The organism is Streptomyces stoeckheimensis (assembly GCF_045822005.1).
Classification (GTDB): Bacteria; Actinomycetota; Actinomycetes; order Streptomycetales; family Streptomycetaceae; genus Streptomyces; species Streptomyces stoeckheimensis.
On sequence record NZ_CP169550.1, the window covers coordinates 5,372,168 to 5,429,838 of the forward strand.

General features: G+C 71.6%; 35 protein-coding genes (1 of these 35 cut by a window edge). 26 read left to right on the forward strand and 9 right to left on the reverse strand.

The features are described 5' to 3' along the window. The 11 genes from sbnA to ACE1OC_RS24590 all read left to right on the forward strand — a co-directional run. Window positions 1-173 carry the end of a 2,3-diaminopropionate biosynthesis protein SbnA gene (sbnA, locus tag ACE1OC_RS24540; RefSeq protein ID WP_407838828.1) on the forward strand. 841 nt of this gene lie to the left of the window's left edge, so the window shows 173 of its 1,014 coding nt (coding positions 842-1,014); its start codon lies off the left edge, out of view; its stop codon occupies window positions 171-173. Then, complete coding sequence (sbnB, locus tag ACE1OC_RS24545) at window positions 167-1,168, forward strand: 2,3-diaminopropionate biosynthesis protein SbnB (RefSeq protein ID WP_407838829.1); 1,002 nt, start codon at window positions 167-169, stop codon at window positions 1,166-1,168. Before sbnA ends, sbnB begins: the two co-directional genes overlap by 7 nt. 65 nt (window positions 1,169-1,233) lie before the next feature. Then, window positions 1,234-6,102 (forward strand): amino acid adenylation domain-containing protein, encoded by a 4,869-nt coding sequence (locus tag ACE1OC_RS24550; protein ID WP_407838830.1) that lies wholly within the window; start codon window positions 1,234-1,236, stop codon window positions 6,100-6,102. Between the two features lie 24 nt (window positions 6,103-6,126). Then, window positions 6,127-7,044, forward strand: a complete 918-nt coding sequence (locus ACE1OC_RS24555; RefSeq protein ID WP_407838831.1) for an ornithine carbamoyltransferase — start codon at window positions 6,127-6,129, stop codon at window positions 7,042-7,044. Continuing rightward, window positions 7,041-8,399 (forward strand): MFS transporter, encoded by a 1,359-nt coding sequence (locus tag ACE1OC_RS24560; protein ID WP_407838832.1) that lies wholly within the window; start codon window positions 7,041-7,043, stop codon window positions 8,397-8,399. The genes ACE1OC_RS24555 and ACE1OC_RS24560 overlap by 4 nt, the downstream gene beginning before the upstream one ends. Then, window positions 8,392-9,171 (forward strand): ABC transporter ATP-binding protein, encoded by a 780-nt coding sequence (locus ACE1OC_RS24565; RefSeq protein WP_407838833.1) that lies wholly within the window; start codon window positions 8,392-8,394, stop codon window positions 9,169-9,171. Before ACE1OC_RS24560 ends, ACE1OC_RS24565 begins: the two co-directional genes overlap by 8 nt. After that, window positions 9,168-11,657, forward strand: coding sequence for an ABC transporter permease (locus ACE1OC_RS24570; RefSeq protein ID WP_407838834.1), 2,490 nt, complete (start codon window positions 9,168-9,170; stop codon window positions 11,655-11,657). The genes ACE1OC_RS24565 and ACE1OC_RS24570 overlap by 4 nt, the downstream gene beginning before the upstream one ends. 229 nt (window positions 11,658-11,886) lie before the next feature. Then, window positions 11,887-12,102: an MbtH family protein gene (locus tag ACE1OC_RS24575; RefSeq protein ID WP_274553081.1), complete on the forward strand. Its 216-nt coding sequence runs from the start codon at window positions 11,887-11,889 to the stop codon at window positions 12,100-12,102. 85 nt (window positions 12,103-12,187) lie between these two features. Further along, window positions 12,188-23,116 carry an amino acid adenylation domain-containing protein gene (locus ACE1OC_RS24580; protein ID WP_407838835.1) on the forward strand — a complete coding sequence of 3,643 codons (10,929 nt, stop codon included), beginning with the start codon at window positions 12,188-12,190 and terminating at the stop codon, window positions 23,114-23,116. Continuing rightward, a complete protein-coding gene (locus ACE1OC_RS24585; RefSeq protein WP_407838836.1) occupies window positions 23,113-25,968 on the forward strand; it encodes a non-ribosomal peptide synthetase in 2,856 nt (951 codons plus the stop codon). Before ACE1OC_RS24580 ends, ACE1OC_RS24585 begins: the two co-directional genes overlap by 4 nt. Window positions 25,969-26,175: 207 nt before the next feature. Then, window positions 26,176-28,032 (forward strand): AfsR/SARP family transcriptional regulator, encoded by a 1,857-nt coding sequence (locus ACE1OC_RS24590; protein WP_407838837.1) that lies wholly within the window; start codon window positions 26,176-26,178, stop codon window positions 28,030-28,032. A 32-nt stretch (window positions 28,033-28,064) separates the two neighbouring features. On the opposite strand, the gene ACE1OC_RS24595 is transcribed toward ACE1OC_RS24590, so the two are convergent. The 6 genes from ACE1OC_RS24595 to ACE1OC_RS24620 all read right to left on the reverse strand — a co-directional run bounded on the left by ACE1OC_RS24595 (window position 28,065) and on the right by ACE1OC_RS24620 (window position 37,213). Next, window positions 28,065-28,916: a 4'-phosphopantetheinyl transferase family protein gene (locus ACE1OC_RS24595; RefSeq protein WP_407838838.1), complete on the reverse strand. Its 852-nt coding sequence runs from the start codon at window positions 28,914-28,916 to the stop codon at window positions 28,065-28,067. 192 nt (window positions 28,917-29,108) lie between these two features. Beyond that, window positions 29,109-29,300 (reverse strand): hypothetical protein, encoded by a 192-nt coding sequence (locus ACE1OC_RS24600; protein ID WP_407838839.1) that lies wholly within the window; start codon window positions 29,298-29,300, stop codon window positions 29,109-29,111. Between the two features lie 144 nt (window positions 29,301-29,444). Next, window positions 29,445-32,369, reverse strand: coding sequence for an AfsR/SARP family transcriptional regulator (locus ACE1OC_RS24605; RefSeq protein WP_407838840.1), 2,925 nt, complete (start codon window positions 32,367-32,369; stop codon window positions 29,445-29,447). Window positions 32,370-32,835: 466 nt separating this feature from the next. Then, a complete protein-coding gene (locus ACE1OC_RS24610; RefSeq protein WP_407838841.1) occupies window positions 32,836-34,482 on the reverse strand; it encodes a penicillin-binding transpeptidase domain-containing protein in 1,647 nt (548 codons plus the stop codon). Window positions 34,483-34,581: 99 nt separating this feature from the next. Beyond that, a complete protein-coding gene (locus ACE1OC_RS24615; protein ID WP_407838842.1) occupies window positions 34,582-35,364 on the reverse strand; it encodes an alpha/beta fold hydrolase in 783 nt (260 codons plus the stop codon). Between the two features lie 67 nt (window positions 35,365-35,431). Beyond that, window positions 35,432-37,213, reverse strand: a complete 1,782-nt coding sequence (locus ACE1OC_RS24620) for a dolichyl-phosphate-mannose--protein mannosyltransferase (RefSeq protein ID WP_407838843.1) — start codon at window positions 37,211-37,213, stop codon at window positions 35,432-35,434. Between the two features lie 89 nt (window positions 37,214-37,302). On the opposite strand from ACE1OC_RS24620, the gene rsmI reads away from it, so the two are divergent. The 13 genes from rsmI to ACE1OC_RS24685 all read left to right on the forward strand — a co-directional run bounded on the left by rsmI (window position 37,303) and on the right by ACE1OC_RS24685 (window position 53,833). After that, window positions 37,303-38,220 carry a 16S rRNA (cytidine(1402)-2'-O)-methyltransferase gene (gene rsmI / locus ACE1OC_RS24625; protein WP_382981006.1) on the forward strand — a complete coding sequence of 306 codons (918 nt, stop codon included), beginning with the start codon at window positions 37,303-37,305 and terminating at the stop codon, window positions 38,218-38,220. Between the two features lie 160 nt (window positions 38,221-38,380). Beyond that, the gene (locus tag ACE1OC_RS24630; RefSeq protein ID WP_407838844.1) at window positions 38,381-38,845 is read left to right on the forward strand and encodes a hypothetical protein; all 465 of its coding nucleotides are present in this window, start codon (window positions 38,381-38,383) and stop codon (window positions 38,843-38,845) included. Window positions 38,846-38,855: 10 nt separating this feature from the next. Continuing rightward, entirely contained in the window at window positions 38,856-39,734 is an 879-nt protein-coding gene (locus ACE1OC_RS24635) for a TatD family hydrolase (RefSeq protein WP_407838845.1), read from the forward strand. Window positions 39,735-40,421: 687 nt separating this feature from the next. Then, on the forward strand, window positions 40,422-41,660 hold the full coding sequence (locus ACE1OC_RS24640) for a ubiquitin-like domain-containing protein (RefSeq protein WP_407841668.1): 1,239 nt from the start codon (window positions 40,422-40,424) through the stop codon (window positions 41,658-41,660). Between the two features lie 125 nt (window positions 41,661-41,785). Further along, window positions 41,786-42,625, forward strand: a complete 840-nt coding sequence (gene rsmA, locus ACE1OC_RS24645) for a 16S rRNA (adenine(1518)-N(6)/adenine(1519)-N(6))-dimethyltransferase RsmA (RefSeq protein ID WP_274553182.1) — start codon at window positions 41,786-41,788, stop codon at window positions 42,623-42,625. Further along, a complete protein-coding gene (locus ACE1OC_RS24650; RefSeq protein WP_407838846.1) occupies window positions 42,622-43,518 on the forward strand; it encodes a 4-(cytidine 5'-diphospho)-2-C-methyl-D-erythritol kinase in 897 nt (298 codons plus the stop codon). The genes rsmA and ACE1OC_RS24650 overlap by 4 nt, the downstream gene beginning before the upstream one ends. Before the next feature lie 168 nt (window positions 43,519-43,686). Then, on the forward strand, window positions 43,687-45,030 hold the full coding sequence (locus tag ACE1OC_RS24655; protein WP_407838847.1) for an acyltransferase family protein: 1,344 nt from the start codon (window positions 43,687-43,689) through the stop codon (window positions 45,028-45,030). 28 nt (window positions 45,031-45,058) lie between these two features. Further along, complete coding sequence (locus tag ACE1OC_RS24660; RefSeq protein WP_407838848.1) at window positions 45,059-46,855, forward strand: ABC-F family ATP-binding cassette domain-containing protein; 1,797 nt, start codon at window positions 45,059-45,061, stop codon at window positions 46,853-46,855. A 185-nt stretch (window positions 46,856-47,040) separates the two neighbouring features. Continuing rightward, a complete protein-coding gene (locus ACE1OC_RS24665) occupies window positions 47,041-48,717 on the forward strand; it encodes a PQQ-binding-like beta-propeller repeat protein (protein ID WP_407838849.1) in 1,677 nt (558 codons plus the stop codon). Window positions 48,718-48,799: 82 nt separating this feature from the next. After that, entirely contained in the window at window positions 48,800-50,608 is a 1,809-nt protein-coding gene (locus ACE1OC_RS24670; RefSeq protein ID WP_407838850.1) for a PQQ-binding-like beta-propeller repeat protein, read from the forward strand. A gap of 156 nt (window positions 50,609-50,764) precedes the next feature. Next, window positions 50,765-51,454, forward strand: coding sequence for a response regulator transcription factor (locus ACE1OC_RS24675; RefSeq protein ID WP_266913012.1), 690 nt, complete (start codon window positions 50,765-50,767; stop codon window positions 51,452-51,454). Between the two features lie 168 nt (window positions 51,455-51,622). Then, entirely contained in the window at window positions 51,623-52,570 is a 948-nt protein-coding gene (gene galE, locus ACE1OC_RS24680) for a UDP-glucose 4-epimerase GalE (RefSeq protein ID WP_407841669.1), read from the forward strand. Window positions 52,571-53,047: 477 nt separating this feature from the next. Then, entirely contained in the window at window positions 53,048-53,833 is a 786-nt protein-coding gene (locus tag ACE1OC_RS24685) for a response regulator transcription factor (RefSeq protein WP_407838851.1), read from the forward strand. On the opposite strand, the gene ACE1OC_RS24690 is transcribed toward ACE1OC_RS24685, so the two are convergent. After that, window positions 53,792-54,289, reverse strand: a complete 498-nt coding sequence (locus ACE1OC_RS24690) for a MarR family winged helix-turn-helix transcriptional regulator (protein WP_243335294.1) — start codon at window positions 54,287-54,289, stop codon at window positions 53,792-53,794. The genes ACE1OC_RS24685 and ACE1OC_RS24690 overlap by 42 nt on opposite strands. A gap of 161 nt (window positions 54,290-54,450) precedes the next feature. On the opposite strand from ACE1OC_RS24690, the gene ACE1OC_RS24695 reads away from it, so the two are divergent. Both ACE1OC_RS24695 and ACE1OC_RS24700 read left to right on the forward strand, forming a co-directional pair. Then, window positions 54,451-55,368 (forward strand): trans-aconitate 2-methyltransferase, encoded by a 918-nt coding sequence (locus tag ACE1OC_RS24695; RefSeq protein ID WP_407838852.1) that lies wholly within the window; start codon window positions 54,451-54,453, stop codon window positions 55,366-55,368. Between the two features lie 2 nt (window positions 55,369-55,370). Next, window positions 55,371-55,733 carry a VOC family protein gene (locus ACE1OC_RS24700; protein WP_407838853.1) on the forward strand — a complete coding sequence of 121 codons (363 nt, stop codon included), beginning with the start codon at window positions 55,371-55,373 and terminating at the stop codon, window positions 55,731-55,733. Between the two features lie 102 nt (window positions 55,734-55,835). Here ACE1OC_RS24700 and ACE1OC_RS24705 read toward each other — a convergent pair whose 3' ends face one another. Both ACE1OC_RS24705 and ACE1OC_RS24710 read right to left on the reverse strand, forming a co-directional pair. Beyond that, window positions 55,836-56,507 carry a TetR family transcriptional regulator gene (locus tag ACE1OC_RS24705; protein ID WP_407841670.1) on the reverse strand — a complete coding sequence of 224 codons (672 nt, stop codon included), beginning with the start codon at window positions 56,505-56,507 and terminating at the stop codon, window positions 55,836-55,838. Continuing rightward, window positions 56,507-57,487 carry an acyl-CoA desaturase gene (locus tag ACE1OC_RS24710; RefSeq protein WP_407838854.1) on the reverse strand — a complete coding sequence of 327 codons (981 nt, stop codon included), beginning with the start codon at window positions 57,485-57,487 and terminating at the stop codon, window positions 56,507-56,509. The genes ACE1OC_RS24705 and ACE1OC_RS24710 overlap by 1 nt, the downstream gene beginning before the upstream one ends. Window positions 57,488-57,671: the final 184 nt, after the last annotated feature.

Genomic DNA, 57,671 nt, shown 5'->3' on the forward strand with positions numbered 1-57,671 from the left:
GGCAGATGGCCGACCGCATTCCGGCCGGCAGCAACTGCGTGATGATCTTCCCCGATCGCGGCGACCGCTACCTCGACACCATCTACTCCGACGACTGGGTGCGCGCCCACTTCGGAGAGGTCTCGCACCTGTGGAACGAACCCGAACACACATTGGCGGTGGGCGCATGCTGATCATCAAGCACGGTGAAGTGGCCGGGATGCTGGCCGGACGCGAGAAGGAGATCATCGATCTCGTCGACGAGGCCTACCGGCGTCACGACGAGGGCCGCACGGTCCTGCCGCACTCCGTCTTCCTGCGCTTCCCCGACCGCCCGAGGGACCGGATCATCGGCCTCCCCGGCTATCTCGGGGGCGACGCCGAGGTCGCCGGAATGAAATGGATCTCCTCCTTCCCCGGCAACGTCGCCGCCGGACTTCAGCGGGCCAGCGCCGCCGTCCTGCTGAACTCGCTGGAGACCGGACACCCCGAGGCGCTCATCGAGGGCTCGCTGATCTCGGCCCGGCGCACCGCGGCCTCGGCCGCGCTCGGCGCCCGGATGCTCCTCGGCGACCGCAGGCCCTCCGGGATCACGCTCATCGGCACCGGAGTCATCAACCGCGAGGTGCTGCGCTTCCTGGCCGCCGAGCGGCCCGAGCTCGATTCCCTCGCCGTCTACGACACGGACATGGAGCGGGCCAAACGCTTCACCGCCGATCACGCCAGGCTGCTGCCCGGCGCGAAGATCCGCCACTGCACCACCCTCGACGAGGCACTGGCCGCCCACGACCTGGTGTCCTTCGCGACGACGGCGGCCACGCCGTACACCGGCCTGGACGCCTGCCCGCCCGGCACCGTGGTGCTCCACCTCTCGCTGCGCGACCTCACGGTGCCCGCCGTGCTCGGGGCGTACAACATCGTCGACGACCCCGACCACGTATGCCGTGAGCAGACCTCGCTGCACCTGGCGGAGCAGCAGACCGGCGGGCGCGAGTTCGTCGACGCCTCCATCGGCGCGCTGCTGCGCGGCACCGCCCGGCCGGCACCGGAAGCCGGACGGCCGCTCGTGTACTCCCCGTTCGGACTGGGAGTCCTGGACCTGGCGCTGGCCCGGTTCGTCCGGGACGAGGCACGACGCTGCGGAACCGGAACCCGCATCGACGGATTCCTGCCGGCGCCGACGCTCTAGGCCGTCCCGCGAGCCCGGGGCACCCCCACCGAACGCTGCAACTGATCAACACCTCTGGAGAAGAGATGTCTGTCCCGCTGCACGAACTGATCGCCCAGCAGACCGTCCGTACCCCTCACGCCATCGCGGTCGACGACGCCCAAGGGTCGATGACGTACGCGCAGTTGGACCGCCGCGCGAACGGCATCGCGCGGCTCCTGCGCGGGCGCGGCGTCCTCCCCGAGTCGAGGGTGGCCGTCTGCCTGCCGCGCGGGCGGGAGCTCCTCGCGGCGCTCCTGGGCGTCTGGAAGGCCGGCGCGGCCTACGTCCCCCTGGACGCGAGCCACCCGGCCGAACGCATCGCCTGGATGGTCTCGGACAGCGGGGCGCGGACGGTGCTGACCGTCGGCGCGTCGGCCGGGGCTCTGGACGGCGTCGTACCCGACGGCGTCGTCCTGCTCGACGCGGCCGGCGGCGAGGCCGACGCCGAACCCGTCGCGACAGGCCCGCAGCACGCCGCGTACATCACGTACACCTCGGGCTCGACGGGCCGCCCCAAGGGCGTGCTCGTCGAACACGGCGGGATCGCCAACCGGGTGTCCTGGTCGGTCGCCCGGCAGGGCCTCACCCCGGACGACAGGGTGCTGCAGAAGACCGTCCTCACCTTCGACGCCGCGGCCCTGGAACTCTTCGCGCCGCTCGTGGCGGGCGGCACCGTGGTGATGGCCCCCGAGGGTGCCGAATCGGACCCCGCGCTCCTCGTACGGACGGTGGCCGACCGGCACGTCACCGTCCTGCAGGGCGTGCCCTCCGTGCTGCGGCTGCTCGCCGAGGAGCCCGCCTGGTCCGAGTGCACCGGGCTGCGGCTCGTCCTGTCCGCGGGCGAGGCGCTCGACGCCGAGCTGTGCCGCAGGCTCGGCGAACCCACCGGTGCCAAGGTGTGGAACACCTACGGCCCCACGGAATGCTCCATCGACGTCACGGGCCAGGAGTTCGACCCGGAGCTGCACACCGAGGCGGTCCCGATCGGCCGGCCGATCGACAACATGCGGGTGTACGTGCTCGACGAGGACCTCGACCCGGTCCCGATCGGTGTCGTCGGCGAGCTGTACGCCGGAGGCATCGGCGTGGCCCGCGGCTACGTCGGCAACGCGGCGCAGACCGCGCAGAGCTTCGTGCCGGATCCGCACGGCCCGGCGGGCAGCCGCATGTACCGCACCGGCGACCTCGCGCGCTGGCGCTCCGACGGGGCGCTCGCCTACCTCGGCCGCGTGGACCACCAGGTCAAGGTGAACGGCGTCCGGATCGAGCCCGCCGAGGTGGAGGCCGCGCTCAACGCGCACCCCGACATCCGGGGCGCCGTGGTCGGCGCGTACACCGTCGGCGCCGGGAAGCGGCTGGTGGCCCATCTGGTGACCGCCCGCCGCATACCCCGGGACGAGCTGCGCAGCTTCCTGCGCAAGCGGCTCCCCGAGCCGATGGTCCCCGCCCTCTTCGTGCCGATGGACGCCTTCCCGCTGACCAGCAACGGCAAGATCGACCGCAAAGCCCTGCCCGACCCCGAGCAGCCGGGCACGGGGACCCCGTGGGAGGGCCCGCAGTACACGGCACCGCGCACCGTCGAGGAACGCCTCGTCGCCGAGGTGTGGGAGCAGCTGCTCCAGGTGGAGCGGGTCGGCGTGCACGACGACTTCTTCGCCCTCGGAGGCTCCTCCCTGGTCCTGACCCGGCTGGCGGACGCCCTGGGCAGGGCCTCCGGCGACAGCATCCAGCTGCGCGGTCTCTTCGCTGCCTCCACGGTCGAAGCCCAGGCCAAGCTCCTGCAGGAGGCGCGGCCCGCCGTGCCCGAGGTGGTGCCGGTGGGGCGCGACGTCCCGCTGCCGCTTTCCTCCGGGCAGCACCGGCTGTGGTTCCTGGACCGCATGCACCCGGGCAGTCCGGAATGGGTGGCGCCGCTGTTCCTGCGGCTCCCGGCCGGCACGGCCGCCGATGCCGTGCAGTCCGCCCTGGACGCGCTGGAGGTCCGCCACGAGTCCCTGCGCACCCGGTACGTCCTCGAGGGCGAGGAGCCCCGGCAGGTGGTGGCCGCGGCGCAGCCGGTGGAGCTGCGCGTGGTGGACGCGAGCGAGGCGGAGATCGAGGGCCTGTTCCGCGAGCAGTTCGCCCGGGGCTTCGACCTGAGCGACGGGCCGCTGTGGCGGGCCCTGCTGGTACGGGTTCCCGTCGGCGGCCCCGTACTGCTGGTGACGACGCACCACATCGCCAGCGACGGCTGGTCGACGGTGCTCATGGACCGGGAGCTCCGCGAACTGTGCGCCGCCTCCGCCGAGGGCCGCACACCGGAACTCGCCGACCTTCCGGTGCAGTACGCGGACTACGCGGCCTGGCAGGCCGCCCGGTCCGACGGCGCGGTCCTCGACCGCGAACTCGACTACTGGAAGAACGCCCTGCGCGGCATGCCCGAGCTGCAGTTGCACACGGACCGGGGTCGCCCGGCCCGGCGCGACGGGCAGGGCCAGGGCGTGCGCTTCTCGGTACCGGCCGGTCTCGCCGACGCCCTCAGCGGCATCGGACGGAAGCACGGCGCGACCCAGTACGCGACCCTGCTGGCCATCTTCGCGGCGCTGCTCTCACGGCACAGCGGGCAGGACGACTTCGGCATCGGGAGCCCGGTCACCGGGCGGCTCAGGCCGGAGACCGAGGGTACGGTCGGCTTCTTCCTCAACTCGCTCGTCATGCGCTGCGACCTGACCGGCGACCCCACCTTCGGTGAGCTGCTGGGGCGTACGAAGAACACGGCCATGGCCGGCTTCGCCCACCAGGAGCTGCCGTTCGAGCGGCTTGTGGACGAGCTGCAGCCGGTCCGCGACCTGTCCCGGACCCCGCTGTACCAGGTGGCCTTCGACCTGCAGGACGAGGGCGCCACGTCGGTGGCCGCCGACGGGGTGCTGATGGACGCCTTCCAGGGCGCCTGGCGGGTGGCCAAGACCGACCTCACGATGTTCGTGTGGCGCCAGGCCGACGGCTCGCTGAACGGTGCTCTCGAGTACGCGACCTCGCTGTTCGACCGGTCGACCGTGGAGCGCATGGCCGACCACTTCGTGAGGCTCGTCGAGGGTGTCGTGGCGGCGCCGGACGTGGCGCTGTCGGCGATCGACATCACGTCGGTCCACGAGCACCGGCTTCTGCGGGTCTGGAACGATTCGGCGGTGGTGGTGCCGGAGGTGTCGGTGCCGGAGTTGGTGGCTCGGCGGGGCGTGGAGTCGCCGGATGCGGTGGCGGTGGAGGCTGGTGGGCGGTCGTTGTCGTTCGCGGAGTTGGATGTGCGGGCGAATCGTCTGGCTCATCGTCTGCGGGCGGCTGGTGTGGGTCCGGAGTCGACGGTTGCGGTGTTGCTGGATCGTTCGATCGATCTGGTGGTGTCGTTGCTGGCGGTGTGGCGTGCGGGTGGTGGGTTCGTTCCGATGGACCCGGTGCTGCCGGCGGGCCGGATCGCGGGGATGGTGGCGGACGCTCGGGTGAGCGTTGCGGTGACCTCTGGTGCGTATGCGGACCGCTTCGACGTGGCCGTGGTGCGGGTCGACGAGGAGGATGTGTCCTCGTTCCCGGAGTCTGCACCGGCTGTGGTGGTGGATCTGGATTCGGTGGCGTACACGGTGTTCACGTCGGGTTCGACGGGGCGGCCGAAGGGCGTGCAGGTTTCGCATCGCAGTCTGGTGAATCATGTGGACTGGGCTGTACGGGAGTTGGTGGCTTCGGGGTCGGGTGGTGCGCCGGTGTTCTCGTCGGTGGCGTTCGACCTGGTGGTGCCGAATGTGTGGGCTCCGCTTGCTGCGGGGCAGCGTGCGTGGCTGTGGGACGGTGAGCTGACCGAGCTGGGCGGGAGTCTGGCGGCGGCGGGTCCGTTCTCCTTCATGAAGCTGACCCCGGGGCATCTGGAAGTGATCTCCGGCCAGTTGTCGGACGAGCAGATTCAGGCTCTGACGTCTCGTGTGGTGGTTGCGGGTGAGGCTCTGCCTGGTGGTCTGGTGGAACGGTGGCGGGTGCTGCTGGGTGAGGGCCGGGTACTGAATGAGTACGGTCCGACCGAGGCCACGGTGGGGACTTGTGTGTTCCCGCTGGTGGAGGCGTTCGAGGGTGTGGTGCCGATCGGGCGTCCGCTGCCGAACATGATCATGCGTGTGCTGGATGCGGGTTTGCAGCCCGTCCCGGTCGGTGCGGTGGGTGAACTGTTCGTCGGCGGTACGGGTGTGGCGCGTGGTTACGCGTTCCGTCCCGCGGCGACGGCCGAACGCTTCATACCTGACCCGTTCGGGCCGGCCGGCTCCCGTCTCTACCGCAGCGGTGACCTGGCGCGCTGGCGCAGTGATGGTGCGGTGGAGTTCCTGGGCCGTATCGACGACCAGGTCAAGGTGCGCGGGTATCGCATCGAGCTCGGCGAGGTCCGTGCCGCGCTGATCGCGCATCCGCAGGTCACCGACGCGACCGTGGTGGTGTCGGAGGACCAACGGCTCATCGCCTACGTCGTCGGTGCCACAGAAGCGCTGGCAGAGGTACTCAGGGCTTCGCTGCCGGAGTACATGGTCCCGTCCGTCTTCATCGGACTCGACGCGCTTCCCCTGACGGCCAACGGCAAGATCGACCGGCGTGCTCTCCCCGACCCCGAGGCCACGGCCGCAGACGCGTTCATCGCTCCCCACACCCCCACCGAGGAACGCATCGCCGGCATCTGGCGTGACCTGCTCGGCAAGGAGGCGAGCACCCAGGACAGCTTCTTCGACCTGGGCGGACACTCCATCCTCGCCGTCCGGCTGGTCTCGCGCCTGCAGAACGAGTTCGACCTGGACCTCCCGATGCGTGTCGCCTTCGAGAGCCCGACGATCGCGCAGCTCGCCGTCGAGATCGAGGACCGGATCCGGGCCGAGATCGACGCCGTGCTCAGCGACGCCCACTGATTCCGTCGAGACGAAGGACGTGCCATGCGACACCTCATTTCCATCGGCGACCTGACCGACGACGACCTGCGGGACCTGGTCGAGCGGGGGGCGGAGTTCGCCGCCGGGGCCCGGGCGAAGTCCCTGGAGGACGCCGTCGTCGGGATCTACTTCCGGCGGACGTCCACCCGTACCCGTACCGCGTTCACCAGTGGCGCTCTGCGGCTCGGCGCGAAGACGGTGACCTTCGGTCCCGACGATCTGCAGCTGAACACCGGGGAGACCACCGAGGACACCGGCCGGGTGCTCTCCGGCATGCTCGACCTGCTGGTGGCCCGTACCGCGGACGCCACCGAGGAGCTGCGGACCTGGGCGGCCGGCGGGCGGATGTCCGTGATCAACGCGATGAGCACGGAGGAGCACCCCACCCAGGGGCTCACCGATCTCACGACGCTGCAGCACCACTTCGGCCGCGTCGAGGGACTGCGGGTGCTGTACGTCGGCGAGGGCAACAACAGCGCCGCGGCTCTGGCGCTCGCCCTGACCCGGTTCCCCGGGACCGAGTTGGAGCTGCGGACCCCGCCCGGCTACGGGCTGGCGCCGGAGATTCTCACCACCGCCGCCGAACAGGCGGGTCGCAGCGGATCGAAGGTGTCCGAGCAGCACGACATGGCTGCCCTGCCCTCGGGTGTCGACGCCGTCTACACCACGCGCTGGCAGACCACCGGAACCAGTAAGCCGACCGCCGACTGGCGGGAGGTCTTCGCACCGTTCCAGGTCACCCGTGAGCTGTGGGAGGAGAGCCCGGGCGCGGTCTTCCTGCACGACCTTCCCGCCCACCGCGGCCAGGAGGTCACCGCCGAGGTGCTGGACGGTCCGGCGAGCATCGCCTTCACCCAGGCGACGCACAAGCTGCACAGCGCGATGGCTGTCCTGGAGTGGTGCTGGGCCGATCGGCGATGAGTGACGACGGGGGAGACAGAGTGCGGCGAACGGGCAGCCCGGCACTGCGGACGCTGCGCAGTTACCGTGACTTCCGGCTGCTGTGGACCGGCTCCGCGATGGCCGTCATGGCGGAGCGCTGCTCGGGCATGGCGTTCACGCTGCTCGTGCTGTGGGACACCCGATCGGCGAGCGCGGCCGGACTCGTGGGCTTCGCCGGGCTGTTGCCCGCGCTGCTGGTCCAGCTGCCGGCCGGTGTCCTGGTGGACCGGCTGAACCGCAGGCGGGTCATGATGACGTGCGTCGTCGTGCGCATGGTGGCGGTCGCCACCGTGGCCGTGTCGCTGGTCGGGGACACCGTCTGGGTCTGGCACATCGCGACGGTGGCGTTCGTCCAGAGCAGCATGACGGTCTTCTACCAGTTGTCCGAGCGGGCCATGGTCCGCAGCGTGGTGCCGCCCAGCCAGCTGGGGGTGGCGATGGCGACGAACGAGGCCCGGTCACGGGCGGTCAACTTCGTCGGGCATCCGATGAGCGGGGCGATGTTCGGCCTTTCGGCGTGGCTGCCGTTCATGTCGAGCGTCGGGCTGTACCTGCTCTCCCTGATCACCATCGTGCGGCTGCGGGGCGAGGAGGATCCGCCGCCCGGGCCCGGCAGGAAGCGCCGCAGGATGCGGGCCGACATCGCCGTCGGGCTGAGGTGGGTATGGGATCGCGCCTTTTTCCGCATGGCACTGCTGATCATCGCGGGAAGCAATCTGGTCTTCCAGGGGCTCGTCCTCACCGTGGCCGTCGTGGTCAGGGAGGACGGCGGCGCTGCGGGCACCGTCGGACTGATCATGGCGTCCGGGGGTATGGGTGGGCTGCTCGGGGCGTTGGCCGGCGGCTGGCTGAACCAGCGGCTGGCGATGCGCCAGATCATGATCACGGCGCATGTGGCCTGGGCGCTGGTCATGCCCGCAGCGGTATTTTTCAGACAACCCGTGGCACTCGGTGTTCTCTTCTTCATAACGTCTCATATAGGAGCCGCTGTTACTGTCTCCGGCATGTCCTACCAGGTGCGCATCACCCCCAACGACATGCAGGGACGGGTGGGCAGTGTCGTCATGCTCCTTGTTTCCGGGGCGAGTTCACTCGGTGCCCTCGGTACCGGGTTTCTGGTGGAAGCGGTCGGCACCCGGCACGCGCTCGTGGTCGTGTCGATGGTGATGGTGGTGCTCGCCCTGGTCGCTGCCGTGGTCTTCACGAGACCGGGTGCGGCGCTCGAGGACCGGCAGGAAGGCGCATCGCCCCCACAGCCCGCGCCGGTTGCCCCCGCGGACGGGGCGGCGGCCGATCCCCTCACCAACCTGGAATTGCGGAGAATCGATGGATGACGCAGTGCGGCTCGAGTCGCTGACCAAGACCTATGGATCCGGGGACAGCGCGGTGACGGCGCTGCGCGAGATCGATCTGTCCTTTCCCCGGGGGAGCTTCACGGCCATCATGGGCCCGTCGGGATCCGGCAAGTCGACCCTTCTGCAGTGTGCCGCCGGACTCGACAGGCCCACATCGGGCCGGGTGTTCATCGACGGCAAGGACATCGTCGGACTGAACGAGACCCAGCTCACCGAACTGCGGCGCGAGACCACGGGGTTCATCTTCCAGGCCTTCAACCTGCTGCCCTCGCTGACTGCCGAGCAGAACGTGGCGTTACCCATGCGTCTGGCCGGGCGCAAGCCCAAGCGCCGGACCGTCCAGGAGGCGCTCGCCCAGGTGGGGCTGGAGAACAAGGCGGGCAGCAGGCCGAGCCAGCTCTCCGGCGGCCAGCAGCAGCGGGTCGCCATCGCCCGCGCGCTGGTGGCCCGGCCGGCGGTGCTCTTCGCCGACGAACCCACCGGCGCACTCGACCTCACCACGGGACGCGAACTGCTGGACACCTTGCGGCAGCTGGCCGGCGCGTCCGTGCAGGCACCCGCCCTCGTGCCCGCCCCCGGTCACGGTGGGCGCGTGACCACGACGATCGTGATGGTCACGCACGACCCGAACGTGGCCGCGTACGCGGACAGGGTGCTGTTCCTCGCCGACGGCAGCCTGGTCGGCGAGCTGCGCTCGCCCACCGCCGAGGCGGTCGCCGCGCGGATGACGGCCCTGGCGGTGTCGCGGTGATCAGGGTTGCCTTCCAGACCCTGCGCGCACGGTGGGTGTCGTTCCTCGGCACCGTCGTGGCGCTGGTGCTCGGCGTCGCGCAGGTCGCGGCCATGGGCGTACTCATCATGACCATGCTCGATCTGCCCGACCGGCCGGTCGAACGGTTCGCCGGGGCGCCCGCCGTGGTGCAGGCGTCCGACCCGGACTGGGACCCGGCCCATCACGACCTCGGGATCCGGTCGCTCGCGGCCGCCCGGGGCATCTCGTCCGAACTGAGGGAGAAGGTCGCCGCGACCGGCGAGACCGTGGTCGACCGCGCCTTCTACGCCCAGCTGGAGGGCGGCCCCGAGAGCCAGGTGGGCCACCCCTGGCCGGTGGCGCGGTTCGGCGGCTACAAGCTGACGGACGGCAAGGAGCCGTCCGGTGCCGAGGAGGTCGTGGTCCCGTCCGACCGGGCCCGTACCGGCGACAAGGTGACGGTTCTGACCGCCTCGGGCGTCGCGCAGTACACGGTCAGCGGCACGGTCACCCCGGTCGGCTGGGAGGACGCCGTGTTCTTCACCGACGCGGAGGCCGCCCGGCTCTCCCCGCGCATCGAGTCCCTGGTGGCTCTCGGCCCGGTGGCCGCTGTGCGGGCCGCCGTCGGCGACAGCGCCGCGGTGCTCACCGGCCAGGACCGGCACAAGGCGGACGCCAGCGAGGCCAGTGACCGCGAGACGCTGGACAACACCATCACGCTGGTTCCGGTGATGGCCAGCGTGGCGGGTACGACCGCGATCTTCGTGGTGGCCTCCACGTTCGCCTTCGCCGTCGTCCAGCGCCGCCGGGAGGTCGCGCTCCTGCGCACGGTCGGCGCCACCCCCAAGCAGGTGCGCAAGATGGTCCGCAACGAGGCGCTGCTCGTCGGCATCGTCGCCTCCGCGGTGGGCACGGTCCTGGGCCTGCTCGGTGCGCAGCTGCTCGCCGACATGCTCATCGCGATGGACATCTCGCCGGAGTGGTTCACGGTGGAACCCTCGCTGCACTGGACCATCCTGGCGCCGCTCGCCGCCGCCTTCCTCGTCGGCCTCCTGGTGGCGGTCGGCGGTGCGGCGGCCGCGGCCCGCAGGGCCGGCGGCATCCGTCCCATCGAGGCGCTGCGCGAGGCCTCGGTCGACGACTCGGGGGTGACGCCCGGCCGGGCGCTGCTCGGTGTCATCGCCCTGGTGGGCGGCGTCGGGTGGACGGCGTGGATCGCCGTCGCGTCCCCGACGAGCGTGCTCTCGCCCACGGTCTACGTCGTGTCCCTGATGGTGCCGGTCCTGGCCGCCGCGGTGCTCGCACCGCTGGTCGTCGGGCCGCTCACCAAGCTGCTGATGCTGCCCTTCCGGGGCGCGTCGGGGCCCACCGCGATGCTGGTGCGGGAGAGCGCGCTGACCGCGCGGCGGCGTACGGCCGCCACCGCGGCGCCCGTCCTGCTCACCGTAGGGCTCTCCTTCTCGTTGCTCGCCGCCACCGACTCGCTCGGTGCCGCGCGCGACAACGGCCTCCAGAACCGGGTCAGTTCGCAGTACGCGCTCGCGCCCGAGGGTACGCCGGGCATCAGCCCGCAGGTGATCGAGCGCGTCGCGGCCATCCCGGGCGTACACATCGCGGCGCCGATCCTCACCACCATCTACACCAAGGACGAGGACCGGTACGAGGAGAACGACGGGCTCGTGGTCGATCCCGCCGCGCTGAAGAAGACGATGGACCTCAAGGTCCTCGAAGGGTCCCTGGACGATCTCGACGACAACAGCACGGCCGTGGCCGACCTGTGGGGCATGGACGTCGGCTCCAAGCTCGCCGTGGAGATGCCCGACGGCGAGAAGGTGGAGCTGCGGATCGCGGCGACCTACAAGGCGCTGCGGGGTGAGGACGTGGCCTATCTGCCGCAGCGGTTCGCCCCTTCGGCCGTCTACGCCCGGGACGGACTGGCCCGGCGCGCCTACATCACGCTGGCTTCCGGTGCCGATCACGCCGCGGTCACCGCGCAGATCCGCAAGGCGGTGGCCGGCGGGGGAGCGGCGTTCATGACGAGGGACCAGCTCGTCGCGTCGGAAAGCGCGTACGCACGTCATCTCACAGAGGTGCGACAGCGCTCCACCGCGGCGATCATCATGCTCTTCTGCTTCATCGCGATCCTCAACACGCTCCTCATGGCGACGGCCGACCGCCGTCGCGACCTCGCGGTGCTGCGGATGGCAGGGGCCACGCCGAAACAGGTCGTCCGGTTCTTCGTCGCCGAGTCCCTGCTGGTCTCCGCCATCGGGGTGGTGCTGGCACTGGCCGCCACAGCGGTCAACCTGGCCGGTCTGTGGGGAGCGCTGTTCCAGTTGTTCGGCACGACACCGATCGTCGTGCCGTACCTGATCGTCATCGCCGTCGCCGTGGTGTCCACGCTGCTCGCCGTGATCGGCACGGTGCTGCCCGTCGGTGCGGCGCTGAGGGCGCGCACCGTCCAGTTCCTCGGCTCGCGCGAGTAGCCCCGCCACGCCCGTAGGGGACGTCCGACGGCTTCGGCACCAGGACGCCGGCACCAGGGCGCCCCACCCGTACCACCCCGAGACCCACGCGGTCCGGTCCCGCCTCCCCCGACGGGACCGGGCCGCGTGCTGCGTTGTGGGCGCGTGCATGCGGATGTGTCCAGTAGAGGGCCGGTATAGGCGGGCGTCCGAAGCTGAAGGCGAATCCGACCACCGAAGGGAAACCGACATGGCTGACGAGCAGACCGACAACCGCGTCTACCGAGTCGTCCTGAACGACGAGGAGCAGTACTCGATCTGGGACGCGGACCGGGAGCTGCCGGCCGGCTGGCACACCGAGGGCACCGAGGGTGCCCGGCAGGTCTGCCTCGACCGGATCGAAGAGGTCTGGACGGACATGCGACCCGCGAGCCTGCGCCGCCGCATGGAGACGTCCGGCGCCTGAGCAGGGCCGCCGGCAGGGCCGGCGGCAGGACCACGCAGTAGACCCAGTGAGACGTACGGAACGAAGGTCGGGAGGGGCGCTCAGCATGAGTACTGGCGAAGTTCGCACGGGCGGACAGGCCGAGGAGAGGCGCGAGGAACTGGTGCGCGCCCGACTCGCCGGAGGCCGCAGCGGCCGGCGTGCCGCAGTGGTGCCGGTCGAGCGGGGCGGCCCGCTGGCGCTCTCCCACGGCCAGCAGCAGATGTGGTTCCTGAGCAGGCTCGACCCGGACAGCTGGGAGTACAGCGTCCCGGTCGCACTGCGGCTGCACGGACCGCTCGACGCTTCGGTGCTGCGCCGCAGCTTCGAGGAACTGGTGGCGCGGCACGAGATCCTGCGCACCCGGTACCGGCTCGACGGTGCCGAGCCGGTCCAGCTGATCGACCCTCCCGCCCCGTTCGGCCTCCCGGTCGACGACGTCACGGGCACGGCGGACGCCGCGGAGCGGGAACAGCGCGCCCTCGCACTGGCCGAGGCCGAGCCCGGCCGTCCCTTCGACCTGGAGAACGGCTCGCCGCTGCGGGCCCGGCTCATCCGGATCGCGGACGACGACCACCTGCTCGTCGTGGTCTTCCACCACGTCGCCTGCGACGAATGGTCCGTCGGCCTGTTCATGTCGGAACTCTCCGACGTGTACGGCGCGTTCGCCGAGGGCAAGCCGTCACCCCTGGCCCCGCTGGCCGTCCAGTACGCCGACTACGCGGCCTGGCAGCACACCCGCCTCGCCGGCGACGGCCTGACCAAGCAGCTCGACTACTGGCGCGGTCAGCTCGCCGGCAGCACCCCGCTCGAGGTGCCCACCGACCGACGCCGCCCCGCCTTCCGCAGCTACGACGGCGACGCGGTGACCGTCGAGATCCCGGCCCCGCTGGCGGAGAAGCTGCGCACGCTCGGCTCCGCACACGGCGCCACCCCGTTCCAGACCCTGCTCGCCGGCTACCAGGCGCTGCTCTCCCGGTACACCGGGCGCGACGACATCGCGGTCGGCACCGTGGTGTCGGGCCGCAGCCGTCCCGAACTGGAACAGCTCATCGGCTACGGCATCAACACCCTCGTCCTGCGCGGGCGGTGGCAGGGCGACCCGACGTTCCTGGACCTGCTCGTCGGAGCCCGCGCGACCGTGCTGGACGCCTTCGACAACCAGGAGTTCCCCTTCGCGAGGATCGCGGACGAACTCGTGCCGGTCCGGGACATGTCCCGCACGCCCCTGTGCCAGGTGGCCTTCACCATGCACCGGGAACGCACCCGGGACTTCCGGCTGCCCGGTGTCGACGCGGAGACCCTGCACGCCACCTCGCGCGTCTCGCGCTTCGACCTCACCCTCCAGCTGAGCGAGTCCGAGGACGGCAGCGTCCGGGGCACGCTGGAGTACAGCACCGCCCTCTACGACCGGACCACCGTCGAGCGCATGGCCCGGCACTTCGTGCGTCTGCTCGCATCGGCGGTCGCCGACCCGGACCTGCGGCTCTCCCGCCTCGACATGCTGGACGAGTCCGACCTCGCCGTCCTGCTGCCCGAGCCGCACTTCTTCGAAGCCCCCGACCGCTGCATCCACGAGCTCGTCGAGGACCGGGCGGCGGCCACCCCCGACGCGATCGCCCTCGTCTTCGGGAACCAGCAGCTCACCTACGCCGAACTCAACGCACGGGCCAACCGGCTCGCCCACTACCTGCGGGCCCACGGCGCACGCCCCGGCGGACTGGTCGGCGTCAGCCTGGACCGCAACCTCGACCTGGTGCCGACCCTGCTCGCCGTGCTCAAGACGGGGGCCGGCTACCTGCCCCTGGACCCGGAGCACCCGGCCGACCGCATCAGCTACACGCTCAAGGACGCGGGCGTCTGGATCGTCGTCACCTCCGGAGCGCACGCCGCGCACCTGACCGGAGTCGTCGACGGCCTGCTCGTGGTGCTGGACGGCGAGAAGGAGACCGCCGACCTGGCCGCGGCTCCGGACGGCAACCCCGCTTCCGGCGCGGTGCCCGAGGACCTCATCTACACCATCTACACCTCCGGCTCCACCGGCCGCCCCAAGGGCGTCGGCCTCAGCCACACGAACGTGCTCCGGCTGCTCACCGCGACCGAGGAACACTTCGGCTTCGACGAGAACGACGTGTGGACGCTCTTCCACTCCTACGCCTTCGACATGTCGGTCTGGGAGATCTGGGGCGCCCTCGCCTACGGCGGCCGCATCGTGGTCGTCCCGCCGGACGTGGCCCGCGCCCCCGAGGACTTCCTGCGCCTCCTCGCGGAGCAGCGGGTCACCGTCCTCAACCAGACCCCGTCCGCCTTCCGCAGCCTGGTCTCCCTCGCCGCCGACGGGCATCGGCTCATCGACGACCTGGCCCTGCGCGTCGTGGCGTTCGGCGGGGAGCGGCTGGACATACCGGGCCTGAAGCCCTGGGTCGCCCGCCGCGGACTGGAACGGACGGCACTGGCGAACCTGTACGGCATCACCGAGACCTGCGTCCACACCACGTACCACCTGCTCACCGAGTCCGACCTGGAGTCGGAGACCGGGAACGCGATCGGGCTGCCGCTGCGCGACCTGCAGGTCCACCTGTTCGGCCCGCACGGCGAGCAGGTGCCCGTCGGAGTGCCCGGCGAGATCTACGTCGGCGGTCCCGGCGTCGCCCGCATGTACCTCAACCGGCCGGGCCTGACCGCGGAACGGTTCCTGCCCGACCCGTACGGAAAGCCGGGCTCCCGGCTGTACCGCAGCGGCGACCTCGCCAGCAGGCGCCCCGACGGCAGCCTCGACTACCTGGGCCGCATCGACCACCAGGTGAAGATCCGCGGTCACCGCATCGAACTGGGCGAGATCAAGGCCGCGCTGACCACCCACCCGCGCGTACGGGACGCCGTCGTCGTCGCCCGGGAGGACACCCCCGGTGACCGCCGGCTCGTGGCGTACGTCGTACCCACCGGCGATGCCGTCGCCGCGCCCAGCGAACTGCGGACCCTACTGGCCCGGTCGCTCCCCGACTACATGATCCCGACGGCCTTCCTCGTCGTCGGAAGGATCCCGCTGACCGTCAACGGCAAGCTGGACCAGTCCGCACTGCCCGCCCCCGACCGCAGCGCACTCGGTGTCGAGACCACCCACGTCGCGCCGCGCACCGCCGCCGAGGAGGAGATGGTCGCGGTCTGGCGCGACGTGCTCGGGGTCGAACAGGTCGGCGTCGAGGACAACTTCTTCGACCTGGGCGGCGACTCGCTGCGTGCGGTCGCGCTGGTCGGCGCCCTGCGCGACGGCGAGTACGACGTGACGGTCCGCGACGTGTTCGAGTACCGGACCCCCGCCGAACTCGTCGCGTTCATCACCGGACGCCCCGCTCCCGCCAAGGCCGAACCGGCCGTCGAGCCCTTCGCCCTGCTCGCCCAGGAGGACCTCGACCGGCTGCCGGCAGGCCTGGTCGACGCCTACCCGCTGGCCCAGGTACAGCTCGGCATGGTCGTCGAGATGCTCGCCGACGACGGCCGCAACCACTACCACAACTCGACCTGCTTCCGGATCCTCGACGACCAGACGTTCGACCCCGAGCTGCTCCAGCAGGCCGTGGACACGGTGCTGGCCCGGCACGAGATCCTGCGCTCCTCGTTCGAGATCGAGGGCTACTCCGTACCGCTCCAGCTCGTCCACGCCCCGTCCGAGGTCAGCTCGCCGGTCGAGGCCCGGGATCTGCGGGGGCTCGACGCCGACGCCGTCGAAGCGTCGCTGCGCGCCTTCATGGCCGAGGAGCGCACCCAGCTCTTCGAACTGACCCGCGCCCCGCTCATCCGCTTCACCGGGCACGCCTGCGACGACGGCGCCTGGTGGCTGACCCTGACCGAGTGCCACGCCGTACTCGAGGGCTGGAGCCACCACTCGCTGCTGATGGAACTGGCCACGACCTACCGGGCGTTGCGCGACGGGTCGCCGGTCGAGGGGCCCGAACCCGCCGCCGTGCGGTACGCGGACTTCGTCGCCGCCGAGCTCGTCTCCCTGGCCGGGGACGACGACCGCGACTACTGGCGGACGATCCTCGAGAACAACGCCTCCTTCGAGCTGCCCGCCGGCTGGGGCGACGACCCCGAGGAGACGCCGCGCGGACTGCACCGGGCCTGGGTTCCGTACCACGACCTGGACGCGGGGCTGCGGACCCTGGCCAGCAAGGCGAAGGTGCCGATCAAGAGCGTCCTGCACGCCGCGCACCTCAAGGTGATGAGCCAGCTCACACCGGAGGAGTCCTTCTTCACCGCCCTGGTGACCAACGCCAGGCCGGAGGCCGTGGGAGCCGAGCGGGTGTACGGGGTCTACCTGAACCCGCTGCCCTTCGCCTTCACCCGTGGCGCCGAAACCTGGCGCGACCTGGTGCGCCAGGTCTTCGACCGGGAGATCGAGGTGTGGCCGCACCGCCGGTACCCGCTGGGCGTGATGCAGCGCGAGCTCAGCACGAGCGACCGACTGGTGAACGTCCGCTTCAGCTACCAGAACTTCCGGCAGGTCGACCAGGAGCTGGTCGACTACCCGGCCACGCTCGACGACAGCCCCACCGAGTTCCCGCTGGGTGTCTCCACCCGCGCCGGATTCATGGTCATCACCGCGAACCGGCACCTCATCGGCAGGGAGGGCACGAACCGCCTCGCCGCGATGTACCGGTCGGTGCTGGAGTCGATGGCCGCGGATGTGGAGGGTGATGCCCGTCAGGTGTTCCTGCCCGGTGGTGAGCGCGAGCAGGTGCTGACCGGGTGGAACGATTCGGCGGTGGTGGTGCCGGAGGTGTCGGTGCCGGAGTTGGTGGCTCGGCGGGTCGTGGAGTCGCCGGATGCGGTGGCGGTGGAGGCTGGTGGGCGGTCGTTGTCGTTCGCGGAGTTGGATGTGCGGGCGAATCGTCTGGCTCATCGTCTGCGGGCGGCTGGTGTGGGTCCGGAGTCGACGGTTGCGGTGTTGCTGGATCGTTCGATCGATCTGGTGGTGTCGTTGCTGGCGGTGTGGCGTGCGGGTGGTGGGTTCGTTCCGATGGACCCGGTGCTGCCGGCGGGCCGGATCGCGGGGATGGTGGCGGACGCTCGGGTGAGCGTTGCGGTGACCTCTGGTGCGTATGCGGACCGCTTCGACGTGGCCGTGGTGCGGGTCGACGAGGAGGATGTGTCGTCGTTCCCGGAGTCTGCACCGGCTGTGGTGGTGGATCTGGATTCGGTGGCGTACACGGTGTTCACGTCGGGTTCGACGGGGCGGCCGAAGGGTGTGCAGGTTTCGCACCGCAGTCTGGTGAATCATGTGGACTGGGCTGTACGGGAGTTGGTGGCTTCGGGGTCGGGTGGTGCGCCGGTGTTCTCGTCGGTGGCCTTCGACTTGGTGGTGCCGAATGTGTGGGCTCCGCTTGCTGCGGGTCAGCGTGCGTGGCTGTGGGACGGTGAGCTGACCGAGCTGGGCGGGAGTCTGGCGGCGGCGGGTCCGTTCTCCTTCATGAAGCTGACCCCGGGGCATCTGGAAGTGATCTCCGGCCAGTTGTCGGACGAGCAGATTCAGGCTCTGACGTCTCGTGTGGTGGTTGCGGGTGAGGCTCTGCCTGGTGGTCTGGTGGAACGGTGGCGGGTGCTGCTGGGTGAGGGCCGGGTACTGAATGAGTACGGTCCGACCGAGGCCACGGTGGGGACTTGTGTGTTCCCGCTGGTGGAGGCGTTCGAGGGTGTGGTGCCGATCGGGCGTCCGCTGCCGAACATGATCATGCGTGTGCTGGATGCGGGTTTGCAGCCCGTCCCGGTCGGTGCGGTGGGTGAACTGTTCGTCGGCGGTACGGGTGTGGCGCGTGGTTACGCGTTCCGTCCGGCGGCGACGGCCGAACGCTTCATACCTGACCCGTTCGGGCCGGCGGGTGCTCGTCTCTACCGCAGCGGTGACTTGGCGCGGTGGCGCAGTGATGGTGCGGTGGAGTTCCTGGGCCGTATCGACGACCAGGTCAAGGTGCGCGGGTATCGCATCGAGCTCGGCGAGATCCGTGCCGCGCTGATCGCGCATCCGCAGGTCACCGACGCGACCGTGGTGGTGTCGGAGGACCAGCGGCTCATCGCCTACGTCGTCGGCAGCGCCGATGACCTGTCGTCCTGGCTGGCCGGCTCGCTGCCGGAGTACATGGTCCCGTCCGTCTTCATCGGACTCGACGCGCTCCCGCTGACGGCCAACGGCAAGATCGACCGTCGTGCCCTCCCCGATCCCGAGGGATCGGCCGAGGACACCTACGTGGCTCCCCGCACGCCCACCGAGGAACGCATCGCCGCAGTGTGGAGCGGCGTCCTGGGACTGGAGAGGGTCGGCGTCGAGGACAACTTCTTCGACCTGGGCGGCCACTCGATCAAGGCCATCGCCCTGGTCGGCGCCCTGCGCGCCGAGGGCTTCGAAGCCGGTGTCCGGGACGTCTTCCAGCACCGTACGGTCGCCGGACTCGCCTCCGCGCTCGCCGGGACGGAACCCGTCACCGAGTCCGCCGTGGTCGCACCGTTCGCGCTGATCGGGGACGAGGACAGGGCGAAGCTGCCCGAGGGCCTCGTGGACGCCTTCCCGCTGGCGCAGGTGCAGCTCGGCATGCTGGTCGAGATGCTGGCCGACGAAGGCCTGAACAAGTACCACAACACGACCGCGTTCCGGATCAAGGACGGTCGCCCGTTCGACGTCGAAGCCCTGCGGCGCTCCGGGCAGGCCGTGGTCGAACGCCACGAGATGCTCCGCGCGTCCTTCGACCTGGAAGACTTCTCCGTTCCGCTCCAGCTCCTCCACGCGAGCGCCGTCATCCCGGTGACCGTGCAGGATCTGCGAGGACTCGACGCCGATCAGCAGGCAGTCGCACGCCGGGCGCACATCACCGCCGAGCGGGCCGAGACCTTCGACCTGTCCCGCGCCCCCCTGCTCCGCATCTCCGCACTCGTCGAGTCCGACGAGGCCTGGTGGCTGTCGGTGAGTGTCTGCCACCCGATCACGGAGGGCTGGAGCCACCGCTCCCTGCTCAGCGACATCGTCGAGGGCTACCTGCGGGTGCGCGGCGGCGAGACCCTGCCCGAGTTCGCGGTACCCGCCGTGCGGTACGCGGACTTCGTGGCCGCCGAGCTGGCGTCGCTGGCCTCGGACGAGGACAGGAACTACTGGCGGGACGTACTCGGCTCGCACGCCAAGTTCGAGCTGCCCTCCGGGTGGGGCGACCCCGAGCCGGGACACCGTGCGCACACCGTGCAGGTGCCGCTCAGCGACCTCACCCCGGCGCTCCGAGCTGCCGCGAGCGGCACCGGAACGTCACTCAAGGCCGTGCTGCACGCGGCGCACCTGAAGGTGATGAGCCAGCTGACCGCCGAGGACTCCTTCTGCACCGGCCTGGTCTCCAGCGGCCGGCCCGAGGTGGTGGGCGCCGAGCAGGTCTACGGCATGTACCTCAACACCGTGCCGTTCGCCTACGAGCGCGGCGCGCGGACCTGGCGGGAGCTGATCCGCCAGGTCTTCGACCAGGAAGGCGCGCTCTGGCCGCACCGGCGCTTCCCGATGCCGGTGATGCAGCGCGAACTGAGCGACGGCACGCGACTCCTCGACGTGCGCTTCAGCTACCTCGACCTGGCGGACGCCCAGGCGGAGACGGACCTCGTCGACACCGACTCCGGGGACGGCGAGGGTGCCACGGAGTTCGGTCTTGCCGTCGCCGCCCGGGGCAGCGGTCTGCTTCTCACGGTCAACCCCCAGGTGCTCGGCGCCGCCGGCGCACAGCGGATCGCGGCGATGTACCGGTCGGTGCTGGAGTCGATGGCCGCGGATGTGGAGGGTGATGCCCGTCAGGTGTTCCTGCCCGGTGGTGAGCGCGAGCAGGTGCTGACCGGGTGGAACGATTCGGCGGCGATGGTGCCGAAGATCTCGGTGCCCGAAATGGTGGGGCTCTGGGTTGCCGCGGAACCGGATGCGGTGGCGGTGGAGGCCGGCGACCGGTCGTTGTCGTTCGCGGAGCTGGATGTGCGGGCGAATCGTCTGGCTCATCGTTTGCGGGCGGCTGGTGTGGGTCCGGAGTCGACGGTCGCGGTGTTGCTGGATCGTTCGATCGATCTGGTGGTGTCGTTGCTGGCGGTGTGGCGTGCGGGCGGCGGGTTCGTGCCGATGGACCCGGTGCTGCCCGCGGGTCGCATCGCGGGGATGGTCGAGGACGCCCGGGTGACGGTCGCGGTGACCTCGGCTGCGTACGCGGATCGTTTCCCGGGTGTGGAGACGATCCTGGCCGCCGACGACGTGTCGTCGTTCCCGGAGTCTGCACCGGCTGTGGTGGTGGATCTGGATTCGGTGGCGTACACGGTGTTCACGTCGGGTTCGACGGGGCGGCCGAAGGGCGTGCAGGTTTCGCACCGCAGTCTGGTGAACCATGTGGACTGGGCTGTACGGGAGTTGGTGGCTTCGGGGTCGGGTGGTGCGCCGGTGTTCTCGTCGGTGGCGTTCGACCTGGTGGTGCCCAATGTGTGGGCTCCGCTTGCTGCGGGTCAGCGTGCGTGGCTGTGGGACGGCGAGCTGACCGAGCTGGGCGAAAGCCTCGCGGCGGCGGGTCCGTTCTCCTTCATGAAGCTGACTCCCGGGCATCTGGAAGTGATCTCCGGCCAGTTGTCGGACGAGCAGATTCAGGCTCTGACCTCACGTGTGGTGGTTGCGGGCGAGGCTCTGCCGGGCGGTCTGGTGGAACGGTGGCGGGTGCTGCTCGGCGAAGGTCGCGTACTCAATGAATACGGTCCGACCGAGGCCACGGTGGGGACTTGTGTGTTCCCGCTGGTCGAGGCGTTCGAGGGTGTGGTGCCGATCGGGCGTCCGCTGCCGAACATGATCATGCGTGTGCTGGATGCGGGTTTGCAGCCCGTCCCGGTCGGTGCGGTGGGTGAACTGTTCGTCGGCGGTACGGGTGTGGCGCGTGGTTACGCGTTCCGTCCGGCGGCGACGGCCGAACGCTTCATACCTGACCCGTTCGGGCCGGCGGGTGCTCGTCTCTACCGCAGCGGTGACCTGGCGCGGTGGCGCAGTGATGGTGCGGTGGAGTTCCTGGGCCGTATCGACGACCAGGTCAAGGTGCGCGGGTATCGCATCGAGCTCGGCGAGATCCGTGCCGCATTGATCGCCCGCCCGCAGGTCACCGACGCCACGGTCGTGGTCTCCGAGGACCAGCGGCTCATCGCCTACGTCGTCGGCAGCACCGACGTGCTGGCCGAGGAGCTCGCGGCTTCGCTGCCGGAGTACATGGTCCCGTCCGTCTTCATCGGACTCGACGCGCTTCCCCTGACGGCCAACGGCAAGATCGACCGTCGTGCCCTCCCCGATCCCGAGGGATCGGCCGAGGACAGCTACGTGGCTCCCCGCACGCCCACCGAGGAACGCATCGCCTCCGTCTGGCGCCGGGTTCTGGGGCTGGAGAGGGTCGGGGTGGAGGACAACTTCTTCGACCTGGGCGGCCACTCGATCAAGGCCATCGCCCTGGTCGGCGCCCTGCGCGCCGAGGGCTTCGAGGCGGGAGTACGGGACGTCTTCCAGCACCGTACGGTCGCCGGACTCGCCTCCGCGCTCGCCGGGACGGAGCCCGGCCGGGAGGACGTGGCGGTCGCACCGTTCGCCCAGGTGTCGGAGGAGATCCGCGCGACGCTCCCGGCCGGCCTGGTGGACGCGTACCCGATCTCCAAGGTGCAGCTCGGCATGCTGGTCGAGATGCTCGCCGATGACGGGCTGAACAAGTACCACAACACGTCCACGTTCCGGATCAAGGACGGTCGGCCCTTCGACGCCGACGCCCTGCGCCGTGCCGGGCAGGCGATCGTGGAACGCCACGAGATGCTGCGTACGTCGTTCTCCCTGGAGGAGTTCGACATCCCCCTCCAGTTGGTGCGTGCGAACGCCGTCATTCCGGTGGCCGTGCAGGATCTGCGGGGCCTCGACGCCGAGCAGTTCGCGGAAGCGCGCCGGGCGCACATCGCGGCAGAACGTGCCGAGCTGTTCGAGCTCGGGCGGCCTCCGCTGCTCCGCATCTCCGCACTCGTCGAGTCCGAGGAGGCCTGGCACCTGGGCTTCACGCACTGCCACGCCATCACCGAAGGGTGGAGTCAGCAGTCGCTGCTGATGGAGGTGCTCGACCTCTACCACGCGTACGCCGCGGGTGAGGAGCCCAAGCGGCCGGAGCCGACGGCCGTTCGCTACGCCGACTTCATCGCTGCGGAACAGGAGTCCCTGGAGTCGGACGAGGACCGGGACTACTGGCGCGGGATCGTCGACCGGTACGCCATGTGCGTGCTCCCCGCGGACTGGGGCGACGGCAACGGCGCCCCCCGGGAGGACTTCAAGCTGTCGGTGGAGTTCCGCGACATCGAGCCCGCTCTGCGTGCGCTGGCCACGTCCAGCGGCACGTCGTTCAAGGCGGTCCTGTTGGCCACGCACCTGAAGGTGCTCGGCACCGTGACCAACGAGCCGGCTTTCCACACGGGAGTGCTGTACAGCGCACGCCCGGAGGTTCCCGGGGCCGAGCGGGTCTACGGCATGTACCTCAACACGCTGCCGTTCGCCCACGACCGCACGGCAAGGACGTGGCGCGAGCTGGTCCGTCAGGTCTTCGACCGCGAGGCCGAGGTGTACGGCCACCGTCGCCATCCGCTTCCCGCGGTGCAGCGACTGGCGGGCGGGCGAAGGCTGTTCGACATCATGTACCGCTACCAGGACTTCCACCAGGTGGACACCGGGACGGTCGACGTCCAGGGCGGTGCGGGGGACAGCTCCAACGAGTTCACCCTGTCGATCGCGAACGTACCGGGACGGCTGGTCCTGAGGGCGGTCAGCACCGGTCTGAACCGTGCGAACGCCCAGCGGCTCGCCGGCATGTACCGGGCGGTGCTGGAGGCCATGGCGGCCGACCCCGACGGAGACGCGGACGCGGCACTCCTGTCCACGGCAGAGCTGACCCAGGTGCTCGAGGACTGGAACGACACCGATGTGGAGTGGGGATGAGCAGATACGTGCACGAGGTGATCGAGGCGACCGCCTCGGCCACCCCCGATGCGGTCGCCGTGCAGGCGGGCGCCGAAACCCTCACGTACCGCGAGCTCGACGTCCGGGCCAACCGGATCGCGCACCAGCTGCGTGACGCCGGGGTGGGACCCGAGTCCGTGGTCGGTGTCCTGCTGAACCGCGGGCCGGACCTGCTGCCCTGTCTGCTGGGGATCTGGAAGGCCGGCGGCTCCCATCTGCCCATGGACGCCGTGCTGCCCGCGGACCGGCTGAACTACATGCTGGACGCTGCGGGAGCCCGGCTCGTCGTGACACAAGGAGGCCTGTACGAGCGCCTCGGTGGCGGTTACGACGGTGCGGTCGTCGATCTCGACCGCGACCGCGCCCTGATCGAGGCCCGTCCGGGCAGCGCTGTGGACGCGTCGGCGGACCGGGACCCGAAGGACCCGTCCCGCGGGCACCGGCTCGCCTACACGCTGTTCACCTCCGGCTCCACCGGACGCCCCAAGGGGGTGCAGATCGCGCACTTCTCCCTGCTGAACGTCCTGTTCTCGATGCGGGAGCGGTACGGGGCGAGCCCGGAGCACGTCTGGCTGGGGCTCACGTCGCTGTCCTTCGACGTCTCGACGACCGAGCTCTACCTGCCGCTGATCACGGGCGGCCGGGTGGTGCTCGCCGATGACGACGAAGCACACGACGCGGCCGCGCAGCTGCGGCTGATCGCATCCGCCGGGGTCACCCATGCGGCGGCCACCCCGGCGGGCTGGAAGGTCCTCATCGCCGCCGGGCTCGGCCGGGGTCCGCTCACCGCCATCACCGGCGGTGAGGACTGCCCGCCCGCGCTGGCCCGCGATCTGGGCGGCCGGGTGGACCGGCTGGTCAACCAGTACGGTCCGACCGAGACGACGGTCTGGGCCACCGCCTGGGAGGTCGCGCCGGACGCCGGCAGCGTGCCGATCGGGCGCCCCATCCACAACTACCGGGCCTATGTGCTGGATGCCGTACAGCGGCCCGTACCGGTGGGCGTGGTCGGGGAGCTGTACATCGCGGGCGCCGGTGTGGCCCGCGGGTACGTCGGCCGGCCGGGGCTGACGGCCGATCGGTTCCTCCCGGACCCGTTCGGCCGCCGGCCGGGTTCGCGGATGTACCGGACCGGCGACCTGGCCCGGTTCAGGGCGGACGGGGAGCTGGAGTGCCTCGGCCGGATCGACAACCAGGTGAAGATACGGGGCTACCGCATCGAACTGGGCGAGATCGAGGAAGTGCTGCTGGCCCATCCCGAGGTCAAGGACGCGACCGTGATCGCACGCGAGGACGGCAACGGCGAGAAGCTGCTCGTCGCCTACGCGGTCACCGACGGGGGCGTCGAACAGGCACGGTTGCGGGCCCACTTGGACGCCTCGCTGCCCTCGTACATGGTGCCCGCCGCGTTCGTCCTGCTCGACGCGATGCCGCTGAACGCATCCGGCAAGGTGGACCGCAAGGCACTGCCCGCACCCGGTCGTACGGCGCTGGTCGCCGACCGGGAGTACGTGGCCCCGCGCAACAGGACCGAGCGGCTGCTGGTGGAGACCTGCGCCGAGGTGCTCCAGGTGCCCGAAGTGGGCGTACGGGACCGGCTGCTGGACCTGGGAGCCGACTCGATGCGCATCGTCCATGTGATGGCCGCCGCCCGGAAGGCCGGGCTCGACCTCACCCTGCGCATGCTGCTGGACAGCGAGACCATCGAGGATCTCGCGCTGACGATCGACAACGCCGCGAAGCCCGGAACCGGGCAGACCGAGCCGACCGGAACGACCGACGAGGGGGCGGGCAGGCCGATGACGGTTGCCATCGCAGGAGGGCCGCGGCACGCGGCCGATGTGGCCGGGGCGATGGAGGCGCACGGTGTGCCGGGTGCCGCCGTCGCGCTCCTCAAGGACGGCCAGCTGGTCGGGGTCCAGGCCTACGGGATCAGGGCGACCGGGACCGGTGCCCCGGTGACGCTGCGGACACGGTTCCAGGCCGGTTCGATCAGCAAGCACGTCACGGCGTTCGCCGCGCTGCGCCTCGTCGACCGGGGCGTGCTCGATCTGGACGCGGACGTCGACGGCTATCTGACCGGCCGCCGCGCCCCCAGGGCGCCCGGCGGCAGTCCGCTGACGCTGCGGCACCTGCTGTCGAACACGGCCGGCCTGTCGCAGACGTCCGCCACCTGGTGGCGGCCCGGTGAGGCCATGCCGAAGCTGGCGGCCGTACTGGACGAGGTGGAGGCCGAGCACGAGCCCGGGGCGCTGTTCCGCAAGGCGGGCAGCCAGTGGGCCGTGATCGAACAACTGCTGATCGACGTGACCGCACAGGAGTTCCAGGAGCTGGCGGCGGAGCTGGTGTTCGGGCCCCTGGGCATGCGGGACAGCTCCTTCCTGGCGCCCGAGGACCCGCACGCCGCCGGCCGGGACGTCGCCGACGGTCACGACCAGCACGGCAGTGCGCTCCTGGACGGCTTCCGGGTGCGTCCGGTGCTCGCGGGCAGCGGGCTGTGGTCCTCGCCCTCCGATCTGGCCCAGCTGGCCGTGGAGATCCGGCAGGCCCATCGGGGCTTCTCGGACCTGCTGTCCGCGAAGTCCGCCGGCGTCATGCTCACGGAGGAGTTCCCCGGGAGCTTCTACGGTCTGGGCACCGTGGTCGACGGCTCGATGGCGGACCTGGAGTTCGGGCACGGCGGGCAGACGGCCGGATTCCGGGCGCTGACCTCGCTGCAACTGCGCTCCGGCAACGGCTGTGTGGTGATGACCAACTCCGACAACGGCAAGCACGTGCACAAGGTGGTCGCGGCCCTCCTCGGCCGCGATGTGGACATCACGGCCGGCTGAACCGCAGGTAGGGCGCCCGATGTGACGGGCCGTGGGTTCGCCCCGCGGCCCGTCCCCGTACCGGGGCAGGGCACGGGGGACGAGGCTTTCACCCCCGTGTCACGGACGGGAGGCTTCGGTGTTACCCAACGAATAACCCGCGAATAAGGCCCCCCCATAGCTTCTGCAGCGAGCACAGGTTTGCATGAGACATACGGGGGGTGCTGAATGGACTTCCGAGTCCTCGGCCCGGTTGAAGCTCACAAGGACGGCGCACGCGTTGCGCTGTCCGGTTCCAAGGTGCACACGGTGCTCGCGACTCTGCTGCTCGCCAGGGGCCGCGTGGTGTCCGATGCCCGACTCAATACGCTCCTGTGGGGCTGGGAGCCGCCGGCGACGTCCGGCGCGCAGATCTACACGTACATGTCCAGGCTGCGCAAACTGCTGGGCGACGAGGTCAGGATCGAGCGCCGCCAGCCCGGCTACCTGCTCCAGGCGCCGCACAGCAGGTTCGACCTCCTGGAGTTCGAGCGGCTGGACAAGCAGGGGCGCGAGGCGCTGCGCCGCAAGCGCTTCGGCGAGGCCGGGGCGCTGCTCACGGAGGCGCTGGAGCACTGGCGGGGAACCGCGCTGTCCAACGTCACCGAGCACCTCGCCGACGTCGAGCTCCCCCAGCTGGAGGAGGCGCGGATGCACGCGCTCGAAAGCCGGATCGAGGCGGACCTCGCGCTCGGCAGGCACGAGCAGTTGGCCGCGGAACTCACCGGACTCGTCGCGCAGTTCCCGCTCCGGGAGAAGCTCCGGGCGCAGCTGATGACGGCGTACTACCGCAGCGGGCGCCAGAGCGACGCGCTGCAGAGCTACTACGAGGGCCGCAGCCTGCTGGCCGACCAGCTCGGCATCGACCCCGGCGAGGCCCTCGGATCGACGTACGAGGCCGTGCTCGCCGGCAGCCGGGGACCCGGGCCGGGGAGCAGGATCCGGCAGCCCGAGCGGTACGAGCACGAGGACGACGACGTCCCGGCCATGCTGCCCCCGGACACCGAGGAGTTCATCGGGCGGCAGGCCGAACTCGCCGCCCTGCGGGCCCAGCTGGCGGACTCCGCGACCGGCCGGGGCCCGCGCCATCTGCTGGTCACCGGTATGGCGGGCGTGGGCAAGACCGCGCTGGCCCTGCACGCCGCCCACACGAGTGCCGCGCGCTACCCCGGCGGCTGCCTCTTCGCCGAGATCGCACAGCCCGACGGGCGGCCGAAGCCTCCCGCGGAGGTCCTCACGACCCTGCTGCGCGGGCTGGGCGAACACGTCGGCAGAGGGGGTACGGGCGGCGGTGCGGACGGGCCCGTGGAGCTGGACGAGCTGGTGCGGCTCTACCGCGCGCGCACGGCGGGCAGACGGCTCCTGGTCGTCCTCGACGGCGCTGTCAGCAGCCGCGGTCTCGACCCCCTGCTGTCCGGGTCGCCGGATGCCGTCGTGCTGATCACGAGCCGCACCCGGCTCACCCAGGTGACGGGTGCGAGAACGACAGCGCTCGCCCCGTTCGGCGACGCCGCCGCGTTCGACCTGCTGGCCGCGTCCGCGGGCCGTGCACGGCTGCTGGCCGAGCCCGATGCGACGGACGACGTGCTCGCCTACTGCGCGGGGTTGCCGCTGGCGCTGCGCATCACCGGCAGCAGGCTCGCCGCGCGTCCCTACTGGCCGGTCGCCCGGCTGGCCGACCGGCTGGCGGATCCGGAGACCCGTCTGCGGGAGCTGTCCTTCGGCGGGAGCGGTGTGACCGGGGCGCTCATGCAGGCGCTGCGGCAGCTGCCCGGATTCGACCAGGCGCGGACCACCCTGATCCGGCTGGCCGGCATCGGCGTGGACTCGTTCCCGGCGCAGCGGGCGGCCATGTATCTCGGGACCCGGGAGCCGGTGGCGGAGCAGCGCCTCGAACAGCTGGTGGACGGCGCGCTGCTCGACATCTGCGGCGTCGACCGGCAGGGCAGGCCGCTCTACCGCTTCCACGAACTGGTGCTGCTCCTCGCCGGGTTGCTGAAGGACCCGGCGCACTGCGGACAGCCCGAAACCACTGCCGCCCGATGAACGGGCCCCGCAGTGTCACGTTGCGCGCGGTGTCACGGCTCGCAGGGTAGGTCCCGGCCGGTCCGGCCGCCGGGCAGGTGGATCCGGACCGGGCCGCAGGCCGGCTCGGTCTCGGCCGGCTGGGCGACGGCCGCGGCCGCGCGTCCGGAGATCGCCAGATCCCGTACGAGCCAGGCGGTGCGTCCCTCCGGATGGCGTGCGTCGGGGTTGCCGGGACAGTGCATCAGCACGGTGTCCGTTGCGGCGGGGTAGGACTCGATCTGGTCCGGCCGGATTCCGCTCGGTATGTGCCCGAGCGCTCGCAGGACGGCTTCCTTCCGGGTCCAGCACCGGTAGAAGACCTCCTCCCGGGCAGCGCCCCGTGGCAGCTCCAGCAGATGGAGCGCCTCGTCCGCGGTGAGCCACGACTCGGTCAGCACGTCCTGGCGCACGGGCAGCAGACGCTCCGCGGCCACGCCGATCGCGGCTCCGGTTCCCACCGCCAGGACGGTGTGACCGCCGGTACGGGCCAGGCTGATGGTCAGGGACACTTCGGGGTGGTTCAGCCGCGCGGGCCCGTGCCCGGGGTCCGCACAGACCGGACAGGGCGGCCTGTCGATGTCGACGTCCTCGGGCGCGACGTCGAGGAGCTCCCCGATGGCCCTGCGGGCCGTCGCCCTGGTGTGGACGTACGCCGCGGCATCCCGCTCCGAATGGAGGCGCAGGGCCTGCCGGAACTCCTCGGTGTTGAGCAGGGCGAGGTCGGCGGGGTCGGTGCGCCACGGCTGGAGCCACCACCAGACGTGCGTGTCCCCACGGGCGCGGAGCGATCGGAACAGGGCCGCCGGGCGGTCCTCGGCCCCGCGGCCGCCGACGTTCTCGAACATGTTGTATGGGGGCGCCATGGGCACTCTCTGTCATTTCGGCTGGTGGCTGCGTGGCGCGAACCGTACCGCCCCCGTATATAGCGGTTATATTTCCGCCGCCCAGGGCGCCGGAAGGGGCACCGGGAGCGGAAACGCGCAGCGGGCGCCGGGAGGCCCGGCGCCCGCTGTTCACCTGTGCAGGCCTGGCGTACGGGGCCGGCCTCGGACGAATCAGTGCCAGCTCTCGTCATCCGTGCCGGCGGCGACCGGGGCGGAAACACCGGCGGCCGACACGAGGAGCCCGCTGCCGGGATGGGCGGCCGTCGTGGCCACGGTGCCGACGAACGCGCACAGACCCACGAGAACGGTGGTGGCCGTGACGGTGGCGATGGTGTGACGGGCGTTCTGCATGTTTTCCCCCATGTCGTCATCCTGCTATGTGATGAACGGTATGACGCAAGGGCTTCGGCTCATTATCGCTCCGCTTTCGGTGCGAGGGGCGGCCCGATATCGCAGAAAGGGATCACATGGTTCCGTAGGGCCGATTCCTCTAGAATTGACGAACCATCAGATAAATGCCGGAGGCTCTTCCCGTGGAATGTCTCTGGCAAGTGCCAGATTCGCCCGGTCCACCCACGTCTCGACACCGATCCGGGCGAAGTCGGCCCGCGCGTCGGCGAAGTACCGCCGGGCGGCGGAGTGGTCCCCGCATTTCCAGCACGCCTCACCCAGGGCCAGTTTGATTTTCCCCTCGACCAGAGCGCTGTCGACCAGTCCGGCGATTTCGAGGGCGTGCAACAGGGTCGCCCGGGCCTGCCCCCAGCTCCGCGCGCCCAGCCTGGCCTCGCCCAGACCGAGGAGCCCGTGGGCCAGACCGAGCATGTCGGACTGGGCGCGGACGATCCGGATCATCCGCAGGAAGGCCTCCTCAGCCAGGCCGTACTCGTTCTGCGCGAGGTACACCCGGGCCAGCCGATGGGTCCCGAGCGCCAGACTGCGGGCTCCGCCCTCGCCGATCGTCGTGGAGACCCGCAAGGACTCCAGGCTCAGATGCTGCGCCGAGTCCGTACGGCCGCGGTCCAGCTCGATCTGCGCCATGTTGTTCAGCACGTGCGCTTCCGAGGAGAGATCGCCGACCGCGCGGAACGTCGCCAGGGCCTGCGCACTGTGGTCCATGGCGGTGTCCAGGTCCCCGCGCATCTCGTCGACCATGGCCATGTTGCGCAGCACGAGGGCGTGGCCGTGTTCCTCGCCCGCCCGTTCGTGGAGTGCGAGGGCCTCGGTGAAGGACGCGTACGCCTCGCCGAAGTTGCGCTGCCGCATCTGCAGGGCGCCGAGATTGTGCAGCATCGCGGCCTGCCCCCGGGTGTTGCCGGCCGCCCGGGTCGCGGCGAGCGCCCGCTCGCTGCACTCGCGCCAGTCGTCGAGGTAGTTGCGCGTCTCGAAGAGCACCACGATGGACATCGTGAGGTCCCAGGCGAGCTCGTCCATGCCGAGCGAGGCGGCCTGGTCGACCACCGCGACCAGGGAGAGCCGCTCGGTCTCCAGCCAGTCCAGCGGGGCGGTGAGCAGCCCGGCACTGAGCTCGTCGGGCAGCGGATGGCGGGGCACCGCACTGTGGATGATGCTGAAGTCGCCCCCGTAGGCGCGTCGGTGAGCCTGTTCGGCGAGCGAGAGGTAGGCCCGGAAAGCGCGCTGCCGCGCGGCCTGCCGCTCCTCGGCGGTCTCCTCCGCTTCGGCGCGTTCGCGGGCGAACAGGCGCAGCAGGTTCTGGAACCGGTAGCGGGGATGCCCGGTCGCGTCCAGGCCGACCACGTCCAGGAACTGGGCGTCGACCAGCTGCTCTATGAGCCGCTCCCCGGTGAGCAGGTCCGTGTCCAGGAGCGCGGCGGCGACCCAGGCGCCGAAATCCGGTACGTCGAGGAGCCCCAGGCTCCGGTACAGCAGCGCCGTCGGCGCCGAGAGGCCGCGGTACGTCAGGGTGAAGCTCGCGCGCACCTGGGACTCTCCCGAGCTGAGCTCGTCCAGTCGCAGCCGCTCGTCACTCAGCCGGCGCACCAGGCGCGACGCGGTCCAGTGCGGTTTGGAGGCGAGCCTCGCCCCGGCGATCCGCAGGGCGAGCGGCAGCAGGTCGCACAGCTCCACGAGTCGGGCGGCGGACGGCGGATCGGCGGCGATGCGCTCCTCCCCGACGATCTTCCCGAGCAGGTCGACCGCCTCGTACGACGACAGCCGGCCGAGGCGGACCCAGGCCTGCGGCGGCAGGGCGACCATCTCGGACAGCTGCTCCCGGCTGGTGACCAGGACGCAGCAGCCGCCGCTGCTCGGCAGCAGTGGACGTACCTGGGCGAAGGTCCGCACGTTGTCGAGCACCACCAGGACGCGGCGGTCGGCCAGCAGGCTGCGGTAGAGGGCGGCGCGTTCCTCGGGTTCGGCCGGGATCTGGCCGATGGGCACCGAGAGCGAACGCAGGAACCGGCCGAGGATCTCCCCGGCCGTGGTGGGTTCCAGGTGCTCGTCGTAGCCGCGGAGGTCGGCGAAGAGCTGGCCGTCGGGGAAGCGGTCGCAGTTCTTGTGGGCCCAGTGGACCGCCAGACAGGTCTTGCCGACGCCGCCGACCCCCGTGATCAGCCCCGTGGCCGGGCCGCGCGCGTCGGCGCCGAGTTCGAGCAGTTCGTCGAGCTGGGCCAGCTCCTCCTTGCGGCCGGCCAGCTCGGTCACGTCGGGAGGCAGCTCCAGGGGGTCGCCGACGGGCTTGGACGGCAACGGGTCGCCGCCCCCGCCCTCGAGACCGCGCACGGTCAGCGAGGGTTCGTCCTGCAGGATCGCGTTGTGCAGCTCGGACAGGGCGGGGCCCGGTTCCAGACCGAGTTCGTCGATGAGCCAGCGGCGGCCGTCCCGGAAGGTCTCCAGGGCTTCGGCCCGCCGGCCCGAGTGGTACTGGGCGGTGATCAGCTGATGCCGCGCCCGCTCGCGCAGCGGATGCTCGCGGACCATCGCCGCCAGATCGGGAAGGATCTTCTGGTGGTCACCGAGCTGCAGGTGCACGGCCGTTGCGTTCTCGTAGGTGTCGAGGCGCAGCTCTTCGAGCCGCTGCGCCTCGTCCTCCACCAGCCGGCCGGTCACGCCCGCCAGCGGCCGGCCGCGCCACAGCTTCAGAGCGTCCGTATAGCAACGGGCGGCTTCGGGGAGCCGGTTGTTCCTGACCGCCAGCTCGGCCGCCGCGACCAGTCCGGAGAACTCCTCCGAGTCGAGCCGGTGCATGCCGACTTGGAGGAGGTAGCCGGGATGGGCGGTGACGATGACCTCTCCGGGGAAGCCCGCGGCCTTGAACGTCTTGCGCAGCGCGGCGATGCAGATGGACACCTGGGTACGGGCGGTGGCCGGGGGGCGGTCGCCCCACACGGCCTCGATCAGGGTGTCGACGGGGACGATCCTGCCCGGGCTGAGCAGCAGCGCGACAAGAATGGTCCGGTGCCGCGGCCCTCCCACGGATACTTGTTCGACCCCGGACGTCACTTCCAGGGGCCCTAATACCTTGAAGGTCAGTCGCTTCTCCACGTATCCCCCTTGCCCCCCGAAAAGTGGAAGCAATTGATTGATATGCCCGGCAGGGCCACCCGGCCTGCCGCTCACTACCACCGCACCCGTTGCTCCGCCAAGGTGCGGTGATCCCGGGGGTCGCGCCGGGATCACCGCAACGGGCAAGAATCTGGGTGCCGCCCCCGTGTTCTGCCGCATTTCCTGATTCGGTCCTGTGGTCCCAAGATAGGGCGACCCTACGATCTACCGCCCAGTACGTGGTGCGCTACTCCCGAGTAATGGCCTGGTGTGCGAGAGCGGGGACGGCCGGGCGGCGACATGAAGAAGCCGTACGGGTCCGATGCCGCTGTGATGCGGCATCTACCCGTACGGCTCTCGTGCGTCGTATACGGCCGGGCGGGGCCGGGCCCCGCGGTCAGCCCGCGTTCAGGACGGCCGCCACGATCGGGCCCGCCGCGTCGCCGCCGTGGCCACCGCCCTCGACCATCGCCGCGGCCGCCACGTCGCCGCTGAAACCGGTGAACCAACTGTCCGGGTTCTGCGCCCCGTCGACCTCCGCCGAGCCGGTCTTCGCGCCCTTGTCGGAGCCGCGGACCGCGGACATCGCACCCTGGGCGGTGCCCGAGGTGGCCGTCAGCTTCATCATCCGTACCAGCTGCGCCGCCACCGGGGGCTTCATCTTCCGGGCGGCCTGCGCGATCTCGCGGCCGTCCAGCGAGGCCTTGACGACCACCGGCTGACGGAACACCCCGGTCCGGGCGGTCGCCGTGACCGAGGCCATCGTCAGCGGGTTCATCTGGATCTGGCCCTGGCCGATGTACGCGGCGGCCGCCGCAGGACCGGTCGCGTCCGGGACCTTGCCGTCGACGGTGGGCACGCCGACCTTCCACTCGACGCCGGCGCCGATCCCGAAGACCTCACGGGCCTCCTTGGGGAGCGCGTCGTCGTCGTCGACCGGCTTGATCTGCTTGATGAAGGCGGTGTTGCAGGACTGGGCGAAGCTCGTCGCGAAGGTCTCGCCGTCGAGCTTGAAGCCCTTGAGGTTCGTGAAGGTCTTGCCTCCCCAACTCACCTCCGCCGGGCATTCGGCGACCTTGTCCGCCGCCACCAGGCCCCGGTCCAGCAGCATCGCGCCGGTCACGATCTTCATCGTGGAGCCGGGCGCGCGGGCGCCGCTGAGGGATGCGGGGAAGCCGTCCCCGCGGTGGTCGGCGACGGCCAGGATGTTGCCCGTGCTCGGCTGGACGGCGACCACCGAGGCCTGCGGGAACTTCAGGACCGCCTGCTCGGCCGCCGCCTGGACGTCCGCGTCCAGGACGGTCTCGATCTCCCCGGGCTTTCCCTCGACCAGCGTCAGCAGGGTCCGCCGGGGGGCCTCCTGGGCGACCGGCTCGATCCACAGCTCGGCGCCGCTCGTACCGCCCTGCCGCTCCCCGTACGTCTTGCGCAGGCTGTCCAGGACCGGGCGCAGCGACGGGTACTTCTCCGCCGTCAGTTCCCTGCCCTTGCGGTCGACGGCCTTGACCGGAGGATTGGCGGGCGCGCCGCCGCGCAGCTTCTCGCCCTTCTGGAGCTGCGGGTGGAGCACCGAGGGCTGCCAGTCGACGAGCGGCAGCCCCGTGGTGTTGCCGCGGACCACGGTCAGCTTGGACTCGTAGGCGAGGGGCTTGGTGACCCCCTCGTAGGTGACCTCCGCCGCGACGGAGTACGCCACCGTGGTCCCGGTCTGCGCGCCGGGGGTGATCGCGACCTTGGACACGTAGGCCTTGGTCGTGAACTCGCCGAGGGCGCCCTGCGCCTCCGCCGGATTGTTCGTCAGATCGGCCCCCGCCCGGGCGTCCCCGGCCGCCCACGCGGTGAAGAAGGCCTGGGCGGTCGCCGCGGCATCCTTGTCGCTGACCGGCCCGCTGCCCTTGGCGGGCACCGCCGGGCCGGTCGCGCTCGTGCTCTTGGCGTCGCCGTCACCGCCGTCCCCCACCAGCGCGTACACCCCGTACACGGCCCCGCCGAGCATGGCGAGGAAAGCCCCGCCGACGACGGCCCCCTTTGCAGCCCCGTTCATTCCTTCTCCCCGTTCGCGTGTGTCCGACCCCCGGCCCTTGAATGCTGAACGCGTTCAAGTGGCCCGTGGGGTAGACCCTACGTCGAACAGACAAACGACTCAGGGCTTTGGTTGTCCCGGTACCAGTGCGTCCGCCACGGCCCGGGCGAAGCCCTCGGGGTTGTCGAGCATGATGTTGTGCCCCGACTCCGGGACGGGGACGACCGCCACCCCGGCCGCCACCAGGGCCTCGGTTCCGGGGACGCGGCCGTCCTCGGCCGGAAACAGGTAGCTGCGCGGGATCTTCAGCTCCAGCAGCAGCTCGCGCATCGTCGGCGTCGTGCCCGCGGCCAGGTGGACGGCGCTGCGGTGCAGGGCGACGCGGCCGGCCAGCCGCATGGTGGACCACCAGTGCGCACCGACCCGGTCGCGCACCTCGGCCCAGCCGCCGGCCAGGAACTCCTCCTCGGTGTAGGTCGCGAGCCCGCTGCTGCCCACGGGGGCGGGGCCGGGCGGGGCCGGGTCGAGGTTGGCGTCGACCAGCACCAGCCGGGAGACGAGGTGGGGGTGCCGGTCGGCCAGCACGATGGCGACGGCGCCGCCCATGCTGTGCGCGATCAGTTCGGCGGCGCCGGTGCCCGCCTGCTCCAGCGCCGCGGCGAGGGCGTCGGCATGCGCCTCCAGCGTGTACGAGAAGCCCTCGGGCCGGTCGCTGTGCCCGTGCCCCAGCAGGTCGATCAGCAGGGACCGCCGCCCGGCGAGCAGCGGATGAACGGCGCTCGCCGCGAAGTAGGCGGGCGAGGTGGATCCCAGCCCGTGCAGGTAGACCCGGGCCGGTTCGGCCCCGGGCAGTTCCACCCAGCGGATCCGGTCGCCTTCCGGCGTGACGACGGCACTTCGCATCCTGGAACTCCCCCGAGTCGACGTGGATCACGAGGGTAGCGGCCCCCGTGACCGCGTGCTCCGGCCGCTACACCCAGGTGTCCAGCCACATCCGGTTCTGCCAGGAGTCCATCGGGATGGTCTGGCCGGTGTAGATCGGCCAGAAATAGATGAAGTTCCACACGATCAGGAGCACCAGCACGCCCGCCGCCACCGCCCCCAGGGCGCGGCGGCGTTCCGAGGAGCCTGCCGGGCCCAGCAGGGCGCCGATCATCATGGCCACCGCCAGGCACAGGTACGGGACGAAGACCACCGCGTAGAAGAAGAAGATGGTCCGCTCCTGGTAGTTGAACCAGGGCAGCAGGCCCGCGCCCAGCGCGCACGCGATCGCGCCCGCCCGCCAGTCGCGGCGGAAGAACCACCGCCACAGCACGTACAGCAGCGCGAAGCAGCCCGTCCACCACAGCAGCGGCGTGCCGAGCGCCAGCACCTCGCGCGCGCACTTGGCCGTCTCCGTCGCCGGGCAGCCGTCGGTGCCGGGCGCGGGGGACTCGTAGAAGTAGGAGACGGGACGGCCCAGGACCAGCCAGCTCCACGGGTTCGACTCGTAGGTGTGGCCCGAGGTCAGGCCCACGTGGAACTTGTAGACCTCCGTCTCGTAGTGCCACAGGCTCCGCAGCCACTCCGGCAGGAACGACAGCGAGCTGTGCTGGTCGTTCTTGGCGGCCCAGTCGCGGAAGTAGCCGCCCTTGCCGTTGTCGGGGGAGAGGATCCAGCCGAGCCACGAGGCCACGTAGACGGAGATCGCCACGGGGACGAGGGAGAGGAAGCCGGGCACGTTGTCGTGGCGCATCATCGCCGCGTACGGAGCCCCCGCGCCCGCCGTGCGGCGCGCGGCCACGTCCCACATGACCATCAGCACGCCGAAGAAGGCCAGCACGATCAGGCCGTTCCACTTCGTGCCGAAGGCCAGGCCCAGGCAGACCCCGGCCAGGAGCCGGTACGGGCGCCAGCCCAGCTTCAGCGTCTCCGCGATCCGGGCGTCCGGCCGGGTCCGCCCCTCCTCGTCCACCGGGAGCGCCGCCGCGAGCCGGGCCCGCACCTTGTCCCGGTCGATCACCAGCGATCCGAAGGCCGCGAGCACGAAGAACATCAGCACCAGGTCGAGCAGGGCGGTCCGGCTCATCACCAGGTGCAGGCCGTCCACCGCCAGCAGGAGCCCGGCCAGGCAGCCCAGGAAGGTGGAGCGGAACAGCCGCCGGCCGATGCGGCACAGCATCAGCACGGACAGGGTGCCGAGCAGCGCGGTCATGAACCGCCAGCCGAACGGGTCGAAGCCGAACATCCACTCGCCCAGCCCGATCACCCATTTGCCGACCGGCGGGTGCACGACGTAGCCCGGGTCCAGCGGGAGCGGGACCCCGTCGGGGTTGGCGAGGATCGACTTGTCGATGTCCTTGGGCCAGCTCGCCTCGTAGCCCTGCTTGACCGTGGCCCAGGCGTCCTTGGCGTAGTACGTCTCGTCGAATATCACCGCCTTCGGGGTGCCCAGGTGGACGAACCGCAGCACCCCGGCGACCAGCGCCACCAGCAGCGGCCCGGCCCACGCCAGCACCCGCTCCCAGCGCTCCGCCGCGGCCGGCCCGATCCCGATCTGCGCCCACAGCTGCGCGGACGGCCGCGCGTACGGGGGCACCAGGCGGGTGCGGACGTCCGACTGCCGCTTCGCCCCGGCGGGCGGCACGTAGCCGAAGCCGCGCAGGCGGCGCAGCCAGGCGGACGGCTGGTCGGCGGGGTCCGGGCCGGACCCGGCCTCGGTGGCGGGCGGGGCCCCCGCAGGGCTGGGCGGCGGCGTCGCGGTACTGGTCACCGGCACATCGTAGGGAACGAGCCTGTGCCAAACCCAGGGGGACGGGAGCGTCGGGGTGTACCGGTGGGGGCGGCTGAGAGGATGGGGCGGTGACCACTGACCAGCCCGGCTCCGCCGAAGCCCCCTCCCCGGCCCCCTCCGACGCACTCGCGGGAGGCGTTCTCGTCCTCGCCGGGACGCCCATCGGCGACCTCGCCGACGCCCCGCCGCGGCTCGCCACCGAGCTGGAGCGGGCCGACGTGATCGCCGCCGAGGACACCCGGCGGCTGCGCAGGCTGACGCAGGGCCTCGGCGTGTACACCACCGGGCGCGTCCTGTCGTACTTCGAGGGCAACGAGTCCGCGCGCACCCCCGAACTGGTCGAGGCCCTGGAGGCCGGCAAGCGCGTCCTGCTGGTCACGGACGCAGGCATGCCCTCGGTCTCCGACCCCGGCTACCGGCTCGTCGCCGCCGCCGTGGAGAAGGACATCAAGGTCACGGCCGTACCCGGGCCCTCCGCCGTCCTCACCGCGCTCGCCCTCTCCGGCCTGCCGGTCGACCGCTTCTGCTTCGAGGGCTTCCTGCCGCGCAAGGCCGGCGAGCGCCTCGGCAAGCTCCGCGAGGTCGCCGCCGAACGCCGCACCCTCGTCTACTTCGAGGCCCCGCACCGGCTCGACGACACCCTGGCCGCCATGGCCGAGGTCTTCGGCGCCGACCGGCGGGCCGCCGTCTGCCGCGAGCTGACCAAGACCTACGAGGAGGTCAAGCGCGGCGGGCTCGGCGAGCTGGCCGCCTGGGCAGCCGAAGGCGTGCGCGGGGAGATCACCGTGGTCGTCGAGGGCGCCCCGGCCGCGGCCCCCGGCGATGTGGACGCCGAGGAGCTGGTGAACCGGGTACGGGTGCGCGAGGAGGCGGGGGAGCGGCGCAAGGAGGCCATCGCGGCGGTCGCCGCCGAGGCCGGGGTACCCAAGCGCGAGGTGTTCGACGCGGTGGTGGCGGCAAAGAACGCGGCACAAAAGTCGCCGTGAGTCGGTAAAGAGCTAACCTGAAAAGCAAAGCTCAGACCGCGCACCGGGCGCTTTGGGCATGACTAGCCCAAGGACCGTCCAACACTAGACAGGGCCTGATGCGCTCCCGCCCGAAGAGGCGTCCACTGGCAATGGCAGCAGTGGAACAAGAGGAGCTGGCATGAGTGAGATCGCCGAACCCCGACCCCTCCCCGTGACGGAGCCCGCTCCCACCGCCGTACCGACGGTGCACGAGGCGTACTCCTTCGCCTGCATGAAGTGCGGCTACGGCTGGGAGCAGGGGTACGAGATAGAGCACCACACCGACGGCAGGGGCCTGCCGTTCATCGTCTACACGGCCGACGGCGAGCGCGTGCCCTCCCCCCTGTCCAACCCGACCTGCATGAACTGCGGCGGTCACGTGGTGCGGATCATGCGGGAGGGCCAGGTCGAGTCGGTCATCGGCATGCTCGACCAGCTCTACCACCACCGCGCGGCCCCGGGGATCGCCGGACCGGTGCCCGCCGGGTACACCGCGAAGGCCCCGAAGCCCCGCAAGGCAGCCCTGCACGAAGGCCCCGGACCGGTCCCGGTGGAACGGCCCGGCCTGATGGCCCGGCTGCTGGGGTTCTTCCGCCGGTCATAAGATCGGCCGTATGAGCCGTAGTACGTCGAACGACGCACCGCCCCCGTTGCCCGAACCGCTCCGGGTGGCGGTCGCCGACTCCCACACCCACCTGGACATGCAGTCCGGCACCGTCGAGGAGGGCCTCGCCAAGGCCGCCTCCGTCGGGGTGACCACCGTCGTCCAGGTGGGCTGCGACGTGAAGGGCTCCCGCTGGGCCGCCGAGACGGCCGCCGCGTACGAGAACGTCCACGCTGCCGTGGCCCTGCACCCCAACGAAGCCCCCCGGATCGTCCACGGGGACCCCGACGGCTGGTCGCGGCAGGGCGCCCGGACGGGCGGCGGCGAGGCCGCGCTCGACGACGCGCTCGCCGAGATCGAGGCCCTGGCGGCCCTCGCGCACGTGAAGGCGGTCGGCGAGACCGGACTCGACTACTTCCGGACCGGCCAGGAGGGCATGGCCGCGCAGGAGCGTTCCTTCCGCGCGCACATCGAGATCGCCAAACGGCAGGGCAAGGCCCTGGTCATCCACGACCGAGAGGCCCACGCGGACGTGCTGCGCGTCCTGCGCGAGGAGGGCGCCCCCGAGCGGACCGTCTTCCACTGCTACTCCGGAGACGCGGAGATGGCCCGGGAGTGCGCGGCCGCCGGCTACTACATGTCCTTCGCCGGGACCGTCACCTTCAAGAACGCGGCGCCGCTGCGCGAAGCCCTGGCGGTGGCCCCGCTGGAGCTGGTGCTCGTGGAGACGGACGCCCCGTACCTCACCCCGGCCCCGTACCGCGGACGGCCCAACGCGCCGTACCTCATTCCGCTGACCGTACGGGCCATGGCCGCGGTCCGCGGCATCGACGAGGACGCCATGGCGACGGCCCTGGCGGCCAATACGGCCCGCGCCTTCGCCTACTGATCGCCCGGTGAGGACGCCGCGAGGACACCCTCACCCGTTCGCCACGTTCCGTAGTCGCCCCGCTTTGTAGCGTGACGGCCGCTCCGCTAGGGTGCCGTGCCCGAAGCAGCCGGACGGACCAGTGGAGCGAGCGCGATGAGCGATGTGGCCTGGCCGGCCGGTGGACGCGATCCCTGGGCCGTGGCCCCGGACCCGACCGCGGAACCGGGCACCCGCCCGGACCCGTTCCTCGCCCCGGGCGCGGATCAGGACCTGATGGATCCGTACGCGGACCCGTACCCGGACCCGGGCGCGACGCCCTACGGGGACGTGGACCAGTATCGGGACCCGGGGGCGGACCCCTTCCTCGGCCCGGAGCCGGAGCCGGACCCGGACCCGTTCCTAGGCTCGGGGTCGGACCTTGACCCGTCACGGGGCCCGGGGGCGGACCCCGACTCGTTCCCGGGCTCGGGGGTGGGCCCGGGCCCGTTCCCGGGGCAGGGGGTGACAGCCTCGGATTCCGCCCCCGGGCCGCACCCGGAGCCCGCGGTGCCGGCGCCGCGGGGCGGTGGGCGGCGGCGGACGGCCGTCGAGCCCGGGGCGGGCCGCCGGGCCCGCGGCCGGGCCCCCGCCCCGGCCGGTCCCGCACCGGGCCCCGCTCCCGAGCCGGAGCCACCGGCCACCGGCCGTCGGCGCCGCACCGCGCCGTTGGCGTTCCCGGACACCGCGCCCGCCCCGGCCGGACCGGTCCCCGCGGGGACCGGACGGCGCCGGGGCGGCGGACTCGGCACGGTGCCCGCGCCGGCCGGCCCCGCCCCCGGTCCGAGGCGGCGCAGGAGCGCCGCCCCCGCCTCCCGCGACACCTGGCGGCGCATCGTGCCGCAGGCCCTGGTCGTCGCGTTCCTGGCGGGCGGCACCACCGCCTTCGTGGCCGCCGACAAGGCCGTACGCCTCACCGTCGACGGAGTCCCGCGGACCCTGCACACCTTCGCCGACGACGTCGACGAGCTGCTCGCCGCCGAAGGACTCGGCGTCGGCCCCCACGACCTCGTCGCCCCGGCCGGGGCGGAGGTCCTCGACGACGGGGACGAGATCGTCCTGCGCTACGGCCGCCCGCTGAGCCTGACCCTCGACGGACAGCGGCGCGAGGTGTGGACCACGGCCCGCACCGTCGACGGCGCACTGCGCCAGTTCGGCATCCGCGCCGAGGGCGCCTACCTCTCCGCACCCCGCACCGCCGCCGTCCCCCGGACCGGCCTGACCCTCGCCGTCCGCACCGAACGCAGCATCACCTTCATGGCCGACGGCCGCGAGCGGACCATCCGCACCAACGCCGCCACCGTCCAGGAGGCCCTCGACGAAGCCGGGATCACCCTCCACGGCCAGGACGCCACCTCCGTGCCCGCCGACTCCTTCCCGCGCGACGGCCAGACCGTCACGGTGCTCCGCATCACCGGCACCCGCGAGATCCGCGAGGAACGCATCCCGTACGCGATCGAGCGGGTCAAGGACCCCGCCCTCTTCGCCGGAACCGAAGTCGTCGAGCGCTCGGGCCGGCCCGGGGCGCGCAGGGTCACGTACAGTCTGCGCACCGTCAACGGGGTCCGGCAGAAGGCCCGACGGGTCGCCGAGGAGACCGTCCGCGAGCCCGTCAGCCAGCTCGTCAAGGTCGGCACCAAGCCGCTGCCGACCTCCGTGCAGGGCGCGGACGGCCTCGACTGGGGCGCGCTGGCCCGCTGCGAGTCGGGCGGCCGGCCCGGCGCCACGGACCCCTCGGGCACGTACGGGGGGCTCTACCAGTTCGACGTACAGACCTGGCAGGCCCTCGGCGGCAGCGGCCGCCCCCAGGACGCTCCGGGCCCGGAACAGACGTACCGGGCGAAGAAGCTGTACGTCCAGCGGGGGGCGAGTCCCTGGCCACACTGCGGCCGTACCCTTTATCGGTGAGCACCGCAGAGCAGCAGCCCGAAAGCACCGTGCCGGAGACCTCCGCACCCGAGACGTCCGCACCCGAGACCTCCGCGCCCGAGACGTCCGCGCCCGAGACCTCCGCCCTCCTCGGCGCGGCCGACATCCGGGAGCTGGCCGCCGTACTCGGCGTACGGCCGACGAAGCAGAAGGGCCAGAACTTCGTCATCGACGCCAACACCGTGCGCCGCATCGTGCGCACGGCCGAGGTCCGGCCGGACGACGTGGTCGTCGAGGTCGGGCCCGGGCTGGGCTCGCTGACGCTCGCGCTGCTGGAGGCCGCCGACCGGGTCGTCGCCGTCGAGATCGACGACATCCTGGCCGCCGCGCTGCCCGCCACCATCGAGGCGCGGATGCCGGAGCGCAAGGACCGCTTCGCGCTGGTCCACTCCGACGCGATGCTGGTCAAGGAGCTGCCCGGGCCGCCGCCGACCGCGCTCGTCGCGAACCTGCCCTACAACGTGGCCGTGCCGGTCCTGCTGACCATGCTCGACCGCTTCCCGAGCATCGAGCGGACCCTGGTCATGGTGCAGGCCGAGGTCGCCGACCGGCTGGCCGCCGAGCCCGGCAACAAGGTGTACGGGGTCCCCTCCGTTAAGGCCAACTGGTACGCGGACGTCAAGCGGGCCGGCGCCATCGGCCGCAAGGTCTTCTGGCCCGCCCCGAACGTCGACTCCGGACTCGTCTCCCTGGTCCGCCGGGCGGAGCCGGTCAAGACCACCGCGACCAAGGCCGAGGTCTTCGCGGTCGTCGACGCGGCCTTCGCGCAGCGCCGCAAGACGCTGCGCGCGGCGCTGTCCGGCTGGGCCGGATCCGCGGCCGGTGCCGAAGCGGCGCTCGTCGCCGCCGGTGTCTCCCCGCAGGCCCGCGGCGAATCCCTCACCGTAGAGGAATTCGCGGCGATCGCCGAGCACAAGCCCGCCGCGGAAAGGCCCGCGCTGTGAGCGACACGGTCACCGTACGGGTCCCCGCCAAGGTCAACGTCCAGCTGGCGGTGGGCGCGGCCCGGCCGGACGGCTTCCACGACCTCGCGAACGTCTTCCTCGCGGTCTCCCTCTACGACGAGGTCACCGCGACCCCGGCCGACGAGCTGACCGTGACGTGCGCGGGGCCGGACGCCGGCAAGGTCCCGCTGGACCGCACCAACCTCGCGGCCCGGGCGGCGGAGATCCTGGCGGAGCGGGCCGGGCTGGCCCCCGCCGTCCACCTCCACATCGAGAAGCGGATCCCGGTGGCGGGCGGCATGGCGGGCGGCAGCGCGGACGGTGCGGCGGCCCTGCTCGCCTGCGACGCGCTCTGGGGTCTGAAGACCCCGGCCGAGGAACTCCTGGCCATCTGCGCGGAGCTGGGCAGCGACGTGCCGTTCAGCCTGGTCGGCGGGGCGGCGCTGGGCACCGGGCGCGGGGAGATCCTGACCCCCGTCCCGGCCGGCACCTTCCACTGGGTGTTCGCGGTGGCCGACGGCGGCCTCTCCACCCCGGCGGTGTTCCGCGAGTTCGACCGGCTCACCGCCGGTACGGAGGTCCCCGTCCCGCAGGCTTCCCCGGCCCTCCTCGCGGCCCTGGCCTCCGGCGACCCGGACGCGCTGGCCGCCACCCTGGCCAACGGGCTCCAGCCCGCGGCCCTTTCGCTGCGGCCGTCGCTCGCCGACACCCTCGCGGCGGGCACCGAGGCCGGAGCCCTGGCCGCGCTGGTCTCGGGCTCCGGCCCCACGACGGCCTTCCTCGTCCGCGACGCGGAGTCGGCGACGAAGGTCGCGGCCGCCCTGAACGCCTCCGGCACCTGCCGCAGCACCCACACGGCCACCAGCCCGGCCCCGGGCGCGACCCTCCTCTGAACCGGCGGCTTGCGGCCCGGCGGGGCGCGGGCGTGCCGCTGCGAAGGGCGGGTAGGGGACTCCGCCCCGCGCAGCGGAAGGGCCCGGGGTGACGCTCCGGGGTACCTAGGTGGGGAGTGAGTACCCGCGCCCTGTTGCCCAGCGGGCCCGCGCGGGAGCTTAGGGCCCATGGGAGCCAGCGCAAGCGACATCGCCGCCGTCACCCCCGCCTCGCGGGACCGCTACGTCGACCTGCTCCGGGTCGCCTCGCTCGGCACCGTCATCGCCGGGCACTGGCTGATGGCCGCCGTCAGCGCCGACGGCATAGGGAACCTGCTCGCCGTCGTGCCGCCGCTCCAGGTGCTCACCTGGGCCCTGCAGGTGATGCCGGTGTTCTTCTTCGTCGGAGGGTTCTCGCACGCCCTCTCCTACCGTTCCCTCGCACGCCGCACCGACGGCCCCGTCTACGCCGCCTTCCTGCGGGCCCGGCTCCGCCGGCTGCTCCGGCCCACCCTCGTGTTCGTCGCCGTCTGGACCGCCGTGGCCCTCACCGCGCAGCTCCTCGGCGGGGGCGGCGGGCGCCTGTCCGGGGCGGCGTTCCGGCTGGTCACGCAGCCGCTGTGGTTCATCGGGATCTACCTCGCGATGGTCGCCCTCACCCCGCCCCTGCTGAAACTGCACGAGCGCCACGGCTGGGCCGCCTTCGGGGCGCTGGCCGCAGCCGCGGCCGCCGTCGATCTGCTGCGCTTCGCGGGCGGTGTCCCGTACGCCGAGTTCCTGAACTTCGCCTTCGTCTGGCTCGCCGTCCACCAGCTCGGCTTCCTGCGTGCCGACGGGCAGCTCCGCCGCCCCGGCGCCCTCGCCGCCGCCGGGCTCGCCGGGGCCGTGGCGCTGGTGGCGTACGGGCCGTACCCGCTGTCCATGGTCGGGATGCCGGGGGAGAAGGTCTCCAACATGGCCCCGCCCACCCTCGCCCTGCTCGCGCACGGGATCTGGCTCGTGGGCGCCGTGGAGCTGCTCAGGACCCCGGCCAGCGCCTGGCTGGCCCGGCCCCGGGTCTGGCGCGGCGTGGTCGCCGCCAACGAGGTCGCCATGACGGCCTTCCTCTGGCACCTCACCGCGATGCTCGCCGTGTACGCCGCCCAGCTCGGCCTCGGCATCGCCCTGCCCGAGCCCGCCGGGGCGGCCTGGTGGGCCCAGGTCCCGGTCCGGTTCCTCGCCGCCGCCGCACTGACCGGTGTGCTCGTCGCGGCCTTCCGGCGCTTCGAGTCGCCCGTCGGGAGCAGCGCGCGCCCCGCCCCCGGGCCGGGCCCGGGCCGCGGCTCCGGCCCCCGCGCCGCCCTCGGCACCGCACTCTGCCTCCTCGGCGTCCTCGGGCTCTCCACGACCGGCCTCGGCGGGCTCCTGGAAGGCCACAGCGCCACCCTGATCGCGCTCCCGGTCACCGCGCCCGCCGCGATCGGCATGGCGCTGGGCGGCTGGCTGCTGGTGGAACGGTCCGGCACTTCGCGGAGGGTTAGGCTGAGGGGCTGATCCACACCCCTTCCCTGGAGCGCTCCTGATGGCCGTCAACCTGGTCAATGTCGAGGCAGTCAGCAAGGTGTACGGCACCCGTACCCTGCTCGACGGCATCTCCCTCGGCGTATCCGAGGGGGACCGGATCGGTGTCGTAGGCCGCAACGGCGACGGCAAGACCACCCTCATCCGCATGCTCGCCAAGCTGGAGGAACCCGACACCGGCCGGGTCACCCAGAACAGCGGCCTGCAGATGGGCGTGCTCACCCAGCACGACTCCCTCGACCCGAAGGCCACCGTCCGCCACGAGATCATCGGGGACATGGCCGACCACGAGTGGGCCGGCAACGCCAAGATCCGCGACGTCCTGACCGGCCTCTTCGGCGGGCTGGACCTGCCCGGCTTCGGACAGGGCCTGGACACGGTCATCGGCCCGCTGTCCGGTGGCGAGCGCCGCCGCATCGCGCTGGCCAAGCTCCTCATCGCCGACCAGGACCTCCTCGTACTCGACGAGCCCACCAACCACCTCGACGTCGAGGGCATCTCCTGGCTGGCCAAGCACCTCCAGGCACGTCGCTCCGCGCTCGTCTGCGTCACCCACGACCGGTGGTTCCTCGACCAGGTCTGCACCCGCATGTGGGACGTGCAGCGCGGTGACGTCCACGAGTACGAGGGCGGCTACAGCGACTACGTCTTCGCCCGCGCCGAGCGCGACCGCATCGCCGCCACGGAGGAGTCCAAGCGGCAGAACCTGATGCGCAAGGAGCTGGCCTGGCTGCGCCGCGGCGCCCCGGCCCGTACCTCCAAGCCGCGCTACCGCATCGAGGCCGCCAACGAGCTGATCGCCGACGTGCCGCCGCCGCGCGACAAGTCCGCGCTGATGAAGTTCGCCAACGCCCGCCTCGGCAAGACGGTGTTCGACCTGGAAGACGTGACCGTCCAGGCCGGCCCCAAGACCCTCCTCAAGCACCTCACCTGGCACCTCGGCCCCGGCGACCGCGTCGGTCTCGTCGGCGTCAACGGAGCCGGCAAGACCTCCCTGCTGCGCGCCCTCGGCGAGGCCGCGCGCACCCAGGGCGAGGTCCAGCCGGCCGCCGGCACGGTGACCGTCGGGAAGACCGTCAAGCTGGCCTACCTCTCGCAGGAGGTCGGCGAACTCGACCCGTCGCTGCGGGTCCTGGAGGCCGTCCAGCGCGTGCGCGACCGGGTCGACCTCGGTCAGGGCCGCGAGATGACGGCCGGGCAGCTGTGCGAGCAGTTCGGCTTCACCAAGGAGAAGCAGTGGACGCCCGTCGGCGACCTCTCCGGCGGTGAGCGGCGCCGGCTGCAGATCCTGCGCCTGCTCATGGACGAGCCCAACGTCCTCTTCCTCGACGAGCCCACCAACGACCTCGACATCGAGACCCTGACCCAGCTCGAGGACCTCCTCGACGGCTGGCCCGGGTCGATGATCGTGATCTCGCACGACCGGTTCTTCATCGAGCGCACCACCGACACGGTCATGGCCCTGCTGGGCGACGCGAGCCTGCGGATGCTGCCGCGCGGCCTCGACGAGTACCTGGAGCGCCGTCAGAAGATGATCGACGCGGCCGCTCCGGCGCCCGCCCCGGCCGCCGCCAAGTCCTCGTCCTCCGGGGACGCGCGCGCCGCGAAGAAGGAGCTGCAGAAGATCGAGCGGCAGCTCAACAAGATGACGGACCGCGAGAGCAGCCTGCACGCCCAGATCGCCGAGAACTCCACCGATTTCGACAAGGTCGCCAAGCTCGACGCCGAACTGCGGGAACTCATCTCGGACCGGGACGACTTGGAGATGCGCTGGCTGGAGCTCGCCGAAGAGGCGTAGGTCGCGCCGGGCCTTGAGGGGGTGTCCTGCCGACCAGGCAGGGCCCGCGGGCCCTGACCGGCCGATAACGGCGGCATCACGGGCCGGTCCTCCCTTGGGAACAGGGGTCGGACCGGCCCGGCCCGCTCACGCCGTCAGTGATAGAAAGGGCTTCCTCCCACACCCGAAGCCGAAGGTATGCGCTGATGACCGAGCCGCCCCAGCCGCCGAACCAGCCGCCGAACCCCTCCGGTTACGGGCACCTGCCGGGGCCCCCGCAGCCCGGTTACGGGTTCCCGCCGCAGGGCGAGAACCCGTACGCGCAGCAGCCCCAGCCGCAGGGTCCGTACGGCCAGCAGCCGCAGGGCCCGTACGGCCAGCAGCCGCCCGGGGGCTACGGCTTCCCGCCCCAGCCCCCGCACATGCCCCCCGGCGCCCCCGGCATGCCGCCGGTGCCGCCCGGCGGGCCGAAGAAGAAGCTCGCCGTGCTGATCGCGGCCGCCGTCGCCGGCGTGCTCGTCCTGGGCACCGGCGGCTACTTCGCGTTCTTCGCCGGCAAGGACAAGGGCTCCGACAAGGCCATCGGGCAGGACACCACGCCGCCGCCCGTCGACGACAAGGCCTCGCCCTCCGCCTCCGTGGACAAGGGCGACGGCAGCGGCAACGGCGGCGACGAGAACGAAGACCTCAACGCCGGCCGCAAGCAGGGCGAGGACAAGGTCCTCTGGTTCAAGAGCAGCACGATCGACGGCCCCGGCTCCGGCGTCGACTCCAAGGGGCAGTGGATCGTCGGCGACACCGTCGTCAAGACCCTCTGGAAGACGGTCACCGCCTACGGGGTCAAGGACGGCAAGCAGAAGTGGACCCTCACCCTCCCCGCCGTGATCTGCGGGGTCACCGACATGACCGCGGACGGCAAGACCGTGGTCATGTACGAGAACGGCGAGTCCAAGGACGCCGACTGCAACCAGATGCGGTTGATCGACCTCAAGGCCGGCAAGGAGGGATGGTCGAAGGAGGTCCCGAAGGAAGGCCTCTTCGACATCATGACCACCCCCGACCTCGCCCTCACCGGTGACGCCCTCGTCGTCAACCGGATGGGCACGAGCAGCGCCTTCAAGGTCAGCACCGGGGACAAGCTCTTCACCAACAAGCGCGAAGAGGGCTGCACGCCCACCGACTTCGTCGCCATGAACGGCAAGATGCTCTCCGTCGCGACCTGCCAGGACGTCGACAAGACCGTCCAGGTCATGGACGCCGACCCGGCGACCGGCAAGAACACCTGGATCCACAAGCTCCCCAAGGGCTTCCAGGTCAAGAACGTCTACTCGCTGGACCCGATCGTCCTCGACCTCGGCAACGAGGCCAAGGAGCGCTCGATCGTGGTCCTCGGACCCGACGGCAAGCAGCGCGCCACGGTCTCCGGCGAGGGCAGCTTCCCGGTCGGCTGCGGCGGCCTCTTCAACCGCTCGCTCCAGAGCTGCGGTTCCTCCTACGTGGACGCGAACACCCTCTACCTGCCCACCAAGGCCGACGTCGGCAAGCCGAACGAGATCGTCGCCTTCGACCTCGGCACCGGCAAGGTGAAGTGGCGCACCCCGGCCGGCGAGGGGCGCACCCTCACCCCGCTGAAGGCGGCGGGCGGCCAGGTCGTCGTCTACCGCGAGGCCGAGAACGACAAGGGCGGCGAGGTCCTCACGATCCCGGCCGCCGGTGGCACGCCCACCGCGGTGCTGCGCAACCCGTCCGGCTCCGCGGCCCCCGTGGAGAGCTCCTTCCTCTCCCCGAACGTGGACTACGTGGACGGCCGGCTGTTCGTCTCCGCATCCCATCTGCAGGCCCAGAACAAGAGCGAGAAGTTCCTGATGGTCTTCGGCAAGTGAGCGACCGCCCCGAGAACGAGCAGTCCACCGCGCACTCCACCGCGCAGTCCGCCGAGCCGCCCACCGAGAGGCAGTAGCACCGATGAGTACCCCGCCGCCCCCCAGCCAGCCGCCGTCCGGCGGCTTCGGCGCGCCGCAGGACCCGCCGCCGGGCGGTTTCGGCAAGCCCGAGGAGCAGCCGCCCGGCGGCTTCGGCGGACCCCCGCCGGTGCCCCCGGCCATGCCGGCGGGCCCCCCGCCGCCGCCCCCGGCCCAGCCTCCGACGGCCCAGCCTCCGACCGTCCCGGCCGGGCAGCCCGCCGGGCAGCCTTCGGGGCAGCCCGCGTACGGCTACCCGCCGCAGCAGCAGCAGCCGTACGGCTACCCGCAGCAGCCGCAGCCCGTCACCACGCCCATGTACGCGGCCCAGAGCCCGGCGGTCCCCGCCGGTGGCGGTGGCGGTGGCGGTGGCAACGAGGTCCGCACCCAGCTGATGATCGTCGGCGCGGCCCTCCTGGCCATCGCCCTCATCGTCGGCGGCGGCCTCTGGTACGTCTCCGGCGACGACAAGGGCTCCGGCAACCAGCCCGTGGCCGAGGGCAGCGCGAGCCCCGGCACCGGCGGGGACAAGGCCCCGGGCGGCGGCGGCACCGAGAAGGTGCCGGCCAAGACCAAGTCGAAGACGCTGGTCAACGTCCCGATGCCGGACTCGGCCGAGATCGTCCAGATCCCCGGCTCCTGGCTCACCGACACCACGTACGCCAAGTCCGACATGGGCAAGGTCGTGGGCTACAACCTCACCGACGGCTCCAAGAAGTGGGAGATCCCGCTCGGCGCCAACGTCTGCGGGGCCAGCCGCTGGGCCTCGGACAACAAGACCGCGATCCTCTTCGACGAGGCCCTGCCGACGCCCGAGAAGAAGTACCAGCCGTGCAACCAGGTCGGCGTCATCGACCTGGAGGCCGGCAAGCTCCTGTGGAAGGCCAACGCCAAGTCCCAGACCGGCGGCGACAAGCCCATCAACCTCTCCGAGGTCACCGTCAGCGGCCAGACCGTCGCCGCGGGCAGCCTGAGCGGCGGCGCCGCCTGGAACCTCGCCGACGGCAAGGTCCTGTGGTCGGCCAAGACCGACGCGGACCGGTGCGCGGACCTCGGCTACGCCGGCGGTCCGGCCCTCGCCGTGATCCGGCGGTGCGGCCAGTCCCCGAACTACGTGCTGTCGGCCCAGAGCCTCGACCCGGTCACCGGCGCGCCGAAGGGCTCGTACAAGCTCCCCGCGGGCCTGGACTTCGCCCAGATCGTCTCCAGCAAGCCGCTGATCGTCGCGGCGAACGTCAACGACACCGCCAAGAACGCCACGGGCATCAGCGACCTCTTCGTCCTCGACGACGGGGGTCAGCTGAAGGCGCGCATCCCGCTCACCTCGGGCAACTACAGCCCCGACTGCGGGGCCACCGAGGTCGAGGACTGCACCCACATGGTCGTCGGCAACGGCAAGATCTACATGCCGACCGAGGAGCACAAGGGCACGAGCGAGTCCGGCCGCACCAACGAGATCGTCTCCTTCGACCTGGAGACCGGCAAGCTGACCACCGACCGCGCCGACGCCGGTGAGCGCCACACGGTGTTCCCGATGCGCATGGACGGCTCGAACCTCATCGTCTACAAGGTCCCGCCCTACGACGGCGGCGGCCAGATCGTCTCCGTCGACGGCAAGACCATGAAGCAGACCGTGCTCATGCAGAACCCGGCGACCAAGGAGTCGCAGCGCGCCGAGACCCAGTACGTGCCGAACGCCGCCGAGTACCGCTACGGCAACGGGAAGCTCTTCATCGCCCGCGACGCCGTGCACAGCAAGTCCTCCGTGAGCACCGACCCGTACTACAACTTCGTCTCCTTCACGACGGGCTGACCGGCAGCAGCATCCGCGCAGCGCCTCAGTAAAGCCCCGAAAGCCCCGAAGCCCCCGGAAGGTCCGTCCTTCCGGGGGCTTCTGCGCGGTATCCCCACCGCGTCGTCGAACAAGCGTGTAGCTTGCCGGGTCAGAAGGGCGGGGGTGGGTACCTCAATGGGCGTACGGGTCATGGTGGTCGACGAGCACCGTCTGCTGGCCGAGGCGCTCGCCTCGGCCCTGAAGCTGCGCGGCCACCGGGTGCTGGCGGCCGCCGCCCCGGCCGCGGGCGCCGCCGAACTGGTCATCAGCCGCGCCCCGGAGGTCTGCCTGCTGGGCACCGCCACGCCCGCCGAGCCCGGGGTCTTCGAGCCGATCGTCCGGATCAAGCGGGAGCGCCCGCAGATCGCGGTGGTCGTGCTGGGCCCGGTGCCGAGTCCGCGCGGGATCGCGGCCGCCTTCGCGGCGGGCGCCTCGGGGTACGTACGCCACGACGAGCGCATCGAGGGCGTGGAGCGGGCCCTGGCCAAGGCCCGGGCGGGGGAAGTGGCCATCGCGCCGCAGCTGTTGCAGGGAGCCTTCGCGGAGCTGCTCAACCCCGCCGCCCAGCCCGACGACGAGGGCAGCCGGCTGCTGCGGCTGCTCACCCCGCGCGAGGTGGAGGTGCTGGTCCGGGTCGCCGAGGGCGAGGACACCCGGCTCATCGCCGCCGGCATGGCCATCGCGCCGAGCACCGCGCGCACGCACGTCCAGCGGGTGCTGATGAAGCTGGGCGTGGGCTCGCGGCTGGAGGCGGCCGCGCTGGCCGCCCGTACCGGTCTGCTCGACCGGGCCGGACTGCCGCCGTCCGGGGGTGCCCGGCCCTGATCGGGGCCGGGGATTTCCCCGGCGGCGCGGATTCGGGTATGCCGGTGACCAGCACGCGCACGGTGCGTGCTTTCCCCGGCGAGAGGCAGTAGTCACGTGAGCGAGACGGCGTCTTCCAAGGCTGCGCGGTCTTCCAAGGATTCCAAGGGTTCCAAGGCCTCCAAGTATCTGGTCACCGGCGGAGCCGGATACGTGGGCGGGGTGGTCGCGGCGCACCTCCTGGAGGCGGGCCACGAGGTCACCGTCCTCGACGACCTATCCACCGGCTTCCGTTCGGGGGTGCCGGCCGGCGCCGCGTTCGTCGAGGGCCGCATCCAGGACGCCGCCGAGCACCTGGACCCCTCCTACGACGGGGTCCTGCACTTCGCGGCCTCCTCGCAGGTCGGCGAGTCCGTGGTGAACCCCGGCAAGTACTGGGAGAACAACGTCGGCGGCACCCTGGCCCTGCTGGCCGCGATGCGCGGCGCGGGCGTGCGCAGGCTGGTGTTCTCCTCCACCGCGGCGACCTACGGGGAGCCGGGCGACGGGCCGCTGACCGAGTCCTCGGTGACCGCGCCCACCAACCCGTACGGGGCCTCGAAGCTGGCCGTCGACCACATGATCGCGGGGGAGTGCGCGGCGCACGGCCTCGCGGCGGTCTCGCTGCGCTACTTCAACGTGGCAGGTGCCTACGGGCAGTTCGGCGAGCTGCACGACCCCGAGACCCACCTGATCCCGCTGGTGCTGCAAGTGGCCCTCGGCGAGCGGGAGTCGATCTCGGTGTTCGGCGAGGACTACCCGACCCCGGACGGCACCTGCGTACGGGACTACATCCACGTCGCCGACCTGGCCGAGGCCCACCTGGCCGCGCTGCGGGTCGCCGCCGAGGGAGAGCACCTGGTGTGCAACCTCGGCAACGGCAGCGGGTTTTCGGTCCGCGAGGTCATCGAGACGGTCCGCAAGGTCACCGGGAAGGAGATTCCCGAGGTGGTGGCTCCCCGCCGGGCCGGCGATCCGGCCTTCCTCGTCGCCTCCGCCCGCACGGCGCACGAGCGCCTCGGCTGGACCCCGACCCGCTCGGACCTCACGGGCATCGTGACGGACGCCTGGAACTTCACCCGCGCCCGGCGCGGCTGAGCCCACCGGCACCACTCGCCCCACCCCTGTCACGCCCGCGCCCCCGACCCCTCAGGGCGGGGGCGTGCGTGCGCGTCGGGCGCGCCCTCGCCGGGCGCTGCACGCGGGCGCCCGGCGTGCGCACGCCGAGTGAAATACCCCCCGTGCAACTGCCCGCGGCACACCACCGGGCGGAACGGTACTTCCGCTGGCAGGAAGGAGTCGATTTCAAGCCATCCCGGAGCGCCTCCGGAAGCGCCTCGCCGGAAAATCGCTCGGAAAACTTCTGCAATTCGGCCAACCACGAGCCGACCCCGGCCCTACGCTGATGCGTGACACCGGTGGGGGCCGGTGTTGATTCAGGGGTCGAGACAAGTCGGGTACGACGTCCGGTCCGGGGTAGTGCAGAGATGTCACGGCGGCGGCCGCGGCGCCTGCGGATCACCCGGTCCGGGCGTCGTACCCGCAGTCGTCCGTTCCCCGACCCTTGGGGGTTTTGTGGTCCGTATCCGGGTACTCGTGGTCGACGATCACCGCATCTTCGCCGAATCTCTCGCCGCCGCGCTCGCGGCCGAACCGGACGTGGACGTCTCCGCGGCCGGCAGCGGCCCCGCCGCGCTGCGCTGCCTCGAACGGGCGGCGGCCGAGGGCCGCCGCTTCGACGTCCTGCTGGTCGATTCCGACCTGGTCGCCGTCCCCGCGGGCGTCCCCGCCCAGCGGGAGTCCGGCTCCGCCCCGCCCGCCGCCGACGGCATCGCGCTGGTGGCGGGCGTGCGCGTGTCCCATCCCGAACTCCGTACGGTCGTGCTCGCCGAGCGAGACGACGCGCGCCGGGCCGCGCTGGCGCTCCAGGCGGGCGCCTCGGGCTGGGTGGCGAAGGACTGCTCGCTCTCGCGGCTCCTGGCCGTCATCCGCGGAGTCCTGCGCGAGGAGACGCACCTTCCGCCCGCGCTGCTGACCGGAGTGCTCCGCGAGCTGACCGCGGCGCGCAAGCACCGTACCGACAGCGAACGGCTGGTGGAGTCCCTGACGCCCAGGGAGCACGAGGTGCTGCGCTGCATGGTGGCGGGCCTGGGCCGCAAGGACGTGGCCGCGCGGCTGTTCCTCTCCCCGCACACCGTCCGCACCCACATGCAGAACGTGCTGGGCAAGCTGGGCGTGCACTCCACGCTCGCGGCGGTGGCCCTGGCCCGGCGGGCCGGCGTACGGCCCGCCGACCTGCCGGGACTGCCGGGGCAGGGACTAGCCGGGGATGTTGTCGAACGGAGCGGTCAACTGGCGTAGCAGGCCGGCGAGATCGCCGCGCTGCGTCCGTGAGAGCTGGGCCAGGATCGCCCGTTCCTGGGCCAGCAGGCCGGCGAGCGCCTGGTCGGCGCGGTCGCGGCCCTCGGGGCTGAGGCGCACGAGGACCCCGCGGCGGTCGTTGGGGTCCGGCAGCCGTTCGACGAGGCCCTTCTTGGCGAGCCGGTCGATGCGGTTGGTCATGGTCCCGGAGGTCACCAGGGTCTGCGTCAGCAATTGGCCGGGGGAGAGCTGGTAGGGCGCGCCGGCTCGCCGCAGCGAGGTCAGGACGTCGAACTCCCAGGGCTCCAGGCCGTGCTCGGAAAAGGCCAGCCGGCGGGCACGGTCGAGGTGCCGCGCGAGCCTGCTGACGCGGCTGAGCACCTCGAGCGGTTCCACGTCGAGGTCAGGGCGTTCCCGCCGCCATGCCGCGACCAGTCGGTCGACCTCGTCCTCCATGCGGATCAGTGTAAAGGGTCTGTCGACGTGAAGTCTCTTTAAATCGAGCATCTCGATCTCGAGTATCTTGACATCGAGATATATTTTCCGCCACCATGGGGCATGGAGGGGGCCGGAGCAGCTTCCGCTTCCGACCGCACCGCCAGCAGGGAGGCTCGAACATGCATTCCGATACCGCGCCGGCCAGGGTTCCGGCGTCGACCACCGGCAGCGCCACCACGACGGCGCCCCCGGCATCCGCATCCCCCACGGACGCGCCCACTGCGCCGTCCGCCCCCACCTGGGACCCGCAGCAGTACCTCCGGCACGCAGGGCACCGGGCCAGGCCCTTCCTCGACCTCCTGGCCCGCATACCCGAGCTCCCCACCCGGGCCGCCCGCATCGCCGACCTCGGCTGCGGCCCAGGCAACGTCACCGCCCTCCTCACGGACCGCTGGCCCGAAGCGCACATCACCGGCTACGACCTCTCCCCGGAGATGCTCCACCGCGCCGACGCCGAGTACGCCGGTCCCACCGGCGGCGGTGGCACGCTCGAGTTCCGCCACGGCGACCTCGCCGACTGGCTCCCGGAGGAGCCCTACGACCTGATCGTCTCCAACGCCGCCTTCCAGTGGGTCCCCGGCCACGCCGGATCCTTCGCCCCCTGGATCAACGGACTGCGCCCCGGCGGCACCTTCGCCTTCCAGATCCCCGGCAACTTCACCGCCCCCAGCCACCGGATCCTCGCCGACCTGTGCGACACCCCGCGCTGGCGGGCCCGGCTCGCCGGACACGGAGCCCGCTACATCCACATCCTCGAACCCTCCGGATACCTGGAGCGGTTCACCGAGCTCGGCTGCGCCGCCGACGTGTGGGAGACCACCTACCACCAGCTGCTCCAGGGCCCCGACCCGGTACTGGACTGGGTCAAGGGCACCGCACTGCGGCCCGTGCTCACCGCGCTGGCCGACGACGAGGAGGCCGTCGAGGCCTTCCTCGCCGAGTACCGGGCCCTGCTCCGCGCCGCCTACCCCACGGGCCCCCGCGGCACCGTCTTCCCGTTCCGCCGGATCTTCGCCGTCGCCCGCAAGGAGGCCTGACCATGCTCGCCGGAGTCGACCACGTCCAGCTCGCCGCACCTCCCGGCTCGGAGGAGCGGCTCCGCGCCTATTACACCGAGGTGCTCGGCATGACCGAGATCCCCAAGCCGCCGGTGCTCGCGGCGCGCGGGGGCTGCTGGTTCGCCGCCGGGCCCGTCCAGCTCCACCTGGGCGTGGAGGAGGACTTCCGCCCCGCCCGCAAGGCCCACCCGGGACTCAGGGTCGAGGGCATCGAGGCCTACGCGCACAGACTGGAGGCGTGCGGCGCCCTGGTCGTCTGGGACGACGACCTGCCGGGACACCGCCGTTTCTACTCGCAGGACCCGGTCGGGAACCGGATCGAGTTCCTGGAGAAGCACGGCTAGCAGAGGCACGGCCCGGACAGGGCCCGACGCCACACACGACGGCGCCCCGTCACCGGATCTCCGGTGACGGGGCGCCGTCGTACCTGCACGCAGTACGGGGGCTCACTTCTTGCGGTGGCCCACCAGCCTCGGCTTCGCCTCCAGGTTCTCCAGTCCGTGCCAGGACAGGTTCACCAGGTGCGCCGCCACTTCGGCCTTCTTCGGCTGGCGCGTCTCCAGCCACCACTGCCCGGTCAGCGCGACCATGCCGACCAGCGCCTGCGCGTACAGCGGGGCCAGCTTCGGGTCGAAGCCGCGGGCCTTGAACTCGAGGCCCAGGATGTCCTCGACCTGCGTGGCGATATCACTGATCAGCGAGGCGAAGGTGCCCGTCGACTGGGCCACGGGGGAGTCCCGGACCAGGATCCGGAAACCGTCCGTGTAGTTCTCGATGTAGTCCAGCAGCGCGAAGGCCGCCTGCTCCAGGAGCTCCCGCGGGTGCCCGGCCGTCAGCGCGCCCGTCACCCCGTCCAGGAGCTGGCGCATCTCGCGGTCCACGACGACCGCGTAGAGGCCCTCCTTGCCGCCGAAGTGCTCGTAGACCACCGGCTTGGAGACTCCGGCCTTCGCCGCGATCTCCTCCACCGAGGTGCCCTCGAACCCCTTCTCGGCGAACAGGGCGCGGCCGATGTCCAGCAGTTGCTGACGCCGTTCGGCGCCCGTCATCCGGACCCGGCGGCTGCGCCTGGGCTTCTCGCTGCTGGAACTGCTGCCGTCGTTTCCCACGCCCCCCATCATGCCGCGTTCGACACTTCTTCCTTGCGCCGGGCGTCGATGCGGGCCTCGGACGGCCAGCGGACGTCGGACGCCCAGCCCAGCTGTTCGAACCAGCGGATCAGGCGCGCACTGGAGTCGACCTGGCCGCGCAGCACGCCGTGCCGGGCCGAGGTCGGGTCGGCGTGGTGCAGGTTGTGCCAGGACTCGCCGCAGGAGAGCACGGCCAGCCACCACACGTTGCCGGAGCGGTCGCGGGACTTGAACGGGCGCTTGCCCACCGCGTGGCAGATCGAGTTGATCGACCACGTCACGTGGTGCAGCAGCGCGACCCGGACCAGGGAGCCCCAGAAGAACGCCGTGAAGGCGCCCCACCACGACATCGTCACCAGACCGCCCACCAGCGGCGGCAGCGCCAGCGAGAACATCGTCCAGAAGATGAAGTCGCGCGAGATGCGACGGATCGCCGGGTCCTTGATCAGGTCCGGGGCGTACTTCTGCTGGTCGGTCTGCTCCTCGTCGAAGAGCCACCCGATGTGCGCCCACCACAGGCCCTTCATCAGGGCCGGCACCGTCTCGCCGAAGCGCCACGGCGAATGCGGGTCGCCCTCGTGGTCGGAGTACTTGTGGTGCTTGCGGTGGTCTGCCACCCAGCGCACCAGGGGGCCCTCGACCGCCATCGAGCCCATGACCGCCAGGGCGATGCGCAGCGGCCGCTTCGCCTTGAAGGAACCGTGCGTGAAGTAGCGGTGGAAGCCGATGGTGATGCCGTGGCAGGTGAGGAAGTACATGAAGACCATCAGGCCCACGTCCAGCCAGCTCACCCCCCAGCCCCACGCGAGCGGAACCGCGACGAGCAGGGCGAGGAAGGGGGCGGTGATGAACAGCAGCAGCGCGATCTGCTCCACGGACCGCTTGTTCTCACCGCCGAGGGTCGCGGACGGCACGGACGCGCCGGAAGACGCCGAGGCGTCCTCGATCACGTCGGGACTGATGGTCATAGATGTGTCCCCTGAGGGTGAGGGAGTCGGCAGGCGCGCCGCCCGGCCACACATCCCTACGGGTGCGTAACCTACGGCAACGTAAGTATGGCAAAGGTCCTCCGCGCGGCAAGAGGAGCGCGCCCGGTCCCGGTGTGCGCGGGCCCGCGCACCGTGTCCCGCGGCGCCGCGCGGGGGCCGATCG

What these genes read in the sequence shown, in the direction of transcription:
- ACE1OC_RS24600 (WP_407838839.1), bottom strand. Translation starts at nt 29,300, where the DNA reads ATGGGGGAAAACATGCAGAACGCCCGTCACACCATCGCCACCGTCACG.
- ACE1OC_RS24580 (WP_407838835.1), top strand. Translation starts at nt 12,188, where the DNA reads ATGAGTACTGGCGAAGTTCGCACGGGCGGACAGGCCGAGGAGAGGCGC.
- ACE1OC_RS24710 (WP_407838854.1), bottom strand. Translation starts at nt 57,487, where the DNA reads ATGACCATCAGTCCCGACGTGATCGAGGACGCCTCGGCGTCTTCCGGC.
- ACE1OC_RS24610 (WP_407838841.1), bottom strand. Translation starts at nt 34,482, where the DNA reads ATGAACGGGGCTGCAAAGGGGGCCGTCGTCGGCGGGGCTTTCCTCGCC.
- ACE1OC_RS24630 (WP_407838844.1), top strand. Translation starts at nt 38,381, where the DNA reads ATGAGTGAGATCGCCGAACCCCGACCCCTCCCCGTGACGGAGCCCGCT.
- ACE1OC_RS24615 (WP_407838842.1), bottom strand. Translation starts at nt 35,364, where the DNA reads ATGCGAAGTGCCGTCGTCACGCCGGAAGGCGACCGGATCCGCTGGGTG.
- ACE1OC_RS24635 (WP_407838845.1), top strand. Translation starts at nt 38,856, where the DNA reads ATGAGCCGTAGTACGTCGAACGACGCACCGCCCCCGTTGCCCGAACCG.
- ACE1OC_RS24695 (WP_407838852.1), top strand. Translation starts at nt 54,451, where the DNA reads ATGCATTCCGATACCGCGCCGGCCAGGGTTCCGGCGTCGACCACCGGC.
- ACE1OC_RS24690 (WP_243335294.1), bottom strand. Translation starts at nt 54,289, where the DNA reads ATGGAGGACGAGGTCGACCGACTGGTCGCGGCATGGCGGCGGGAACGC.
- ACE1OC_RS24590 (WP_407838837.1), top strand. Translation starts at nt 26,176, where the DNA reads ATGGACTTCCGAGTCCTCGGCCCGGTTGAAGCTCACAAGGACGGCGCA.
- ACE1OC_RS24665 (WP_407838849.1), top strand. Translation starts at nt 47,041, where the DNA reads ATGACCGAGCCGCCCCAGCCGCCGAACCAGCCGCCGAACCCCTCCGGT.
- ACE1OC_RS24565 (WP_407838833.1), top strand. Translation starts at nt 8,392, where the DNA reads ATGGATGACGCAGTGCGGCTCGAGTCGCTGACCAAGACCTATGGATCC.
- ACE1OC_RS24655 (WP_407838847.1), top strand. Translation starts at nt 43,687, where the DNA reads ATGGGAGCCAGCGCAAGCGACATCGCCGCCGTCACCCCCGCCTCGCGG.
- ACE1OC_RS24660 (WP_407838848.1), top strand. Translation starts at nt 45,059, where the DNA reads ATGGCCGTCAACCTGGTCAATGTCGAGGCAGTCAGCAAGGTGTACGGC.
- sbnB (WP_407838829.1), top strand. Translation starts at nt 167, where the DNA reads ATGCTGATCATCAAGCACGGTGAAGTGGCCGGGATGCTGGCCGGACGC.
- ACE1OC_RS24550 (WP_407838830.1), top strand. Translation starts at nt 1,234, where the DNA reads ATGTCTGTCCCGCTGCACGAACTGATCGCCCAGCAGACCGTCCGTACC.
- ACE1OC_RS24595 (WP_407838838.1), bottom strand. Translation starts at nt 28,916, where the DNA reads ATGGCGCCCCCATACAACATGTTCGAGAACGTCGGCGGCCGCGGGGCC.
- ACE1OC_RS24575 (WP_274553081.1), top strand. Translation starts at nt 11,887, where the DNA reads ATGGCTGACGAGCAGACCGACAACCGCGTCTACCGAGTCGTCCTGAAC.
- ACE1OC_RS24675 (WP_266913012.1), top strand. Translation starts at nt 50,765, where the DNA reads ATGGGCGTACGGGTCATGGTGGTCGACGAGCACCGTCTGCTGGCCGAG.
- ACE1OC_RS24705 (WP_407841670.1), bottom strand. Translation starts at nt 56,507, where the DNA reads ATGGGGGGCGTGGGAAACGACGGCAGCAGTTCCAGCAGCGAGAAGCCC.
- ACE1OC_RS24555 (WP_407838831.1), top strand. Translation starts at nt 6,127, where the DNA reads ATGCGACACCTCATTTCCATCGGCGACCTGACCGACGACGACCTGCGG.
- ACE1OC_RS24700 (WP_407838853.1), top strand. Translation starts at nt 55,371, where the DNA reads ATGCTCGCCGGAGTCGACCACGTCCAGCTCGCCGCACCTCCCGGCTCG.
- ACE1OC_RS24670 (WP_407838850.1), top strand. Translation starts at nt 48,800, where the DNA reads ATGAGTACCCCGCCGCCCCCCAGCCAGCCGCCGTCCGGCGGCTTCGGC.
- ACE1OC_RS24560 (WP_407838832.1), top strand. Translation starts at nt 7,041, where the DNA reads ATGAGTGACGACGGGGGAGACAGAGTGCGGCGAACGGGCAGCCCGGCA.
- ACE1OC_RS24585 (WP_407838836.1), top strand. Translation starts at nt 23,113, where the DNA reads ATGAGCAGATACGTGCACGAGGTGATCGAGGCGACCGCCTCGGCCACC.